The organism is Shewanella sp. GutDb-MelDb, assembly GCF_002836075.1.
GTDB lineage: Bacteria > Pseudomonadota > Gammaproteobacteria > Enterobacterales > Shewanellaceae > Shewanella.
Map to the genome: position 1 here is coordinate 1 of NZ_PJBM01000230.1, position 57516 is coordinate 57516.

Annotated in this window: 55 protein-coding genes and 1 tRNA gene (1 of these 56 only partly in view); 37 read left to right on the forward strand and 19 right to left on the reverse strand. The window is 44.4% G+C overall.

The features are described from left to right. Positions 1-279: 279 nt before the first annotated feature. The 5 genes from CXF82_RS13245 to CXF82_RS13265 all read left to right on the forward strand — a co-directional run bounded on the left by CXF82_RS13245 (position 280) and on the right by CXF82_RS13265 (position 3277). Positions 280-780 (forward strand): DUF2726 domain-containing protein, encoded by a 501-nt coding sequence (locus CXF82_RS13245; RefSeq protein WP_101090375.1) that lies wholly within the window; start codon positions 280-282, stop codon positions 778-780. A gap of 86 nt (positions 781-866) precedes the next feature. Further along, complete coding sequence (locus tag CXF82_RS13250; RefSeq protein ID WP_102044333.1) at positions 867-1334, forward strand: cytochrome c3 family protein; 468 nt, start codon at positions 867-869, stop codon at positions 1332-1334. Between the two features lie 15 nt (positions 1335-1349). Next, positions 1350-2027, forward strand: a complete 678-nt coding sequence (locus CXF82_RS13255) for a 4Fe-4S dicluster domain-containing protein (protein WP_101090373.1) — start codon at positions 1350-1352, stop codon at positions 2025-2027. Then, the gene (nrfD, locus tag CXF82_RS13260) at positions 2024-2965 is read left to right on the forward strand and encodes a cytochrome c nitrite reductase subunit NrfD (protein WP_101090372.1); all 942 of its coding nucleotides are present in this window, start codon (positions 2024-2026) and stop codon (positions 2963-2965) included. Before CXF82_RS13255 ends, nrfD begins: the two co-directional genes overlap by 4 nt. Before the next feature lie 21 nt (positions 2966-2986). Then, positions 2987-3277 carry a cytochrome c3 family protein gene (locus tag CXF82_RS13265; protein ID WP_101090371.1) on the forward strand — a complete coding sequence of 97 codons (291 nt, stop codon included), beginning with the start codon at positions 2987-2989 and terminating at the stop codon, positions 3275-3277. 440 nt (positions 3278-3717) lie between these two features. Here the strand turns inward: CXF82_RS13265 and CXF82_RS13270 are convergent, their stop codons facing one another. The 4 genes from CXF82_RS13270 to CXF82_RS13285 form a co-directional block, all read right to left on the reverse strand. After that, positions 3718-5190 carry a sensor histidine kinase gene (locus CXF82_RS13270; RefSeq protein ID WP_102044334.1) on the reverse strand — a complete coding sequence of 491 codons (1473 nt, stop codon included), beginning with the start codon at positions 5188-5190 and terminating at the stop codon, positions 3718-3720. Between the two features lie 140 nt (positions 5191-5330). Continuing rightward, positions 5331-6068 (reverse strand): response regulator transcription factor, encoded by a 738-nt coding sequence (locus CXF82_RS13275; RefSeq protein WP_102039142.1) that lies wholly within the window; start codon positions 6066-6068, stop codon positions 5331-5333. A gap of 89 nt (positions 6069-6157) precedes the next feature. Further along, positions 6158-6889 carry a spondin domain-containing protein gene (locus tag CXF82_RS13280; protein WP_102044335.1) on the reverse strand — a complete coding sequence of 244 codons (732 nt, stop codon included), beginning with the start codon at positions 6887-6889 and terminating at the stop codon, positions 6158-6160. An 11-nt stretch (positions 6890-6900) separates the two neighbouring features. Continuing rightward, on the reverse strand, positions 6901-7602 hold the full coding sequence (locus tag CXF82_RS13285) for a spondin domain-containing protein (protein ID WP_102044336.1): 702 nt from the start codon (positions 7600-7602) through the stop codon (positions 6901-6903). A 130-nt stretch (positions 7603-7732) separates the two neighbouring features. On the opposite strand from CXF82_RS13285, the gene CXF82_RS22200 reads away from it, so the two are divergent. Further along, positions 7733-7891 (forward strand): EAL domain-containing protein, encoded by a 159-nt coding sequence (locus CXF82_RS22200; protein WP_145991688.1) that lies wholly within the window; start codon positions 7733-7735, stop codon positions 7889-7891. Positions 7892-7955: 64 nt separating this feature from the next. Continuing rightward, positions 7956-8759, forward strand: a complete 804-nt coding sequence (locus CXF82_RS13290) for an SDR family oxidoreductase (RefSeq protein WP_101090366.1) — start codon at positions 7956-7958, stop codon at positions 8757-8759. An 18-nt stretch (positions 8760-8777) separates the two neighbouring features. Here CXF82_RS13290 and CXF82_RS13295 read toward each other — a convergent pair whose 3' ends face one another. The 4 genes from CXF82_RS13295 to purH form a co-directional block, all read right to left on the reverse strand. After that, a complete protein-coding gene (locus tag CXF82_RS13295) occupies positions 8778-8996 on the reverse strand; it encodes a hypothetical protein (protein ID WP_101090365.1) in 219 nt (72 codons plus the stop codon). Between the two features lie 318 nt (positions 8997-9314). Then, a complete protein-coding gene (locus tag CXF82_RS13300) occupies positions 9315-12314 on the reverse strand; it encodes a hypothetical protein (protein ID WP_101090364.1) in 3000 nt (999 codons plus the stop codon). Between the two features lie 454 nt (positions 12315-12768). Then, the gene (purD, locus tag CXF82_RS13305; protein WP_102044337.1) at positions 12769-14070 is read right to left on the reverse strand and encodes a phosphoribosylamine--glycine ligase; all 1302 of its coding nucleotides are present in this window, start codon (positions 14068-14070) and stop codon (positions 12769-12771) included. A 179-nt stretch (positions 14071-14249) separates the two neighbouring features. Then, positions 14250-15839, reverse strand: coding sequence for a bifunctional phosphoribosylaminoimidazolecarboxamide formyltransferase/IMP cyclohydrolase (gene purH, locus CXF82_RS13310; protein ID WP_101090362.1), 1590 nt, complete (start codon positions 15837-15839; stop codon positions 14250-14252). Between the two features lie 322 nt (positions 15840-16161). Here purH and zntR point away from each other — a divergent pair, with 322 nt between their 5' ends. The 8 genes from zntR (at position 16162) to selB (ending at position 27908) form a co-directional block, all read left to right on the forward strand. Next, entirely contained in the window at positions 16162-16665 is a 504-nt protein-coding gene (zntR, locus tag CXF82_RS13315; RefSeq protein ID WP_101090361.1) for a Zn(2+)-responsive transcriptional regulator, read from the forward strand. Between the two features lie 2 nt (positions 16666-16667). Next, a complete protein-coding gene (locus CXF82_RS13320) occupies positions 16668-17999 on the forward strand; it encodes an SO_0444 family Cu/Zn efflux transporter (protein WP_101090360.1) in 1332 nt (443 codons plus the stop codon). Between the two features lie 926 nt (positions 18000-18925). After that, on the forward strand, positions 18926-21946 hold the full coding sequence (gene fdnG, locus CXF82_RS13330) for a formate dehydrogenase-N subunit alpha (RefSeq protein ID WP_145991689.1): 3021 nt from the start codon (positions 18926-18928) through the stop codon (positions 21944-21946). A gap of 2 nt (positions 21947-21948) precedes the next feature. Then, positions 21949-22857, forward strand: coding sequence for a formate dehydrogenase subunit beta (gene fdxH / locus CXF82_RS13335; protein ID WP_101090358.1), 909 nt, complete (start codon positions 21949-21951; stop codon positions 22855-22857). Positions 22858-22862: 5 nt separating this feature from the next. Further along, positions 22863-23507, forward strand: a complete 645-nt coding sequence (locus CXF82_RS13340; protein ID WP_101090357.1) for a formate dehydrogenase subunit gamma — start codon at positions 22863-22865, stop codon at positions 23505-23507. Positions 23508-23509: 2 nt separating this feature from the next. Further along, complete coding sequence (gene fdhE, locus CXF82_RS13345; RefSeq protein WP_102039145.1) at positions 23510-24472, forward strand: formate dehydrogenase accessory protein FdhE; 963 nt, start codon at positions 23510-23512, stop codon at positions 24470-24472. 107 nt (positions 24473-24579) lie between these two features. After that, on the forward strand, positions 24580-26004 hold the full coding sequence (selA, locus tag CXF82_RS13350; protein ID WP_101090355.1) for an L-seryl-tRNA(Sec) selenium transferase: 1425 nt from the start codon (positions 24580-24582) through the stop codon (positions 26002-26004). Further along, positions 26001-27908, forward strand: coding sequence for a selenocysteine-specific translation elongation factor (selB, locus tag CXF82_RS13355; RefSeq protein WP_102044338.1), 1908 nt, complete (start codon positions 26001-26003; stop codon positions 27906-27908). Before selA ends, selB begins: the two co-directional genes overlap by 4 nt. Here the strand turns inward: selB and CXF82_RS22340 are convergent. After that, positions 27886-27980: transfer RNA gene (locus CXF82_RS22340), tRNA-Sec, on the reverse strand. The two genes, selB and CXF82_RS22340, sit on opposite strands and share 23 nt — an antisense overlap. A gap of 147 nt (positions 27981-28127) precedes the next feature. Between CXF82_RS22340 and fdhD the strand changes: the two genes are divergently transcribed. From fdhD to CXF82_RS13380, 5 genes are all read left to right on the forward strand, one after another. Next, positions 28128-28991, forward strand: coding sequence for a formate dehydrogenase accessory sulfurtransferase FdhD (gene fdhD / locus CXF82_RS13360; RefSeq protein ID WP_102039147.1), 864 nt, complete (start codon positions 28128-28130; stop codon positions 28989-28991). Between the two features lie 22 nt (positions 28992-29013). Beyond that, positions 29014-30264 (forward strand): selenium metabolism membrane protein YedE/FdhT, encoded by a 1251-nt coding sequence (gene yedE / locus CXF82_RS13365; RefSeq protein ID WP_102039148.1) that lies wholly within the window; start codon positions 29014-29016, stop codon positions 30262-30264. A 78-nt stretch (positions 30265-30342) separates the two neighbouring features. Further along, positions 30343-30579, forward strand: coding sequence for a sulfurtransferase-like selenium metabolism protein YedF (gene yedF / locus CXF82_RS13370; protein WP_101090351.1), 237 nt, complete (start codon positions 30343-30345; stop codon positions 30577-30579). A gap of 328 nt (positions 30580-30907) precedes the next feature. Continuing rightward, on the forward strand, positions 30908-31564 hold the full coding sequence (locus tag CXF82_RS13375) for a thiol:disulfide interchange protein DsbA/DsbL (RefSeq protein ID WP_102039149.1): 657 nt from the start codon (positions 30908-30910) through the stop codon (positions 31562-31564). A 30-nt stretch (positions 31565-31594) separates the two neighbouring features. Next, complete coding sequence (locus tag CXF82_RS13380; protein ID WP_101090349.1) at positions 31595-32002, forward strand: thiol-disulfide oxidoreductase DCC family protein; 408 nt, start codon at positions 31595-31597, stop codon at positions 32000-32002. Positions 32003-32084: 82 nt separating this feature from the next. On the opposite strand, the gene CXF82_RS13385 is transcribed toward CXF82_RS13380, so the two are convergent. The 3 genes from CXF82_RS13385 to CXF82_RS13395 all read right to left on the reverse strand — a co-directional run bounded on the left by CXF82_RS13385 (position 32085) and on the right by CXF82_RS13395 (position 34520). Continuing rightward, on the reverse strand, positions 32085-32819 hold the full coding sequence (locus CXF82_RS13385; protein WP_101090348.1) for a YebC/PmpR family DNA-binding transcriptional regulator: 735 nt from the start codon (positions 32817-32819) through the stop codon (positions 32085-32087). A 158-nt stretch (positions 32820-32977) separates the two neighbouring features. After that, positions 32978-33496: a hypothetical protein gene (locus CXF82_RS13390; protein WP_101090347.1), complete on the reverse strand. Its 519-nt coding sequence runs from the start codon at positions 33494-33496 to the stop codon at positions 32978-32980. Positions 33497-33614: 118 nt separating this feature from the next. Further along, a complete protein-coding gene (locus tag CXF82_RS13395) occupies positions 33615-34520 on the reverse strand; it encodes a LysR family transcriptional regulator (RefSeq protein WP_101090346.1) in 906 nt (301 codons plus the stop codon). Positions 34521-34642: 122 nt separating this feature from the next. Between CXF82_RS13395 and CXF82_RS13400 the strand changes: the two genes are divergently transcribed. Beyond that, positions 34643-35008 carry a nuclear transport factor 2 family protein gene (locus CXF82_RS13400; protein WP_101090345.1) on the forward strand — a complete coding sequence of 122 codons (366 nt, stop codon included), beginning with the start codon at positions 34643-34645 and terminating at the stop codon, positions 35006-35008. A gap of 108 nt (positions 35009-35116) precedes the next feature. Here CXF82_RS13400 and CXF82_RS13405 read toward each other — a convergent pair whose 3' ends face one another. Then, positions 35117-36058: a LysR family transcriptional regulator gene (locus tag CXF82_RS13405; protein ID WP_101090344.1), complete on the reverse strand. Its 942-nt coding sequence runs from the start codon at positions 36056-36058 to the stop codon at positions 35117-35119. A 126-nt stretch (positions 36059-36184) separates the two neighbouring features. Here CXF82_RS13405 and CXF82_RS13410 point away from each other — a divergent pair, with 126 nt between their 5' ends. The 5 genes from CXF82_RS13410 (at position 36185) to CXF82_RS13430 (ending at position 41089) form a co-directional block, all read left to right on the forward strand. After that, complete coding sequence (locus CXF82_RS13410; RefSeq protein WP_101090343.1) at positions 36185-37258, forward strand: HlyD family secretion protein; 1074 nt, start codon at positions 36185-36187, stop codon at positions 37256-37258. Then, positions 37258-38844 carry a DHA2 family efflux MFS transporter permease subunit gene (locus CXF82_RS13415; RefSeq protein ID WP_101090342.1) on the forward strand — a complete coding sequence of 529 codons (1587 nt, stop codon included), beginning with the start codon at positions 37258-37260 and terminating at the stop codon, positions 38842-38844. The genes CXF82_RS13410 and CXF82_RS13415 overlap by 1 nt, the downstream gene beginning before the upstream one ends. 348 nt (positions 38845-39192) lie before the next feature. After that, positions 39193-39678: a GNAT family N-acetyltransferase gene (locus CXF82_RS13420; RefSeq protein WP_101090341.1), complete on the forward strand. Its 486-nt coding sequence runs from the start codon at positions 39193-39195 to the stop codon at positions 39676-39678. After that, positions 39660-39977 (forward strand): putative quinol monooxygenase, encoded by a 318-nt coding sequence (locus CXF82_RS13425; RefSeq protein ID WP_102039150.1) that lies wholly within the window; start codon positions 39660-39662, stop codon positions 39975-39977. Before CXF82_RS13420 ends, CXF82_RS13425 begins: the two co-directional genes overlap by 19 nt. A gap of 227 nt (positions 39978-40204) precedes the next feature. Next, positions 40205-41089 (forward strand): radical SAM protein, encoded by an 885-nt coding sequence (locus tag CXF82_RS13430; protein WP_101090383.1) that lies wholly within the window; start codon positions 40205-40207, stop codon positions 41087-41089. A 38-nt stretch (positions 41090-41127) separates the two neighbouring features. Here CXF82_RS13430 and CXF82_RS13435 read toward each other — a convergent pair whose 3' ends face one another. Next, complete coding sequence (locus CXF82_RS13435) at positions 41128-41964, reverse strand: mechanosensitive ion channel family protein (RefSeq protein ID WP_101090339.1); 837 nt, start codon at positions 41962-41964, stop codon at positions 41128-41130. Between the two features lie 211 nt (positions 41965-42175). Here CXF82_RS13435 and CXF82_RS13440 point away from each other — a divergent pair, with 211 nt between their 5' ends. Beyond that, on the forward strand, positions 42176-42634 hold the full coding sequence (locus CXF82_RS13440) for a hypothetical protein (RefSeq protein ID WP_101090338.1): 459 nt from the start codon (positions 42176-42178) through the stop codon (positions 42632-42634). Positions 42635-42682: 48 nt separating this feature from the next. Here CXF82_RS13440 and CXF82_RS13445 read toward each other — a convergent pair whose 3' ends face one another. Next, entirely contained in the window at positions 42683-42898 is a 216-nt protein-coding gene (locus CXF82_RS13445) for an HP1242/YdcH family protein (protein WP_101090337.1), read from the reverse strand. 390 nt (positions 42899-43288) lie between these two features. Between CXF82_RS13445 and udp the strand changes: the two genes are divergently transcribed. Then, the gene (gene udp / locus CXF82_RS13450; RefSeq protein WP_101090336.1) at positions 43289-44047 is read left to right on the forward strand and encodes a uridine phosphorylase; all 759 of its coding nucleotides are present in this window, start codon (positions 43289-43291) and stop codon (positions 44045-44047) included. A gap of 356 nt (positions 44048-44403) precedes the next feature. On the opposite strand, the gene CXF82_RS13455 is transcribed toward udp, so the two are convergent. Beyond that, on the reverse strand, positions 44404-45156 hold the full coding sequence (locus tag CXF82_RS13455) for an outer membrane protein OmpK (RefSeq protein ID WP_102039151.1): 753 nt from the start codon (positions 45154-45156) through the stop codon (positions 44404-44406). A gap of 438 nt (positions 45157-45594) precedes the next feature. Between CXF82_RS13455 and CXF82_RS13460 the strand changes: the two genes are divergently transcribed. The 4 genes from CXF82_RS13460 to CXF82_RS13475 all read left to right on the forward strand — a co-directional run bounded on the left by CXF82_RS13460 (position 45595) and on the right by CXF82_RS13475 (position 48643). Continuing rightward, positions 45595-46071: an NfeD family protein gene (locus tag CXF82_RS13460; RefSeq protein WP_101090334.1), complete on the forward strand. Its 477-nt coding sequence runs from the start codon at positions 45595-45597 to the stop codon at positions 46069-46071. A gap of 41 nt (positions 46072-46112) precedes the next feature. Then, positions 46113-47042 carry an SPFH domain-containing protein gene (locus CXF82_RS13465; protein WP_101090333.1) on the forward strand — a complete coding sequence of 310 codons (930 nt, stop codon included), beginning with the start codon at positions 46113-46115 and terminating at the stop codon, positions 47040-47042. Then, a complete protein-coding gene (locus CXF82_RS13470) occupies positions 47042-47983 on the forward strand; it encodes an SPFH domain-containing protein (protein ID WP_101090332.1) in 942 nt (313 codons plus the stop codon). The genes CXF82_RS13465 and CXF82_RS13470 overlap by 1 nt, the downstream gene beginning before the upstream one ends. A 246-nt stretch (positions 47984-48229) precedes the next feature. Continuing rightward, positions 48230-48643, forward strand: coding sequence for an NUDIX hydrolase (locus CXF82_RS13475; protein WP_102044339.1), 414 nt, complete (start codon positions 48230-48232; stop codon positions 48641-48643). On the opposite strand, the gene CXF82_RS13480 is transcribed toward CXF82_RS13475, so the two are convergent. Continuing rightward, the gene (locus CXF82_RS13480; RefSeq protein ID WP_257982787.1) at positions 48627-50744 is read right to left on the reverse strand and encodes a putative bifunctional diguanylate cyclase/phosphodiesterase; all 2118 of its coding nucleotides are present in this window, start codon (positions 50742-50744) and stop codon (positions 48627-48629) included. The genes CXF82_RS13475 and CXF82_RS13480 overlap by 17 nt on opposite strands. 70 nt (positions 50745-50814) lie before the next feature. Then, positions 50815-51018: a hypothetical protein gene (locus CXF82_RS13485; RefSeq protein ID WP_101090330.1), complete on the reverse strand. Its 204-nt coding sequence runs from the start codon at positions 51016-51018 to the stop codon at positions 50815-50817. Positions 51019-51228: 210 nt separating this feature from the next. On the opposite strand from CXF82_RS13485, the gene CXF82_RS13490 reads away from it, so the two are divergent. The 4 genes from CXF82_RS13490 (at position 51229) to CXF82_RS13505 (ending at position 56091) form a co-directional block, all read left to right on the forward strand. Further along, positions 51229-51582 (forward strand): RidA family protein, encoded by a 354-nt coding sequence (locus CXF82_RS13490; protein ID WP_101090329.1) that lies wholly within the window; start codon positions 51229-51231, stop codon positions 51580-51582. A gap of 574 nt (positions 51583-52156) precedes the next feature. Continuing rightward, a complete protein-coding gene (gene uvrD / locus CXF82_RS13495; protein ID WP_101090328.1) occupies positions 52157-54322 on the forward strand; it encodes a DNA helicase II in 2166 nt (721 codons plus the stop codon). An 85-nt stretch (positions 54323-54407) separates the two neighbouring features. Continuing rightward, complete coding sequence (gene ubiA / locus CXF82_RS13500) at positions 54408-55271, forward strand: 4-hydroxybenzoate octaprenyltransferase (RefSeq protein WP_101090327.1); 864 nt, start codon at positions 54408-54410, stop codon at positions 55269-55271. Between the two features lie 283 nt (positions 55272-55554). Further along, positions 55555-56091: a hypothetical protein gene (locus CXF82_RS13505; RefSeq protein WP_101090326.1), complete on the forward strand. Its 537-nt coding sequence runs from the start codon at positions 55555-55557 to the stop codon at positions 56089-56091. Positions 56092-56096: 5 nt separating this feature from the next. On the opposite strand, the gene CXF82_RS13510 is transcribed toward CXF82_RS13505, so the two are convergent. Continuing rightward, positions 56097-57083: an alpha/beta hydrolase gene (locus tag CXF82_RS13510; RefSeq protein ID WP_102044340.1), complete on the reverse strand. Its 987-nt coding sequence runs from the start codon at positions 57081-57083 to the stop codon at positions 56097-56099. A gap of 209 nt (positions 57084-57292) precedes the next feature. Here CXF82_RS13510 and CXF82_RS13515 point away from each other — a divergent pair, with 209 nt between their 5' ends. Further along, positions 57293-57516, forward strand: the start of a protein-coding gene (locus tag CXF82_RS13515; protein WP_101090324.1) for a hypothetical protein. It continues 832 nt past the right edge of the window; the window shows 224 of its 1056 coding nt (coding positions 1-224); it begins with the start codon at positions 57293-57295; the stop codon falls past the right edge of the window.

The window sequence follows — 57516 nt, forward strand, 5'->3', positions numbered from 1 at the left end:
TTGTTGTTTATTTGTTTTGTAATTGGTTTTAGTTTGTGAGTATTTTCGTGTGGTTATATTTGAAATTTAAATTTTAAATATATGTAATTTCAATAATTAAAATTGTCTTTTGTTAATTTTAGTTTTTAGAAGTCATGTTTGATCTTGTTATTTAAATATAAAAATACCAGTTAATTTGATTGTTTGATTTGAATCAATGTTTTAAAGGTATGGAATGCGAATACTGATGACGTTTTAAAAGTTAAATATAATAATCAAACTGTAGTTTTGGAGGCTTTTATGAATGTATCAATTATTTTAAGTTATGCTTTTATGTACTTTGTTTTTTTCCTTGTGGTGCCATTTGTTTTAGTGATGTTTACGCTTACTTGTATAAAGTTTTTTAAACCAACCGATACGGAATCTATTTGGGAGGACATAAAATTTAGCCGTCACCCAATGGAACCTAAAGCGGCCTGCTTCATTAATAATTTAAATACCATAGTTAAAGACAAATACAATATTTTATATGGAACCTGTCTCGATAGCATTCTAGATATTGATAAAGCGGAAACGTCAACCGATGTCCATTCCTATCTAAGAGGATGTCATCTGGATTATGTGCTGGTCGATAGTCAATCCTCATCAGTAAAACTAGTGATCACCGATCCTGAGCATAACTCCCCCGAGCAATCTAAATTTATTGATAATTCATTAGCCGAAGTCGGGGTTAAAGTCATTCACCTGGCCAAGAATCAAAAGTGGGATGAAAGTCTTATCAGAAATGGCTTAGCCGCATAGTCGAACTGAGTGCCGTAGCATCGACTGCGGCATCACCTTTTCTATTTTATTATAAATCAGTATCACTCGTTATGTGAGGGCTCATTATGTCCAGAATTGATAGATTTTCCGTCCCATTACTGGTATCCGTGCTAGTGCTGGGATCCTACTCTGCTGTAGTGACTGCAGCGACAGCGGAGTTAAAAATAAACCAGAATAAACAATGCATCATGTGCCACAAGCGCAACGGGAAAATGTTTGGGCTTCATGCTAATGATGCATTGGATCTAACTTGCCAAAATTGCCACGGAGAAAAGACAGGCCATCCTAGAAAAGCATCCGAGCTTATTGGGTTTGGCACTAAATCTGTCGCCAAAAGTGCAGTTCAAACTGCGGTATGTCTTCAATGTCATGATGTAGAAACGCTGAGTCAGGCCGATTGGACCCACGATGTGCATTCCAACAAGGTTAATTGTGCCAGTTGCCATCAGCTACACCCTGAAGTCGACCCTATCATAGGCGTGACAGCGCCTGAACGTAGCGAAATGTGCAGCGGCTGCCATAGTGTCAAATAACCAGGAGGATACCCAATGAAAAACTCAAGAAGACTCTTCCTTAAGAGCGCGTGTGCTGTCGTCGTTGCCGCATCGGGTTATACGATTGCTAAGAGTTCCACTGAGTCTGTGGAAATGGACGGGAAAAAATATGCCTTGGTGCATGATGAAACGAAATGTATTGGTTGTGATGCCTGCTCCATTGCCTGCCGAGAGGTGAATCAGGTTCCCGAGGGGGTCAGTCGTTTGGAGATTGAGCGTGAAGGGCCCTATGGGGAATATCCAGAGCAATATTTTCGTTTTACGCGTAAATCTTGCCAGCAATGTGAAGATGCCCCATGTGTCAAAGTTTGCCCCACCGGGGCCGCTTATAAAGATCCTGAAACGGGCATAGTCAGTGTCAATTCCTGGAAGTGTGTTGGTTGCCAATATTGTATCGCCGCCTGTCCCTATCAGGTGCGCTTTATTAATCCTGTAACCCATGCCGCTGATAAATGTGATTTCTGCAAAGAGACGCGCTTAAAAGAGGGGAGACAGCCCGCATGCGTGTCAGCATGTCCGACCCAGGCACTAACCTTTGGGGATTTGAAAGATCCTGACTCAAATCTTGTCAAAGTACTTAAGACCGCTCCCAATTATCGCAGTAAGACTGAGCTTGGCACTCGGCCTAAAGTTTTCCGTATTGCATCACAAGAAGGGGATATAACGCTATGAGTCCATTCCATTTTGATGGCCTAGTCTGGCATTGGCCAATCGCCATTTATCTGTTTCTGGCTGGAGTATCCGCCGGAGCAATATCCTTTGCCATACTACTCAAACATTTTAAGTTGGGTAAAGACGCGTATAAATCCGGTTTCATTCAGGCCGCTTGTCTCATCGCTCCCCTAGCCGTCTTCGCAGGGCTTGGGATCTTGGTGCTGGATCTTACCAAGCCATTCGATTTTTGGAAGATCTTGGTTTTTTACAATAGTACTTCCGTGATGTCTGTTGGTGTTGCCGTACTTATGATCTATCAACTGATCCTCTTTGCCTGGTTAATCTGTGTATTTAAAGCGCCGGTACTGAATTGGTGTAATGGCCGTTGGCCTCTAGTGATCAGGTTACTGAATACTCTGGTTAAGCATGAGCCAAGCATTACGGGATTTTTAGCCATATTCGCGATTTCTCTGGGGGCTTACACCGGCTTCCTGCTTTCTGCGCTGACCACTTATCCTATGTTGAATAATCCGGTATTGCCCTTGCTATTTTTGATCTCTGGCTTGTCTTCTGGTGCTGCTGGAACCTTGCTCGGTGGTGTGTTGCTTAAAGGAGATCCAGACGGCAAAGAAGTGCATTTCATACACAATATAGAGATCCCGATCATTTTGGTGGAGATGGTGCTGTTGTTTACCTTCTTCATCGGACTCATCCTCTCGGGGGGGCAGAGCAAAATCGCTGCCATGAGAGCCATCGGAGAAGGTTTTTGGGGCTGGGTATTCTGGGGGGGAATAGTCGTGTTGGGTCTAAGTTTACCACTGGCGTTTAATCTCTTCATGAAAGCGTCTTCGAAGCGAAAATTCTCCTATGTCGCTATCACCGCCAGTTGCAGCCTGATTGGAGTATTACTGCTGCGTAATTTTATTCTCTATACCGGACAAATGACTGTCGCTTAACTATCAAATTTGGAGTTCACCATGTTTAAAGCCTTAGTATTATCAATACTACTAAGTTTCTCTGGAGCAGTATTTGCGGGGGGAATTGCTGATTCCCATACCAAAATGTCAGGGTGTGAAGCCTGCCACGAAGATGGGGTCCCCTCGGACGATGGGGCCTTTGAAAATGAGGCTTGTGCCTCTTGCCACGGGCCCTTGAAGGAGTTGGACAGTGATGTTCATAAGAATCATGAAGGCGCCATGTTGTGTAATGACTGTCATCTGGTGCATGAGGAAGCATTGGCTAAGGACTCCTGCAGTCGTTGTCACTAATTCGATCGTGGACAAGTCTGATTAAGTTGAAGCCAGCCACCAATAAGAGCTGACTGACGAACACTGGTCCAAGCAGGCTTGCTTTAGCCATTTATTTTACCGTACGACAAGGATGTACTTGGGCAGGACGCCATTTTATTTGCCTCACTCTTAAACTTTAGAGTCGCACCCAACCTCCAAATGGGTTTGGCCACTCCCTCACGAGGGTGGTCTTTCTTTTTTAGACGTTGCTATAACTGACCATAATGACCTTGGTCTGGCCTGATTGATCATTCACTAAAGCTCAGCGGCTGCAAGTGTCGATTCTGCACCTTTCCAAGATTTCTATCCTAAACACAGGGACATGCTCCCTATCACTTTTCGATAGCTTTGTTCTGTACTACGCTTTGCTTAGATTAACTCTGTCAGAGTGCCTAAACGCGTATCGTTCGAGATAAACTCTATGACTGCGAAACCACCTGTAGCTTGATATTAAACGTAGTGCCTTTTCCTGGCTGACTGCTAATTTCAATATCACACTGCAAGATCCCCAGTAACTGCCGCACGATGGCCAGTCCTACGCCTAATTGCGGTAATGCGGTTTGTTTTGCCATCATTGCGAGTGGTTTTTGCGTCATTCGCTTTAATGCTGTTAGCTCATGTTTATGCATACCTGAACCATTGTCGCTAACTTGTAGCCAAACTTTATTTGTGGCCAGATCCCGGATGGTTTGGATCTTAATCATTCCCTGTTCTGGGGTGTAGCGTATGGCGTTATCAATTAAGTTGTTGAGGATCCGCAACAATAGTTGTCGATCGGTGCGAACGGTTAAGTTGTGGCTGTCTACAAAGTTCAACATTACTTTTTTGCTGTTTGCTCTAGGCGCAAACGTTAACTGCAGCTCTTCCAGTAAATCGACCAGATGGAGCTCATTCCAATTTGGGGTTACTTGGCCATTTTCTAGCGCCTCTAACTCAAGCATTTGCCCTAAGAGTTGCTGCAGATGTTGGCTGGCATTGGCAGCCACTTCGATTAAGTCGCTGCTACGTTCATGTGGTGGTAATAATAGCCAAGTGTCGATATAACCTTGCAGTGATGTGAGCGGGGTCTTTAAGTCGTGCGACAGGTGCAACATAAACTCATGCCGTTCTTCTTGCTGGCGGTTAATCGCTTGATGTTGCTGACTCAATGCTTCAAGTAAGGTATTTATATGGCTGCTGAGTTTATTGATTTCACTGCTGCCGGTGTATTGCCTTGGTAATACAACGCCAGCGTTTAACTGCTGGCTAGCGACTAAACGCAAGTCGTTTTCTAGGCGGCTGAGTGGGGCGGTAAATAACTTGAGCAGCAACACGAACAGTACCAAAGCGAAACCTATGGCGATTAAAATCGCAGTGGTCCAAAACTGTGGTGCTTGGTGCTCGCTGACAATTGACTGCCAAGCATCAAAGTCTTCCCCACCAATAATGACATAGAGATAACCCGTCTGTTGTCCGTCTGGTGCGAGTAATCTTGCGGCGGAGAAAATCTTATCTTTACTGGAAGATCTCGGATCGGTGCCGAGTAACGGCAAGTTTGCTCCCTGAATAAAATCATCAATGATGTTGGTGTCAATTTGCGATTGCTTAATTTTTTCCTCTTTGGCGTCGTAAGCAATAACCTTGCCTTGGCGATCTAAGGTATAGATCTCAAAGCTCGGCCCCAATAACATAAAGTCGTGAAAGGCTTCTTTTAGGGCGGCGTCAGAGGTGATCCCTTGCGAGAGGAGTGGATTGATATGCGCCATATGTTCAGCAAGATCTCGGTGTAATGATTGCTGAATTTGATTGCGGCTAAAGTCTTGGCTGAATTGTAACCACTGCCACAGTGCGATAAAGAGGATAAAAATAACTAAGGTGGCAGCCAATAATATGCGGCCAAATAAACTCTTCATTGGTTTTTCTCCATCGCTAGCCTTGATGAACAGCGATTTCCATTTTGATGTTAGGTGATGCCGCGTCGATACTACTAGGCGTTATCATTTTCCGTTTAGGCTAGCCTTTACGATCATCTATGACGACTTTTTACCTCAAGCTAGGCAGTGGCTTGATTGGCTGGTGGTGTAAATTTATAGCCAACCCCCCAAACCGTTTTGACTAAATCAGCGGTGGATGAACTCTGCGCTAATTTGTTACGTAAGCGATTGATATGAGTATTAACGGTATGTTCATAGCCAGAGTAGGAATAACCCCAAACGGCATCTAAAAGCTGCATGCGACTGAAAACCTGCTTAGGGTGCTGAGCAAGATAAAGTAATAGGTCAAACTCTCGAGCTGTGAGTGCTAAGGTTTCATTAAAAGCGATGACTTCGCGGGTACTACAATTAATGGTGATGCCATTGAACTCTAATGAGTCATCTTGATGTTCAATCTGTTTACCTCGCCTCAGTAATGCTTTGACTCGAGCTCTGAGCTCTAACACGCTAAAAGGTTTTACAAGATAATCATCGGCACCGGACTCTAGACCCAATACCACATCAGCTTCTGAGTCTCTCGCTGTTAGTAACATACAGGGGATCTCATTACCGGCTTCACGGATCTGTTGGCAAAGGGTAATGCCATCGCCGTCTGGTAACATTCTGTCCATTAAAATCAGATCGATCTGCTTGGTCGCTATCACTTGGCTAGCTTGCTGCAGAGTGGTGCAATGGGTGACTGTATGATTCATGCTTTTAAGGTTCAGCATGACCAGTTTTGCTAAGTCTTGTTCATCTTCAATCAATAATATTTTTTTGCTTGAAACAGAGGTGAAAGTGGTATTCGATCTGTTCATGACGAGCTCCCAAAGGCGATCCCTTTTAACAAGACCTACCTTTAAGAACTTTTATTTCGATAATTTTTTAATCAATTAAGCATTGGCGACTATTTAGTGCGCGTGATCTTAATCATCATAACGGGATTATCGAAGCGATGAGAAGCTGACAATACCGAATCAGTGAGTCCATCATCAGCACTTATTACACCGGGATGACCATGGACTTTGTCGTTATCATCGCGGGCTGCATTAAAGCCTTCACCGCCATCAGCAGGCCCAGGTATTGTCCCTTTTTCTTCAGAGTTAGCCTCAGTGCCAGCATCGTATGCAATGACTCGCAATGTGGTTGTGTCATCAACAGCCAATGTTGAAAGATTAAAACCTGTAGTGCCTGCGAAAGCATCATTAGTGTTAACGAGCATAGTGACGATAGACAGGTCTGCTACGCTTGATTGCTCTAGGCTCATTGTTATTGATTGAGTGGCGCCTGGCACTAAGACTCCGTCGCCGCTAAAGAGCTCATTGACACCCGTTTCGCCTGCGAGTTCACTACTATCACCCGATTCAGCTAGGGTCTCGAGTGCAACACTGGCGGCCATGCCAGTACTCCAAAGTCGACTACCGCTCTCTTGAGCCACGACAGCGACCGGAGACATTGGCTGGTTAGCCGTTAAGTTGGTTATCATCACACTGTAGTCTTGCATCACAGGTGCCACGACGGGCGGCTCGACGGGTGCAGATGAATCATTGTCGTTATCAGAGCAGCCCGCTAAGCTCATGACTGCAACAGCGATGATTGCCGCGGCACTGTATTTAAAGTTCAGTTTAGGATAGTTCATAGTTTGATCTCCTATTTCACGACAACAGTCACTCGAGCTACAGGGTTTAACCAGCGATGAACACGGCTGTCTAAATCACTTGTGCCAGCATTTACGTCAGTATCACCTAACACACCAGGGTGAATATGCACTTTATCATTGCTACTGCTATCCATTACGCCAGTGGCGTTCATGCCGCCATCGCCACCAGGTGCTGCTGGGATCCCAGGCGTTCCTGCTGCTCCGCCACCATTAATGATCTCATCATTGGCTTCGGTACCAGCATCATAGGCATTAAGGGTAAAAGTATAAGTGCCAGCTTCCGTTGGGATCTTCCAAGCATCTAAGCCGACAAATGCATCGTTAGTCGGCAATACCATCGCGGTAATCGATAAGTGCGTCATTTCACCACTATCGAGCATAATGCTTTCAACTTTAGCACTCGGCGCCAGTAGTCCCATCGCAGGGTTGGCTATCGTCACACCGCCTGCACCTGTAACAGCAGCATCTAGATCGCCAATATCACCCCCTTCAGCCATTTTTTGTAGCGCAGGCGTTGCCATCTCACCGGCCTGAAATAGATGGCTATCCATATCATGTGCAGCAATGAGTAACGGGGTAAAATAGTTACCGTGGGTTAGATTTGTCACACTGATTTCAAGCTCTGCAGCGGTTGCAGGCAGGCTCATTAAACTTCCTAGTATGAGGGCTTTGGTTACGTGGTTAACATTCATGGTATATCTCCGTTGTCTGAATAGTTAAAGCATGACGACGGGATATCACCTGAGTATCTCCAAATAATCACAAAAGTATAACAATGGTAAGTGAGTCACTGCTTAATCATTTTTTCAGCGTTTTATTGTCATGGATAACGAGACCGTGGCGGAGTTTATTGAAACCCAAGAGATTATTGTTAAGCTCAAGCTAATTGGGGTCAACTACGCCAAGGGCTATGCTATCGGTCGGCCACAGGCTCTAGATTCTTACCAGCCAATTAATGCGCTGCTGCAACGGTCGGCATAGCGATAGTTGCGGTTTAACGCTTTATATGTGAATTTGGGGTTATCGCGATAAATGTGGGTTAAATATGAATAGCTTCAAAGACAAAGTCATTATTGTTACGGGGGCCTCAGAAGGTATTGGGCGTGCCTTAGCCATTGCACTTGCGCCCTTAGGTTGTCAGTTAGTGATTAGTGCTCGTAATCAACAGCGATTAGCGTCCTTAGCATCGGAGCTCACAATATTAGGATTGCCGCCTTTGGTGTGTGCAGCCGATTTAGCGCAACCGTCACAGTGCAAAAGTTTAATTGAAGCATGTATAGCGCGTTTTGGGCGTTTAGATATTCTAATCAATAATGCCGGCATGACAATGTGGTCACGCTTTGATGAACTGACAGACTTAAGCGTGTTATCTCAAATAATGCAGGTAAACTACTTGGCCCCAGCCTATCTTAGTCATGCCGCGATCCCCTATCTTAAACAGACTGAAGGTCAGATTGTTGCCGTGGCTTCGATTACTGGAATGACAGGAGTACCCGCTCGTAGCGGTTATGCCGCTTCTAAACATGCGGTGATTGGCTTCTTTGATTCGTTGAGAATTGAGTTAAGCGACGATAATGTTGCGGTGACAGTGATCTGCCCAGATTTTGTTGTGACTCAAACCCATAAAAGAGCCCTAGATGGTCAAGGAAACCCTTTGGGGACCACGCCAATGCAAGAGTCTAAAATCATGACGGCTGACCGATGTGCACAGCTAATGCTACCCGCAATAGCGCAGCGTAAACGATTGTTGATTACCTCATTTAGAGGTCGTATAGGACGATTTTTTAAAATAATCGCCCCCGGCCTGATCGACAAAATCACTCGTAATGCCATTGCATCAGGCCGTTAGCGAATCAATTAATCACGGTTACTTATTAAGATGCTTAACGATAGCGGCTGCCGCATCCTCTTTAGTCGTTGCACTTTTGGTTGGTTCAATGGTTATCGCTGGCGTATGGCCAGTCATATTTTCTGCAATATGTAACCAATCAGGATGCCAATAAAATGAGGTGCCCGCTAAGGTATCCCAATTATGGACGCCAGATGTTTCGCCTTGATAGACAAGATCGCCAAGTGAATATTTCATAATTATCCCTAGTTTTTAAGTTTAAGTAAAAAACTGTATTTTAATCATAATGATATCTATATTTCATTACCGCACTGATTAATACTTAGCCACAGAATGCGCTAACAAAGGCTGAATTTGTGCTGGCTAGATCACAAAAATTAAGATTAATTACTTGATGTTAGCTTGAATTTGTTGAGCATTCAAAGATGATAAGCCTTATGACCATTAAAGCGAGTTAATGTTTGAAAGAGATATTTCTATTAAATGATATGTATTTCGGTTAGAGGTTTATCAATAAAAAGCCCAGCGAATAGTTGGGCTTGGTCTTAGGGTTCGTTAGTTGTTGGTTATATCGAGGTTGATTAACCACCATGCTCTAGATTGAATATCGCCATACTCGATAACTCCACCAGGTCGATAAGGCTTAGCAAAGTGCACCAGTACAATGGGAGTTCTAGTTTGATATCTTCCAGGTTCAGTAAACCAAGCGTTAAATGGATCGCTCTTATTTAGGCTAACAGTGACCTCAGAGCTTACTGGTTGAGTCAGCCCTGGGCAGGTGTGAATGCTTTTAGAGGTAATAGGGAATCCAACTTGGCTACCGTCACTGCAATGACTGGTATTTTGCAGCCTTAATGTCACGAGGGTACAGCCTTTATAAGTGGCAGGGTCTTTACAAACTAGAACCGTCATCGTTGAATAGCCAGTGCTTTGCTCACCAGTATCATGGTTCTTAAGCTCTTTTCTACCACCAAAAGCGGAGAAATAAGAAACTTCATTAGCTGCAATAGAGATTGGCGATATAATCTGCTTATCAGCAGCATCAAAACTGATAGTCGCTTCTTCCCCTAAACCTGACTTTATTCCAGCTACGTGTAGCTTGTAAGTTATGGACGCTGGTTTATAGTTTTGCCCGCCGTCGTCATTAACTTCTATGGTTAGGTAGGCATTTTCTCCTGATTTAGCGTAGGTATGTAGTTTGATATCACCATTGCTGTGGAGTTCTGCAAACTCAGGAGAGACGGTTAAAGGAAAGCGGAACGTTAATTCACCGAATTGGTTATCCATCGTTGGCGCTTCGACATTTCGATCTGGATAGAAAATTACTTGTTGATTGATATTATCTATCTCAAGACCTGGGTGTTTGGCTTTCTCAATATTTACGCTAAACGAACGGATTGTGCGTTCAAAGTTTCGACTTTCTTCGATAACACTCACTTGCACAAGACCTGCGCCTTTTACAGATAATTCCCCCGTTTGAGTATTAGCGATAACCACGTTAGCGGCTTGGAGATCACCATAATAACTAATCTGGCTGTTAGGCCCTCGCCCAATAATCGTGGGAGCAGCAAGCTTGCCGTCAGGAGAATACTCACCTGTGATTAGTTTATTTGTGAGTGCGAGTTCAGAATTTTCGACAGCCTTATCGATAATAATATTAAACTCAGCTTTTTGTGGTAAATGACCTGCATCACCTGGATCAGTGACTATAAATGTAGCATTACCAGCATTATGTATAGTTAACGTACGAGCAGTTTCATTGATGGAAACAACGTCAGTCTGACCGTGTTTAAATTGCCATTGCAATTGACCAATACTACCCGATATTGGAATATCAAGCTCACGCTCTGAAGAGTAAGGGATACGTATTGAAGCAATAGACAAGCTACCACTTAATGGAGAAACATCGACAAAAAAGCGTTCCGTGACACTGTGATAATAATCGTCTCCAGCATCAACAGCAGTTATCCAGCCTCGTCCAGCGCCGACTAAAGTGATAATGCCAGTAGTAGAGTCCTGGTTGAAAACATGATCGCCGCTATTATCTATGGTGAAACTCATACTCCCTTTGTTGTTTAATACGGTGGGAGTAAAAGTAGCATTATGAGTGTAATCAATTCTAGTATTGGTAAGTAAAAGAGTCGTGTTGGTTTTCTTGTCGATTGAAACACTAAATGTTTTTTGTTGTTTTTCCCAGAAATCACCTCCATCATCCGTTACTAGCACCTCCACTTTACCAGGCTTTAATATCGTCATTTTTCCAGTATTCGGTTCAACCAGGACAACATCAGTTGCACTATTATCAGTAAGGTTGAAATGCAGTTGGCCATGGACACCAATTACTTGAGGTAGAAGCTGTGAGTTTGCTTGATAGCGGCTTTCGATTGCCAAGCTATTAAGTGAATTATCATTAATACGTGTGACTTTGATATTAATAACTTTACTACTGCTGGCATAGTTCTGGTTGCCGCTATCAGTGACTGTTACTTGAGTTTCCCCAATGCTTTCAAAGCTAAACAGACCCTTTACATCATCAATAATATTGATGATGTCATTATTTACATTGTCGGTCACAGCGAAATGTAGAGTTCCTTTTGCAGCTGAAACCGGAATTTCATACTGAGTGTCCACGCTATACTGCACTATGATATCTTGGACTTGTAACTCAAGATTACTTGCTTGATTAATCTGTACTTTAAAGCGTTGCATTGCGATGGGTGAGTGGTGTTGCAGTGCTTCTTGCTGGACTTGGATTTCTGTTGTACCAGCTCCAATAATACTCATCTCTCCAGTGTCAGAGTCGACTTTAACGACGTTAGAATTGGTATCTTTGACGAGTGAGTAATGGATAACTTGGGCTGGAGCACCACTATATACAGGTAGAAGTTTAGCGCCGATAACAAATGGTTTGTTTTTAATATCTTTAAAGCTGGCGGATAAGCTTGATGCTGGTTCAATAGTAATATTGAATTTTTGGGTGTCTTGTTGGTAATTGCGGCCACCATCATCGGTAACATCAACTGAAACTGTTCCGCTGCCCCAGATCAAAAACTCACCAGCTAGGTCAATCAGTACGACTTGATCGCTTTGATCTGCACTGAGCTCATATTCTAGTTCACCTAAAGCGCCACTAGCAAAGGCTTGATGACGTGTCGCTTCTTGATAAATTAGGCTTAGATCATTTGTCAGTATCGGTGCACGAGGTGCTTTTTCTACCGTGACATTGAAGCGTATACGGCCTGGCAGATATTGGTTATTACCACTGTCTATAGCGATAACTTCAGTTGAACCTGCATTTAGTACAGATAAGCCTTGCTTATCTGTTGATATTTGCAATACATCGTCAGCCGCACCCTCTGCAACCTGGTAACTTATGGTTCCAATTTTACCGGTAATATTCGTTGTGATAGCAAGCTGAGGTGCAAACGTCTGTGTGATATCAAGGATCTTAAATCCAGGGTGCGATTGTTTTTGTGGCACGGTATCAGTGTCTTCTGAACCACCGCCTCCACATGCGGTTAGTAACAGAAGTAACAGCAGATTTACGTATTTCATAAAGCCTCCAGCTTAAAATTGAAGCGGGAGTATACGTTTGTGGTGAATATGCTGCAACGCGATGCTTTGCTGTTATTAAATGTTGGTTTTTTGTTTTATTTGGTAGAGTGTTCTATATGCAATGTAGAAATTACTAATAGTATATTTTTCAACCTTAGCATTTGATTAATATGAAAAAGTATCTAGTACCCGTGTTTCTAGTAGGTGGTTTTATGCAGCGTAGTTGCATTTAAATAAATCGCGATCTAGATCACGTTTTTGTAATCGATATAGTTTCGCTGGTGACAATACGGCTGGGGGATATTGGTATAGAGCTTTATGACCGTCAGTATCTAAAGGTCATTAGTGATTCAATTACAATTTTCTCGCCATACGTCGGAAATTACTACAAATGTTCGCTATAAAAAAGCCCAGTTTTCACTGGGCTTTTAATTGAGATTAAATGCTTAGCGATTTAGCTTTTACCATTCTCACGAGCGATAGCACGGTAGGCGATATCGGTACGAAAATACACGTCATCCCAATGGATAGCGTCAACCAATTGGTAAGCAGATGCCTGTGCTTCAGTCACTGTATTGCCCAAAGCGGTAGCGCATAGCACACGGCCACCATTGGTCACGACTTTACCATCTTGCATGCTGGTGCCAGCATGAAACACTTTCGCATCGTTATTGCCTAAGTCTAAACCCTCAATCACATCGTGCTTTCGATATGCATCTGGGTAACCGCCAGCGGCTAATACCACGCCGACAGCGGCACGTGAATCAAACTCTGCGGTCACTTGATCTAGCTCGCCACGAGTTGAGGCTAAACACAGTTCTACTAGATCAGATTTAAGACGCATCATGATCGGCTGAGTTTCTGGATCGCCAAAGCGGCAGTTGTACTCAAGCACTTTTGCGCTGCCATCGGGTGAAATCATCAAACCAGCATATAGGAAACCAGTGTAAACATTACCTTCAGCGGCCATGCCATCAACCGTTGGGCGAATTACGTGATCAATGGTCCAATCATGTACGGCTTGAGTCACAACAGGGGCGGGGGAGTATGCACCCATACCGCCAGTGTTGGGACCATGATCGCCATTGTCTCGTGCTTTATGGTCTTGGCTGGTGGCCATCGCCAGAATGTTCTTGCCATCAACCATCACGATAAAGCTGGCTTCTTCGCCTTTTAGGAACTCTTCGATAACAACCCGAGAACCCGCTTCACCAAAGAGGTTACCGGCCAGCATATCGTCAATTGCCGCATTTGCTTCAGTTTGGTCAGCGGCAATAATCACGCCTTTACCTGCCGCTAAACCATCAGCCTTAATCACGACCGGGTAACCCGTTGTCGCCGTTAATTCTGTTACATAAGCCTTAGCGGGCGTAATGTCGGTAAAGTTTGAGTAAGCCGCGGTTGGAATATTGTGGCGTGCTAAAAAGTCTTTAGTGAAAGCTTTGGAAGATTCTAGCTGCGCCGCACCTTGAGTTGGGCCAAAAATGGGCAAGCCGGCTTCATTGAAAGCATCTACAAGCCCCAATGCGAGTGGGACTTCAGGGCCTACAATGGTAATAGCCACTTTTTCCTCTGCTGCGAAAGCCACCAATGCAGTGATCTCTTCAACGTTAATCGCCACGTTTTCTAACTTTGGCTCTAAAGAGGTGCCAGCATTACCGGGTGCAACAAAAACAGTTTCAACTTGTGCTGATTGCGCCGCTTTCCATGCCAATGCATGTTCACGACCGCCTCCACCAATAACTAATACTTTCATTTTTTTATCCTTTATCGCTTCTTCATCAATCCTTGTTCGGCATCAAACATACTCATGTATTGGCATACATTGCGTGTGTTTTCTTTACCCAAGAATCGATGACTTTGCGCTAAACCCTAAAATTAATTTTGTTGGAAACTCTAAATCCTAAAATCTAGGATCTAGAATCTGCTTATAAATTAATGACGGAAGTGACGCATGCCAGTAAACACCATTGCCATGCCGTGCTCATCTGCCGCATTGATAATCTCTTGGTCACGAATAGAGCCACCAGGTTGGATGATACAGCTAATGCCAGCAGCGGCTGCAGCATCAATACCGTCACGGAATGGGAAGAACGCATCAGATGCCATCACTGAGTCTTGAACGACTAGCCCTTCGTCAGCCGCTTTAATACCTGCCACTTTAGCGCTATACACTCGGCTCATTTGACCTGCGCCAACACCGATTGTCATGCTGTTTTTAGCGTAAACAATCGCGTTTGATTTGACAAACTTAGCCACTTTCCAGCAGAACATAAGATCTTTCATTTCGCTAGCTGTCGGTTGGCGTTTAGAGACGACTTTAACATCATCCAATCCAACCATGCCTTGGTCGCGATCTTGTAGCAATAAGCCACCGTTAACACGTTTGTAATCAAGGCTCTCAGTCTTGCTAGCCCATTGTCCACATTCAAGTACGCGTACGTTAACCTTTGCTGCAACAATGTCGCGCGCTGCTTGGCTAACTGACGGGGCAATGATCACTTCAACAAATTGACGCTCAACAATCGCTGCTGCGGTGGCTGCATCTAACTCGCGGTTAAAGGCGATAATGCCACCAAACGCTGACGTTGGGTCGGTTTGGAATGCACGGTTATAGGCTTCTAACAGGTTTTCACCAATAGCCACACCACAAGGGTTAGCATGTTTCACGATGACACATGCTGGCTCATTAAACTCTTTAACACATTCAAGTGCTGAGTCCGTATCGGCGATATTGTTATAAGACAATGCTTTGCCTTGCAACTGAACGGCAGTTGCAACAGAGGCTTCATCGATATGGATATCAACGTAAAAAGCGGCTGTTTGATGGCTATTTTCGCCATAACGCAGATCTTGCTTTTTAACTAATTGAGTATTGTAAGTGCGTGGGAACTTAGAGTCTTCATGACACTCGTCTTTGCTATGTGCAGGGACCTTAGTGCCGAAGTAGTTAGCGATCATGCCATCATATGCAGCAGTGTGCTCAAACGCCGCAATCGCGAGATCAAAACGTGTTTCCAGCGTAGTACTGCCGTTATTTGCGTTCATTTCTGCAATAACACGGCCGTAGTCGTTAGCGTTAACCACGATGGTAGTATCTTTATGGTTTTTAGCGGTTGAGCGAACCATCGTTGGGCCGCCAATATCGATATTCTCGATAGCGTCCGCAAGGGTGCAACCTTCTTTTGCGACGGTTTCTGCAAATGGATATAAGTTAACAGCAACCAAATCGATAGGGTTGATGTTGTTTTGCTCCATTACAAGCTCGTCTATACCACGGCGTGCCAAAATTCCACCATGCACTTTCGGGTGCAAAGTTTTGACACGGCCATCCATTATTTCTGGGTGGCCAGTATAATCCGATACTTCAATGACTGGCACACCATTATCTGCCAACAGGCGGGCAGTGCCGCCAGTAGATAGTAGCTCAACACCTTGAGCATGCAGCGCTTGTGCAAACTCTAAGATTCCGGTTTTATCTGAAACGCTTAACAGCGCGCGACGAATAGGTCTGGCATTATTCATTGTAGGTATAGGGTCCAGTAGTTATTTTAAGGATCTTTCGGAAAACAGAACAGTATTGCGTTTGCGAACGCCTACACTGCTTTCCAAAAGTCCCTCAATTTACTCTCCCGTCACGGCGCGCATATTTTAACGCAGTTTTATCCTTGACGGTGTTTTTTTCTGCGCGATTTCACAATACGGTAAACAGAACAAGCATTGATCCAGTTTTTTGTTCAAGATAGCCTTGACCTTGGATACAACTCCAAGGTTTATACTTTGAACATTGATAAATATCGCATCGGCAATATTTGGCAGTCTATCGCGGTGAGATTAGGAGATAATGATGTATCGAATTGGTGAGCTGGCACAGTTGTGTGAGGTCAGAACGGATACGTTAAGGTTCTACGAGAAACATGGTCTGTTATCACCTTCATCGAGAACAGATTCGGGTTATCGTATCTATACCCAAGCTGATGCTGAACGCTTACGCTTTATTTTGCGTGCTAAAGCGGTCGGTTTTACGCTAGCAGAAATAGCGGAACTGCTGTCGATTGAGTTAGACAAGTCCAATTGGGCCTGTGCTGATGTTAAAGGACTAGTTGACGATAAGCTGGCTAATGTTGAGGCCAAGATTGCCGAACTGAACCATTTTCAACTCTCTTTGCAACGACTATCTCAAGCGTGTTGCGGTGGGCCTGAAAGCGCAGAACATTGCTCCATTTTAGAAGCGTTAGAGTCGAGTACTGAGAACATTCGCTGTGAAAATCATAGCCATACTCACGACGATGCCCAGTTTACTAAAACGTGCCAAGACAAATCAGCGGTTAAGAATTCACAAGAGAAATAGTTATGTTATTAAACAACTTTATCGACCTTTTTTTAGACTCGGCGCCTTGGCTGTTATTGGGCTTAGTGTTGGCGGGCATGCTCAAAATGTTTGTGCCTATGGCTTGGATGCAAAAACAACTTGGCGGCCACGGTTTTAAAACCGTAGTTAAAGCGGCCGTACTGGGTGCGCCTTTACCTTTATGTTCATGTGGTGTTATTCCTGCGGCAGTCGGCTTGCGCCGTAGCGGAGCATCAAAGGCTGCCACTACCTCCTTTTTAGTCTCTACGCCAGAAACTGGGGTTGACTCAGTGACGGTGTCTTACGTGTTGCTCGGCCCATTCATGGCGATTGTTAGGCCAATAGCAGCTGTTATCAGTGCAATTGTGGCAGGCCTATTAGTCGGACGTGACGACGATGACGGCAAACCCGCAGCCGATCAAGCTAAGCAAGCCGAGACATCATCATGCTGTAGTAGTAAGAAAGCGGAACCTAAAGTGGCCACTAGCTCATGCTGTGCAAGTGAAAAGAAAGCACCGCTGAGTATGAAACCGGTTGCAGATAGCAGCGTAATGTCAATGCCAGTCAATGCTGCACCACTGAATTTAAACCAAGCAGCAGGGGCTAAGCAATCAAGTTGCTGTAGCAGTAAAAAAACAGCGCCAATTCAGACTGAAGCTGCCACTTCGTCATGTTGCAGTTCAAAGTCGTCAGACACTACCGCTGAAACTGAAAGCTGCTGCGAGTCGACGAAAGATATCGCTACCGAGTTAAAAGGCACTTCGGTTATTAGTCGTATCGGTAAAGGCTTACATTTTGCGGCGACAGATTTAGTGCGTGATACTACAGTGTGGTTATTGGTCGGTTTATTTTTTGCCGCCTTAGTACAAACTTATGTCCCCGCTGACTTTATGGCAAAATGGGGCGATGGCATTTTAGCGATGTTGGTGATGGTCGTAATTTCTGTCCCTATGTATATCTGCGCGACAGCATCAACGCCTATTGCGGCGGGTTTACTACTGGCTGGCGTTTCACCTGGTGCAGTATTGGTGTTTATGTTGGCGGGCCCTGCGACGAATATAGCCACCTTAGGCGTGGTGACTAAAGAACTAGGCAAGCGCGCGCTATTTGGTTATTTAGGCGGTGTATTGGGCGTGGCATTAGTCTCGGGCATTATCGTCAACTACCTTGTCGAAACCTTTGGTTTTGTGGTTATGCCGCAGATTGGTGAGCAACATAACTTGTTGCCAGCGGCGATTGTCTACACTTCAGGTATTGTGCTTGCCATACTTATGGCTAAAGTCTTTTTAGACATGCTACCTAAAAACTGGTGGCGTCGAGATTGCTGCTCATAGTGTTACCCATCGTATAGGCTTATGCATTAAATTGATGGGTGTATAGATTGGCAGCAGAAAAAAGGCACTCATTGAGTGTCTTTTTTTATATTCATTAAAGCTGTCTGTTGAAACTGTGAGGTGACGAGAGTGCTTAAACTATCGACCATTTAGTCCGCCGCGGTTTGCTGTGGATCAACAAACACTCATCACTATTGAACATAGTAGCAGTCATATTATGTTCATTTTCGATATCAATATTTCATCATCTTCATCCAAACATGGTGCTAAAAACAGCATGTCCCTCGTTCAATGCTGCAAATATCATCTCTTCGACCTAGAGCTGTGCAAATTACGGCAACGGCAATTTGGCCCTATTTCCAGTTAAATCTAAATTAGTCGCTGCCACAGTGACGTTATAGGTGCGCCATATTGTCTCGATATAAATAAATAGCCTTCTGAAAAATTGAATAGCCTTTGTTATTTATAATCGATATCGGCATGTTGCAGGCTTATATTCCCTTGCAAGCCTGATATGGAGGCCTTTTCTAACGGAATTACGTTTTTATCATAGTCTCTATTTATCTTTTTACGTCGACACCTTTAGGGACATATTGTCGTTTTGAGTGGGTTAAATTGTCCGCTCTCGTTATTTGTGAGTTGAAGGGTGTTTAATGCTATACCTCTTGATTTCTGATTGTATAATTAGGCATAAATGCTGAGTTTCTATTATTTTTTGGCATTTAATTCTGTTGGTGCTTTGTTGTGATCTCGATCGTGCGTTAGTAATTGTCGGTATAGGTGACTTTAGGGATAATCCGTTGGCGTTGACGCGTCTTCGTTTAGCGTGCGGCTTAGCAAGACAAGTTAACGACAAAAACCAAACTACAGTGTCGAGATGAGAACCTCGGCCTGGGTAGAAAGAAAACTAATTGTGTGAGGGTAATATGAACAGACGTCAGTTTTTTAAACTGTGCGCGAGTAGTACTGCAACCTCAGCGATCTCTGCACTTGGGCTGTTGCCCAGTAAAGCGTTTGCTGCGGTTCGTGAGTTTAAACTACTAAGAGCGAAAGAGACCCGCAATAACTGTTGTTATTGTTCAGTGGGTTGTGGCTTATTGATGTACAGCCATGGCAGTAACGGCAAAAATGCCGAAAAATCTATTTTCCACATTGAAGGCGATGCGGACCATCCGGTTAACCGCGGCTCACTTTGCCCTAAAGGTGCAGGCCTGGTGGACTATGTGAACAGTCCGAACCGTAACCACTTTCCTGAAGTACGTGAACCAGGTACTAATGAATGGAAACGCATTAGCTGGAATGAGGCATTCGGTCGTATTGCTCGCTTGATGAAAGATGACCGTGATGCAAACTTTATCGAAAAGAACAGCGATGGAACCACGGTAAACCGCTGGTTGAGCACGGGGATGATGACCTCCTCTGCACAGCCAAACGAAGGCGCTTATATTACCCATAAATTTGCCCGTTCTCTTGGCCTCGTTGCCATCGATACTATTGCACGTAACTGACACTCCCCAACGGTAGCAAGTCTTGCTCCAACATTTGGGCGCGGTGCCATGACCAACCACTGGATCGATATTAAGAACTCCAATGTCGTGGTGATCATGGGCGGTAATGCCGCCGAAGCACACCCTGTCGGTTTCGGCTGGGTAACAGAAGCCATGGAACACAATAACGCCAAACTGGTTGTTGTCGACCCTCGTTATAACCGCAGTGCTGCACTGTCGGATTGCTACGCGCCTTTGCGCAGTGGTACAGATATCGCCTTTTTGCTCGGCTTAAGCCGGTACCTGATTGAAACTAAACAAGTTAACTATGACTATGTGAAGGCTTATACCAATGCCTCTTATATCGTCCGTGAAGATTTCGAATTTAATGAAGGTCTGTTCAGTGGTTTCGATGAGAAGAGTCGCACCTATGACAAAGAGACTTGGTACTACGAGCTTGATGAAGACGGTTATGCCAAAGTCGACGAAAGTTTTGAACATCCTCGCTGTGTATGGAACCTGCTGAAACAGCATGTGGAACGCTACGATTTTGACACCGTCAGCAACATCACAGGTACCCCTGTTGAGGATTATGAAAAAGTGTGTGCCATCATCGGCAGCACCTACACCCATGACAAAGCAGCAACCTTCATGTACGCCTTAGGTTGGACTCACCACACTAAGGGCACGCAAAATATCCGTTCTATGGCCATGGTTCAGCTATTACTGGGCAATATTGGCGTACTCGGTGGTGGTGTGAACGCACTTCGTGGTCACTCAAATGTGCAGGGCGCAACGGATATGGGGCTACTGTGTCAGGCACTGCCTGGTTACCTCAAATTACCGAGTGATAAAGATACGAGTTTACACACCTATCTCGAACACCATACGCCAAAACCACTGCGTCCGGGTCAGACCAACTATTGGTCAAACTACCCTAAGTTTTTCATCTCTCAGATGAAGAGTTTCTGGGGCGAGAACGCCACCAAAGAAAACAGTTTCGGTTATGACTGGTTACCGAAGTGGGATCAGCAATACGACTTCACTAAACACATCGACATGATGTACCACGGCGAGGTTAATGGCTATTTTATTCAAGGGGTTAACGCGATTAACTCTATGCCGAACCGTAACAAGACGTTAGCGGCATTTAGCAAGCTGAAGTTCATGGTGGTGATGGATCCACTCGCGACAGAAACATCCGTCTTCTGGAAAAAAGACGACAAGTTTAATGATGTCGATCCAAGCCAGATCCAGACACAGGTTTTCCGTCTGCCGACAACCCTGTTTGCCGAAGAGGAAGGCTGTATTGTCAACTCGGGTCGCTGGATGCAGTGGCACTGGAAAGGCGCGAATGCACCAGGTGAGTCTAAGCCTGATGCTGCGATCTTATCCGGTATCTTGATGAAGCTCCGAGCGCTTTATAAAGAGGAAGGCGGCGTATTGCCTGAGCCGATAAATGCGATTAACTGGGCTGGCTATCACGACTCTCATTTCCCGCATGGGTCGGAAGTGGCAAAAGAGCTCAACGGTATTGATCTTAAAACGGGTAAGCAGCTGGATAGTTTCAGTCAGCTTAAAGATGACGGTAGTACTGCCTGTGGCTGCTGGATCTACTCGGGTTCTTGGACCGAAGAGGGCAACTTGATGGCCCGCCGTGATAACTCGGATCCGTCCGGCAAAGGTATCACTCCGGGTTGGTCATTCGCGTGGCCTTCTAATCGTAGAGTGCTCTACAACCGCGCGTCATGTGACGTTAATGGCAAGCCTTGGGATCCAAAGCGAACCATTGTGGAGTGGAAGCATGATAAATGGCATGGCATCGATGTAGGTGACTTCAATATGAAGCTGACACCACAAGAATCGGCTCATCCGTTTATTATGCAACAAGAAGGTGTTGGACGTTTCTTTGCCCTTAAACACCTGGCTGAAGGACCTTTCCCTGAGCATTATGAGCCCATGGAATCGCCTATTGGCACCAATCCATTGCATCCAAAAGTTGTTAGTAATCCTGCGGTACGTATGCTTGATGGTGTAGCAGAAACCTTAGGTTCGCATAAGGAATATCCGTATGTGTGTACCACATACTGTGTGACTGAACACTTTAACTTCTGGACTGCGCATTGTCGTTTAGCGGCTATCTCGATGCCTGAGACGTTTGTTGAAATTGACGAAGTATTGGCGGCAGCTAAAGGGATTAACAGCGGCGATTGGGTCACCGTGAGTTCTAAACGTGGGGAGTTGCAGACCAAGGCATTAGTGACTAAGCGCCTACAACCGCTCAAGGTTCATGGACAGCTAGTGCACACCGTGGGATTACCGCGTCATGGCGGTTATAACGCGCTAACTCGCAAGAGCAGCAGTTGTAATGTTCTGACCACAGAAGTCGGTGATGCAAATACTCAGGTGCCTGAATTTAAGGCATTCCTGGTAAATGTTACTAAGGTGGAGGCGATCTAATTATGTCTACTCAAGATATTATTTTAAGCTCCGGCACCTCTAGGCTCAGCCCCGCGGCGCAGGTAAGAAAGAAACTGAGCAAGGTGGCCAAGTTATTTGATGCCACCAAGTGTAACGGCTGTAAGGCTTGTCAGGTTTCCTGCTCTGAGTGGAACGATCTGCGGGCACCCATAGGTGAGTTTACTGGTAGCTACCAAAACCCGGCGGACCTTTCCTCCGAGTGCTGGACTCTGATGAAGTTTAACGAGGTTACCGATGAGAAAGACAAGCTACTACGTTGGCAGTTTACTCATACAGCCTGCATGCATTGTGATGATCCAGCTTGCTTGACCGCTTGTTCGACCAAAGATGCCATTGTTCAACATGCCAACGGTATTGTGGACTTTGACTCTGACAAATGTATCGGCTGTGGATATTGCGTAACCGCTTGTCCATTTGATGTCCCTAAGCTCGACTCTGTGGATCAAAAAGCCTACAAATGCACCATGTGTTCTGACCGATTGCAAGTGGGTCAGGAACCCTCATGTGTGAAGTCATGTACCACTGGCGCGCTGAAGTTTGGTACTCGTGAAGACATGCTTTTTATCGCAGATATGCGTATTAAGCAACTTCACGAAAAGGGCTTTACTAAGGCTGGATTGTATAACCCAAAAGGGGTTGGCGGTACCGGTATGATGATGATTTTGCATGATATCGATGACCCACAAAGTTATGGTTTACCCGCTGATCCAAAGACCAGCTTGTCGATCAAACTATGGCAAGACCTAGTCAAACCTTTGGGAGCTGCAGGGATTATCGCCACTGTGGCGGTGGCTTGTCTGCACCGTATCACTGTGGGCCGCAATATCGTCGAAGAAGATGAACCTGCTGCGTTCGATCACTCTCACCCAAGCAAGTCAGATAAGGAGTAACGCTCATGCATAAGCAGAATAAGATTTTGCGCCATAAGTTGTTCGATCGGATCTGCCACTGGTTTGTGGTGGCGGTGGGCTTGGTGACTTTTCTTACCGGCTTTGGTTTCTTTTTCCCATCTTTTCAATGGTTGGGAGCCATTGCAGGTACGCCGCAGATGGCGCGCTTTGTTCATCCTATCGCCGGCTTGATGATGTGTCTGCCGTTGATGTTGATACTCGTGCGTTATTACCACCATAACAAGTGGGAAAAGAACGACCTTAAATGGATGCTAGCTATCAAGGATGTGATGTTTGAAAACGAGGACAAAATCCCCGCTATCGGCCATTACAATCCGGGGCAAAAAGTGCTGTTTCGCACCTTTGTGGTGACCTCTGTCGTGTTGACAGTGACTGGCATCATGATGTGGCAGCCCTACTTTGCGCCTTACTTTGCCTCCGCCGCTATCGAGTGGGCCATCTTGTTGCACGCCATTTGTGCGGTGATCATGTTGATCTTCGTCATCGTGCATTTCTGGATGGCTACCTGGGTAGAAGGGTCGGTTGCAGGCATGTTGTATGGCTCTGTTTCAAGAGCCTGGTGTAAGAAGCACCATCCCAACATGCTTAATGATCCAAAACTAAAGACTATAAAGCAGGAAAAACACTAATTATGAGCACAGCAATACTCGACGCTGAAAAAATCCCGGCCCAGAAATTGGAGATCAAAACCTTGATCCCTGCAGATCCTCAAGCGATCTACCAATTCCGGGCTGCAAGGCTCGCAGAGCTCGCTGAAGAGTCAGGTTTGCCTGATTACTTTCGCTTGCTGAAGCTGTTGGTCAGCGCACAAGCCCGGGTAGCCGGCGTTGCCACACCGACAGATTTATCTGAGCTGAGCTGCTTTGGCCCCAAGCCTGAGTTTGATTTCGAGCAAAGTCAGCCTATGGCACAGGGTCATTTTGAGTGGGGAAACTATTGGCAGTCGGTATTGCTGGAGCTCATAAGTGATCTCTTGCCTAAGCTCTTGTCCAAGCCTTCGTCTGAATCTTCGCCTGAAAGTGCGGCGGATCTAACGGCAGTACTAAAGGCGTTAGCGAGTACTGAACCGGAAACCTTACAGCAATATGCCGAGGCGATGTTACTCGGTCACTTTGCAGAGGTTCCGGCTGAGTACACCCTGTTTATCTGGGCAGCGCTATCAGTCTATTGGTCTCACTGGGCGACGGATGTAGCAACAGCTTTAGCAACAACGGGACAAGGCTATAAAACCCTATGCCCGGTGTGTGGCTGTCATCCGGTGGCGAGTGTTATCAAGGAGAAACCACGCACAGGTTTACGTTATCTACATTGCAGCTTATGTGAAACTGAGTGGCATCAGATCCGTGCCGAGTGCACCTCTTGTGGTGAAGACAAAGGGGTTTTTCTTTGGGCTGAAACAGAAACTAAGGCCGCTGTGCGGATCGAAAGCTGTGACACCTGTAAGGGGTACACCAAGATGTTGTTTACTGACATCAACCCCAAATTCGAGGTCGCAGTGGATGATCTAGCAACGCTACTTATGGATAAATATGTGGTAGAGCAAGGCTATTTGGCCACAACGGTTAATCCGCTATTGCTGGCTCACGAGCAGTAAAGTAAGTCCCGTCAGGGCGGCTGATTCCAGATAACGGAGTCAGTCGCACTGATTTTTATTCCAGTAAGTTCAGTGACAACTGAATAGAAATTTATAGACATTATCAGATGACCTCAGCAATCGACACTACCGCCGCACTTTACCGTTCACTGCCAGCCATGGACAGCCTATTGCTGCATAAGGCCGTGCTAAAACTCAGGCTAGAGTATGGCGATACTTGGGTTAAGAGCCAACTCAACAGCTTGCTTAATCAGGCAAGAGAGCTTATCGCTCAGCAGAGTAAACTCCCGGACTACTGCGGGGCACCTGAGGCGATCATAAAAGAGTTAACCCATAAATTATTAGACGGTCAACGCCACAGTCTACAAGCGGTATGGAACCTGACGGGGACCATATTGCACACCAACCTCGGACGTTCGCAACTGAGTGAAGCGGCAATTTCTGCCGTCACTAAGGTGATGCGTTACCCGACGCCCTTAGAGTTTGAACTGGAGGCTGGCAAGCGTGGTCACCGTGATCAAGCGATAGGCAAGATATTGCAGCAGTTAACCGGTTCTCAGAGTTGCTGTCTGGTGAATAACAACGCCGCAGCCGTACTTTTGATGCTTTCAGGGGTTGCGGCGGGTAAAGAGGTTATTGTCTCACGTGGCGAGCTAGTGGAAATTGGTGGTGCCTTTCGCATCCCTGATATTATGCGTCAAGCTGGTTGCACTTTAATTGAAGTTGGCAGTACTAACCGCACGCATCTACGCGACTACGAAGCGGCGATCACTGAAAACACCGCCGCCATAATGAAAGTTCACACTAGTAACTATCATATCCAAGGTTTTACTGCGGCGGTGGATGAAAAACGCTTGGCCACGCTCTGCCAGCAACACCGGATCCCACTGATCTCAGATCTGGGAAGTGGTGCGCTGACCGATCTGAGTCAGTTTGGCTTAGGCGATGAACCCACGCCGCAAAACATGCTCACTGATGGCGTCAACTTGGTCAGTTTTTCTGGTGATAAATTACTCGGTGGTCCACAGGCTGGGCTCATCGTTGGCGACAAAAAACTCATCGATAAACTGCAGCAACATCCATTAAAACGCGCACTGCGTTGCGACAAGATGACGCTAGCTGCTCTCGAAGCGACTCTATTGCTCTACCGAAACCCTAAGCGGCTCAATGAAGAGTTGCCTATGCTGAGAAAAATGTCTCGTTCACTGGCCGAACTGGAGCAAGTGGGCCAGCAGATGATGGCTGAATTACCTGAATATTTTGCCTCGCACTTCACCTTGGCGATCACCGCAAGCCAAACTCAGGTCGGCAGTGGCTCCCAGCCAGAGACTCTACTGGAATCTTTGGCACTGACCTTCACACCGACGACTAATAGCCAATACCGTATTCATCAGTTAGAGCAAAAGTTTAAGCAGCAAGATAAACCTATCATAGGTCGAATGGCCAATAACCAATATTGGTTGGATCTTCGCGGTGTCGAACAGGAAACTAGCTTAATCAATGCCCTAAGACAGGTTGGACAAAGCTTATGATCATCGTGACTGCGGGTCATGTTGATCACGGCAAGACGAGTCTTATTCAAGCCCTTACGGGGACCGATGCCGATAGACTGCCTGAAGAGAAGAAACGCGGCATGACCATCGAACTCGGTTACGCCTTTATGAAGGTGATTGATGATCAACGTCTGGCTTTTGTTGATGTTCCTGGGCATGAAAAGTTTATCAATACCATGCTGGCGGGGGTGAGTTGTGCTAAGCATGCCTTGCTAATCATCGCTTGCGATGACGGAGTCATGCCTCAAACAACTGAACATTTAGCAATTTTACAGCTGCTGGATCTTGAAAACCTAATCGTGGTGCTGACTAAGCAAGATCGAGTCGATAGCGCAAGAGTTGAAGCCGTTAAGGTGCAAGTGGGTGAACTGCTGGAGCAATACCGAAGGCAGAGCCCTATTTATGTAGTATCGGCGTTGACTGGCGCGGGTATTCCCGCACTCAGTCAGGCAATCAAACAGCTTGCGCTCACTCAGGTCAATGCGCTTAGTCAGCTAAGCCTACAAACCAGCTTTCGCATGGCTATTGATCGGGTTTTTACGGTCAAAGGTGCAGGTCTGGTGGCTACCGGTACAGTGATAAGCGGTCAGGTGAGTGAAGGCCAAAGCCTCTACCTTTCAAAACAGAGTAAGGCTGTTAAAGTCAGAACTCTGCATAGCCAAGGTCAGGTTAGTCGCCTTGCCCACTGTGGCCAGCGTGTCGCAGTTAACTTAACCGGTGTTAATCAACATAGTGGTGCTCAACGTGGTGACTGGCTAACAGCATTAGCCCCAATGGCAGCGCCCAAGGTCATTTGCGGCGTACTCGATAGCTGTCTGCCGTTCAAACATTGGCAAAGCGTGCAAATTCACTTAGCTAATAGCCATACCACGGCGCGCATCGGCTTATTAAAAATACTGCCCAACAATCAGGCATTGATCGAGCTCCAGTGCGAGCAGGCGCTACCTTGTGTGGAACAAGATAGGATCATCGTGCGCGACGCTGCAGCGAAAATCACACTTGGGGCGATGCGAGTACTCGACCTTTCTCCGCTAAAACGAGGCAAGCGTAGTCCTGAACGGCTGAGTTACTTAAGTAAACTTAAAGACTGCACCACAATCACTGCCAGTTTACAGGCGCAAATCGCCGAGCATTGTATAGCAAAGTCAGATTTTATGTGGGCCAATCAGTTGACTGGGCAACACGATGTCTTATTGCATAATAAAGAGGTGGTTGAAGTTGCAGGCTACTTATTATCAGCACAGCTTAATAGCCACATAGAGGCGCAACTATTAGCGCAGATAAGTGACTATCATCACGCATCGCCCGAATTATTGGGACTAACCATCAATCGTTTACAACGCATGACCCATGGCCAATATCCATTGGCCGTTTTGAGCTATATCAGCGATAGCCTCTGCCTGCAAAAACGTCTGCATTGCACTAGGGGCTTATTACACCTGCCACGGCATAACTTAGCGCTATCGGATAATGAGCAGCAACTATGGCTGCTGATAAAGCAGCAGATGCTAATGGCTAGGGGGCCGTTATGGTCATCAGAGCTTGCAGCTGGGCACCACTTGGACTTGAGCATCGTGCGTCAGCTTTGTCGCAAGCTCATTCAATTGGGGTACATTTCTGCAATTATTAAAGATCGTTATGTGCTAACTGAAAACCTTTATTTTTATGCCAATGTTATTCGTGAACTGATCAATATACATGGAGAAATAAAAACCGCTGATTTTAATTCCATCATTAAATTAGGCAGAAAAGTCAGCATTCAACTTTTAGAGTTTTATGATCGCAGTGGATTAACTTGGAGAAAGCAAAAGGATAATTCTAGAGTCATAAAAGATAGCAGTGTTTTTATATTAAGTGATTTGGCGGAAGAACATAGGAGTTGAACCTACCCGGGACTGCTGGCAGCCCCACCTGGATTTGAAATCCAGACGTTTCACCGGAAACGACGTTCTTCCTTAACACTTGCGAGAATAATAGATAATTGTTTGTAATTAAACAATATCAGTAGTTTCTATATTTAATAAATGTGAGTCCAACAATCATTTATCGATATGAATGATGAACAGTGGGACATTATTTACCAGAACAAATGGAAAATTGCTATGACGGAACTTGTGTGTGGGCTCAATAATATTACTGAACAGACTAAAGTGACTTGTTTTCGAAATGATAGAGAGCAATCATTAATAGAAACCGTCGCAAAAGAGGTGAGGGTTGCGTTGATCTATAATGGTATCTCTCATGTAGTAATGATGGCCAGCCCAACTGCATTAAAAGAGTTTGCCATTGGTTTTAGTTTGTCTGAATCCATTATTGATGACATTAAAGATATTCGTTCAATCGACATCGAGACCATAGAAACGGGTATTTTGGTGCATATAGCGATTAGCCCACGCAGCTTTCTACATCTTAAAGCTCATAGGCGTAGCCTTGCGGGTCGAACGGGCTGCGGACTTTGTGGTGTAGAACAGATAGAGCAAACGGTTAAACCGATTGTAAAAGTCACAGGCACTGAAAAGTTTAATTTAAACAGTCTAAAAAAGGCCTTATCTAGTTTACATCAGCATCAAACTGCATTTAATTTGACCGGAGCCACACATGCTGCTGCCATGTTGTCTGCAGAAGGTGATATTATATCTTGCTTCGAAGATGTGGGACGTCATGTCGCGTTAGATAAATTAATTGGTCATATATCTTCTGATAATAAATATCGCCAGTCGGCATTATTATTAACCAGTCGAGCCAGTTTTGAAATGGTACAAAAAGCCGCCATTTCAAACATTAGCATTGTATTTGCAATTTCTTCCGCAACTTCGTTAGCAATAGAGATAGCTCAAAAATCTAATATTACCTTAGTCGGATTCTGTCGTGAAAACAGAGTGACAATATATACCCATCCAGAAAGGTTATATCTGTGTAATGAAACGCTAAGTAATGTTAACAATAATAACTTGGCTGTAATGTAAAATAAGTTTTGGTAATTTAAATATGTGGTTAACGTTTAAAAATAAGTTCTTTATTCAATTTTGGTCTCCTTTTGCTGCAGTGATTGCTGCCGGTATTTTGTCGACCTATTTTTTTGGCCTAACGGGTTCCCTCTGGGCGGTGACCGGCGAGTTTACGCGCTGGGGTGGGCATATAATGCAATGGTTTGGCGCCGAGCCAGAGACATGGCAGTACTTTAAAATTATAGGCCTCGAAGGGACACCATTAGATCGGGTTGGTGGGGTAATGATTATTGGCATGTTCGGCGGGTGTTTAGCCGCGGTATTGTGGGCGAACAACATGAAACTGCGTATGCCAAGCAGTAAAAAGCGTATCGGGCAAGCGCTGATCGGCGGCATGATTGCTGGTTTTGGCGCGCGTTTGGCCATGGGGTGTAATCTGGCGGCGTTCTTCACTGGTATTCCACAGTTTACCTTGCATGCATGGCTATTTGCGTTTGCGGCGGCGGCAGGCACCTATATTGGTGCCAAGATTACTCTATTACCCTTTTTCCGCTCAAGCGCAATCGTTAAACCGGGTGGCTTGAAGAAAGTGATAAAGCCTAATCCTAATCAAGTGCAGAATCGTTTTCGATTAGGTTGGGTGGTGTTTGCTGCGATAGTCGCTGGCTCATTTTATATTATGAGTAGCTCTACCAAGCTGGGTTTCGCGATGTTGATGGGGATTGTGTTTGGTTTGTTAATTGAACGGGCACAGATCTGTTTTACGTCTGCTTTCAGAGATATGTGGATAACAGGTCGTACTCACATGGCGAAAGCGATCATCTTGGGCATGGCTGTCAGTGTTATCGGGATCTATAGCTATGTGCAGCTTGGAATGACACCAAAAACCCTTTGGGCGGGTCCAAATGCGCTGATAGGCGGCTTATTGTTTGGTATCGGGATCGTTATCGCAGGTGGCTGTGAAACGGGCTGGATGTACCGCGCATTGGAAGGGCAAATTCATTTTTGGTGGGTGGGTATTGGCAATATTATTGGTGCGACCATTTTAGCTTATTACTGGGATGTCTTTTCGGCACCGTTGGCAACCAATTGGGATAAGGTGAATTTGCTGGATGTCTTCGGTCCATTAGGTGGGTTAGGCGTGACGTATTTGCTACTGGCGCTCTCTTTCGGATTGATTTTATTGTGGGAAAGGCACTTTTTTAAAAAGCAGCGAAGTTTGAAAAATGAAAACTTCTCACCCGTGGTGTCACAACCTGATGTGGTTATTGCAATGGCAAAAACACTGTAGCTACATACCCGTTATAAACAAATTTACTTTATTATCAGCTCAAGGTGACTTGAGCTGACTTTTGCTGAGGAGCAAAGTATGACCGAGTCTGTTGTGGCCGATTACAATTTAGAAATCTATGGTGAACCTTGCCCTTATCCTGCGGTTGCTACGCTTGAGGCTATGGCGTCATTAAAGCCTGGAGAAGTGTTAGAAGTGCTCACTGATTGCTCGCAATCGATCAATAATATCCCTAGTGATGCACGCAATCATGGCTATGAAGTACTTGATATTAGCCAGCAAGGTGTGATGCTGCGTTTTTTGATAAGACGATAATAGTCACAACGTTGTCATGTTGCTGCGCTTGATAAAGCGGCTGATACAAGGGCATCGACTTTCTTCGGCTTGTGCGTCGTCTAGGTAAAAACTTCTGCCGTAGATAACGGTAGGGCGGAGTGGCGATAGCAATGCTGCAGTCCGGCGAGCAACATCTTGTTGCTCGACGCTATGTTTTTAACTGCTAGTCATAAAGCATTATTATTAAAGGCACTCATTGAGTGCCTTTTTTATGCTAATTTATAAGGTAATAGCTTACAAATTAGCATGGAAAATCTGCAATTATAGACTCTTGCTAGCTTTCAATTATCACATCGTAAGGATACATATGAATAAACTACTCACACTATTGCTACTGACCTTTATGGTTGCAGGTTGCGGTGACAATAAGGTTGTCGATACTGCTTCAGGTTACATTGAAGGTGTTAATTATCGGACACTTGCTACGCCAATTGCGACGGACAGTGAACAAATAGAAGTGATGGAGTTTTTCTGGTACGGCTGCCCGCATTGCGAGTCATTTGAAAAACCATTACACCAATGGCAAAAGGTGATGCCTGAGGGCGTTGAGCTCGTTCAATCTCCGGCGATATGGAATGAACCGATGAAGCTGCACGCGAAGGTGTTTTTCATTGTACAGAATATGCCAAATAATCAGCCGATCCATGCTGCACTATTCGCTGAGATTATGGACTTACGTGAGGTTCGAGATCTTAAGCTTCAAACCGAAGAGTTGGCTGTTTTCCTAAAAGGCTATGGTCTTAGCGAGGCGGATTTTAAGCAACAACTGTCATCGGTTGAAATCAACAAAAAACTGCAGCGCGCAATCGAGCTTATGTCGCAGTCTAAAATTGAAGGTACACCGTCTATTTTGGTTAATGGTCGGTATTTAGTACTCAATGAGTCGGCGAAAACGGTTGAACAGATAATGGATATTACCAGTTTCCTCGTCGAGAAAGAGAAGGTGCGTTTAGCTGCGCAATAGCGCAAAAGCAGTATAAGAGAGGAGAGTGTCGTGCAATCACAGTCAGAAGTAATCATATTCGATGGCGTTTGTAACTTGTGCCACGCTGCGGTTAATTTTGTGATTAAACACGATAGTGCGGAACGCTTTGTGTTTGCACCACTGCAATCGAATACCGCCAAAAGATACTTGTCTAAGCATGGTGTTACTGACGATGCCTTAGATAGCGTGATATTGATTAAGGCTGATCAATGTTTTTTAAGAAGTGATGCCGCGATAGAAATTGCAAAGTCACTTGATGCGCCTTGGCCGCTATTGCGTTTTATCCGTTTTGTGCCTAAAGTGATTCGTGATGGGCTTTATAATGCCGTGGCTAAACGTCGTTACTCATTATTTGGCACCAGAGCCATATGTATTCTGCCAACGGAAGAGATAAAGCAGCGCTTTATTGAGGATTAATCCCCGTTGCTCTAAACAAAAAAGGCACTCAATGAGTGCCTTTCAATTGCGTAAAATGCCGTTGCATGGCATTAGCGCTAATTTATGCTTCTTCTGGTAACTCGGCATTGTGGTAAACGTTCTGTACGTCATCACAATCTTCAAGTGCAGCAAGGAACCTCTCAAACAGCTCTATCTCTTCAGTATCGGTAACTTGAGTCATCGTTTGCGGAACAAATGTAATCTCTTCCATAACAAAGTCAGTATCAGCCGGCAATTCAGCCGCTAATGCCGTTTTAACTTTAAAGAATTCAGTGTGAGGTGCGTAAACGCTGATCATACCGTCTTCAAGTTCAACGTCGGTTACATCAACGTCTGCCATGATCAACATTTCAAGAATGGCGTCTTCGTCTTCACCCGCAAATACAAATACTGCCTGATGATCGAACATGTGGCCGGCAGTGCCTGGACCACCGAGCTTGGCGCCGTTCTTAACGAATGCTTGGCGGACTTGGGTAAAGGTACGCTTACCGTTGTCGGTTAGGCAATCTGCAATGACCATACAGCCACCAGGACCAAAACCTTCGTAACGAGCACTTTCATAGTCCTCACCACCACCACCACGGGCTTTCTCAATCGCACGCTCAATAACATGAGCGGGTACTTGATCTTTTTTAGCCTTGGAAATCATTTGACGTAACGCTAAGTTACCTTCAGGATCGAAACCACCATTTTTGGCACAAACGTAAAGCTCTTTTCCGTATCGAGAATAGATTTTTGTTTTCTGCCCAGCGGTTTTCGCCATGGATTCTTTCTTGTTTTGGTATGCTCTGCCCATCTTGACCTTTCTCACTAAGCTTTAAAAATTGCAAACGATGTTAGCAGCTTTATTTGTACAAATCAGGGGGCAGGCCTTTAAAAATACAAAAATCTGCTAATTAATATCACTTTCGCGCGTGGTTTTAGCTGCAGAGGTGAGGCATTCTTTAAACCTAATTAAAGTAGATGGTGATTAAAATTCACCTGACGGCTGGCTAACACTGCTGCGGTTATGCGCATCGCCTGATCTATCGCAGTATCGCTTTGTCCTAATGTCTTTAAACTCATGGTATGACTTTGAAAACAGGCGTAGCCGCCATTAACCATCGACACCGCAATACATGCATAGTGATAATCGACTTCATTTTCGACGGCAATATCCGTAAAGGGCCTCAATTGAAGCGACTCTAGATTGCCTCCCGCGTGAATATCAACAAACTGCCGGCTAAAGAAGTAAGGGTTAGTCACAGACATGCGGCTAACGGCATACTGCATTTCACGCTTGGCTTCTGCGCTCAGGTCTCCAACGATGAATTGCACTTGCTTAACAACATCCTCGTCTCTACAGGCTAGCGCTGCAGCCCATGCGACCATTTTGATCGCCGAAGAGGGAAGGTGATTCTCGCTAATTAATACCGATTTAAGCAGTAGACGTTGATCTTCTGACTCATCGGGAAATTGAACAAAGGTAGACATAATGAGCTTCCTCAGGTTTGATAAGTCGTGGATTGATTTTAGTGTATTAATAACCAATATGTTGCGTGATTAAGCATCCATAGGCTTTTTTTTCCTTGTGTTCGGACCTAAATTTGCTCTATATAAAGTGCCTCATAACGGCTTCGATGGTATGGGTTACCAGTAATGGTGGCTTACGACCAAAATCATGTACGGCGTACACCGCATTCATCGGGCATTGGTAATCAGGGAGCAACATGGCTAGTAGTCCCTGTTGTTCTGCTTGTTTAAACACAAATTCAGGCAGCAATGAAATACCTAAACCCGCTTTGGCTAGTGCACCAACAGCAGAGGAGTTGTCGGTGAACCTGTTGGCAACAAAGTTGAGTTGTTTCAGTGCTTCCGCCTTTCTAATCTTACCATCAGGTAACGGTTCCACTGAATGAGTGACAGTTGCTTTCTGCCAAGAGTTGGCGATGTAATCTAACGATTGCCACTGCTCAGCATCAATCTTCGTTTGATGCTTGTCGATATAGTCAGGGCTGGCGCATATTACATCTCTGAAATGACCTAGCTGGCGTTGCATTAAGTTGCTGGATGGCAGTTTTCCCACTCTAATCACCAGATCGATATCATCACTGAGTAGATCGATACGCTGATCTGCAACTGTGATGGTTGGGCGAATGAGCGGATTATCATTGCAGAGTTGGCTAATCGCTGGGGCGACGATAGAGTCAATTAATGCATGCGGCGCACTGATCCTGATAGGCCCTGCAAGCATCCCCCCGGTATCGCGAGCTTCACGCCAGGCAACCTGAGATATGTCAGCCATCTGCTTGCAGTGTTGATAGAAGTCAGTTCCCGCCGGCGTCAGTTGTTGCTTACGAGTGGTGCGATGCAGCAATTGCACGCCGATCGCAACTTCGAGGCTTTTCAAATGATGGCTCACAACTGATTTCGATAGCGCTAGATTGTCGGCTGCTGCGCTAATAGAGCCAGCATCAACGATCTGTTTGAATATTGCCATATGGCGTAAATGATCCATAGCCCCTCTATATTGTTCTATTTAATCGAACAGTGATTGCGAGATTGCCTAGGTTATCAATGCAAATGTTAACTGTAAACTAACGCTCTATATTATTTATGTGCAGATCCGGGAGCGAGACTATGTCAGCCACATTATTAAACGCAGTTAAGTTAGCAAGTGAAACGTGGAAAAATGGTTTTAATACTCAAGACGCGCAGCAGTGTGCTGCTCAATACGAGGCTAATGCGACTATGAATGCTAGGCCTTTCGGTGAGTTTGTTGGTAGAGATGCGATTGAAGCATTTTGGCAGAACCTCATCAATGAAGGGTTTAACAGTGTTGAATACATTGAGCCACAATTCAGCGTCGTTGATAACAGCACGGTATTGCTAACCTCAGCTTGGAAAATGAATAAAGCCCATGGGGTTATCCATAAAGAACTGTGGGTGCTACAAGATGATGGTTCAGCAAAATTGTCTGATGATGATTTTGAAGTGTTAGGTTAACGCGATTGAGCATGACTTAAACCCAATCAGTGCTTTACTACTAATGTTTATGCACCCTTATCGGGCTCTATTTTGAGCCCTTTTTTTAGTTAGCAATAAACCTGCATGTTACTCTGGTTCGCCAGGTCGTTGAATATAGTCGGGTACCTCAATGATTAAGTCCCGCCACTTTTCAAACAAGTTTTGATATAGAAATTCAGTAAATACGCGGTATTTTCTCGGTAGATAAACGCGCTGCGGCATGCTCATGGTAACGACGCTTTGCTTCATAGGATAGTCTTGAAGAACGGCGACTAATGAGCCATTCTTTATCGCTTCACTGCCTATCACCATAGGAACAGTTGCAATGCCTAACCCCTCAATTGCGGCTTCACGCACCAAGGTAATGTTATTGGTCTCAAGCCTTGATTTGGGTTCAACGGTTAACCATTTTTCACCATTAAACAGGGACCAGCTGTTATCAACGTATGGTGTTGAAAGTCTAATACATTGATGTTGGTTGAGGTCTTCAGGGATCTGTGGGGTACCATTTTGGCTAAGATATTCAGGGCTTGCCATCAGCACTTTAGGTGTGTTTAGCAGAACATAGGTTTGCAGTGCCTGATTCGGTTTTTCAGTGATCTGAAATAAAATATCAATACCTTCGGCTATCACATCGACTTTACGATTTGTCAGTTCAGCTTCAATAGTGATGTGCGGATAGGCGGTGAGAAATTTTGCCAGTACTCGCCCAAAGTACAGCTGGCCTAATTCGATAGGACAGATAATTTTTAGATGACCTTTAATTGACTCCTGGCTGGCACTTAGCTGATCTTCGGCATTTTGCAGATCGGCGAGAATACCATGCACTCTGTGGTAGTAGTTTGCACCGGCCTCAGTGAGTTTTAGCGCTCTTGTGGTTCTAAATAATAGTTGTACTCCTGCGTCTGCTTCTAACTCTGCAATTTTTCGGCTCACTGTTGCCTTGGTGATCCCTAAGGCTTTAGCGGCTTTGGTGAAGCTGCCTTGCTCAACGACTTGAGCAAACATCTGCACTCTATTTAAATCCATTGGTTTAAACTCATGATTGTTACACCTGTGAAACAGTGGGTAATATTTTAACTATCTAATAAATATGTTGTGACAGTAGTAAAATGTACTTCATTAATCAAGGATCCAATGATTGGGGAGTCATATATGTCCAAAAATAGAATGTTTATCGTAATTCCACTGCTGTTTTTGACGGTATTGGCTGGAGGCTACTACTGGTGGAATCATGTGCGTAATTTTGAATCAACAGATAACGCCTATGTCGACGCTGATATCTCTAATATCAGCGTTAAAGTCCCAGGTTATGTTACGGCCACTTTTGTTACAGACAATCAGCATGTCGAGCAAGGGCAGTTATTGGCACAACTTGAAGATAACCAGTACAAGGCTAAAGTGGCGCAAAATGACGCCATACTTGCAAGTGCAAAGGCTGATCTACAAACCTTAGCGGCGCAAGTGGATCTGCAGCGCGCGCTTATTACCCAAGCTCAAGCGGGGGTTGCAGCTGCTGACGCTGAAAAATTGCGTTCATCGCAGCAGCTTAATCGCGCAACGCAGTTAAAAGTCAAAAACTATAGCTCACAAGATACCGTTGATGAAGCCCAAGCGGGTTTTCAGTCAGCGGAGGCACATTTAGATGAAGCCGCAGCCGCTTTGGTCGCTAAGCAACGAGAGCTTGCCGTTTTTAACTCGCAGCTGATTGAGGCGGACTCTAGTGTCGAGCAAGCTAAAGCTGGATTAGCACTGGCAAAAATTCAGTTGGTAGATACGCAGATAACGGCGCCCTTTAGCGGTGTTATTGGTAAGCGTGGCGCGCTGCAGGGCCAATATGTACAACCAGGACAAGCTATCTATAGTTTAGTGCCAGACAATGCGGTGTGGATTACTGCAAATTTCAAAGAAACACAGATAGCACATATGCTGCCGGGGCAAAGCGTATCAGTGGAGTTGGATGCTTTTTCGGGTGAGTCGTTCATTGGTGTTATCGACAGTCTATCGCCAGCATCAGGGGCTAAGTTCAGCTTATTACCTGCTGAAAATGCGACCGGTAATTTCACTAAAATTGTACAGCGTATTCCGGTGAGAATTCGCCTTGAAGGGGCGTCATCTGCAGATCTACAGCAGGTTAGAATCGTTCCAGGACTGAGTGCATTTGTTAAAGTCGACACATCAAATGAAAGCCTAAGTACTGCCGTGGCCTTAAACAAGGCGAGTCAATAATGCCCACTCTGGAGGCGACTCCTTTGGGCGCAAATACAAATATTGAGCAGGTGGAACGTGGTAGTCGTCGTGCCTGGATAGCGGTGTTTGGCGGGCTTATTGGTGCGTTCATGGCCATTTTGGATATTCAAATTACCAATGCGTCAATGAAGGAGATCCAAGGCGGGTTAGGGGCGACATTAGAGGAAGGTTCATGGATTGCGACAGCCTACCTAGTCGCTGAGATGATCGCAATTCCGCTGTCTGGTTGGCTGAGTAAAGGCCTCGATATTAGACGTTATATGCTGTGGAACAGTGCTATTTTTATTGTCGCTTCTCTACTGTGTTCAATCTCATGGAATTTAGAATCGATGATCGCCTTTAGGGCGATGCAAGGGTTCTTTGGCGGGGCGCTCATTCCAATGGCGTTCAGGTTAATTCTTGAATACCTGCCTGATGATAAGCGGGCTGTGGGGATGGCGTTGTTCGGCGTGACGGCTACTTTTGCTCCTTCAATTGGACCGACTCTCGGAGGTTGGTTAACCGCGCAGTTTAGTTGGCATTATCTTTTTTATATCAATGTGCCACCAGGGCTGGTTGTGATGTCGATGTTGGCCTACGGTTTAGTTAAAAAACCGATAAACTGGCCAGAACTTAAAAATGTCGATGTGAGCAGTATTATCACTATGGCGCTGGGGATGGGATGTTTAGAAGTGGTGCTGGAAGAGGGCAATCGTAAAGATTGGTTGGGCTCTGATTTTATCCGCAATCTAGCCATTATATCAGCGGTCAATATTGTTATATTTGTTTATCTTCAACTTAAAAAAACCAATCCGTTAGTGAATCTAAGATTGCTTGCACAGCGAGATTTTGCGCTGTCGACGGTTGCTTATTTTCTGCTGGGCTTGGCACTGTTTTCATCCATCTATATGGTTCCGCTGTATCTATCACAAATCCAAGATTATAACTCTATGGAGATTGGCGAGGTCTTGATGTGGATGGGATTTCCACAGCTACTGATTTTACCTTTTATGCCGAAATTGATGTTGCGATTTGATAACCGTTACCTTGCAGGGTTTGGCTTCTTCATGTTTGGGGTTAGTTATTATATGAACTGCCACATGACGGCTGATTTTGCTGGCCCACAAATGATAGCCTCTATGGTCGTTAGGGCGATTGGTCAGCCTTTTATTATGGTGCCCATCGGTATGTTGGCGACTGCACATATACGCAAAGATGAAAATGCATCAGCCTCAACGGTGCTTAATGTTATGCGTAATCTTGGTGGCGCGGTTGGAATAGCCTTAGTCGCGACCTTAACTGATAATTTGAGCCGTGGTCATTTAGCCCATATTAAAGAGACGTTACCTGCGGTAAGTTCAATGGCGAATGACTATTTGACAGCATCGGCAAATATGCTGCAAGCAGCAGGCTCCGATCCTATAACAGCAGGTCTGCAGGCATCTGCACTGCTGGGGCAAACAATGGCCAAGCAGGCGTCGATTCAAGCTTACAATGATGTGTTTTTTATCATGTCAGGGTTGCTCATGGTGGCTGTTGTGGCAGTGTTGTCGATACGCAAGCCGGTTGCCGTTGCAGCGCATTAATTTGCCCTGGTTCTATGCATGATTAATGCTTATAACGTCGGGCTAGGTGTCTATTTTATAGTGTTAGCGTTTTATAATCAGAATCAAAGTCGCGGCGCTTCGCCCACATGCGAGCCAAGGGGTAAAGCGCTTGTCCCCCTTGGCGAACCCTCAGCGGCCCGTGAGTAAGCGCGTATTAATTAAATCTGCTCTCCAAAGCGGACCTAAACTATGACCTCCAAATCAAAGGCTAAAATTAGATATTTATCTTCACAATAGCCAACCCTTCTTGCTGAAAATTATCTACCTGTATTTGTTGATTTGAAGTGCTAGACTGCAGCACTGACTCGTTGCTATGGAGAGAGACTTTTGTTGTGGAAATCGCTAGCTTTTTCAGAGCTCACGCTGAATGAATTATATGAGCTACTCAAGTTAAGAGTAGATGTATTTGTGGTGGAACAAAACTGTCCGTATCCGGAGCTGGATAATAAAGACAGGCAAAGCCAGACCCAACATTTACTGGGGGTTGACGAGCAAGGTACGATCCAAGCTTATGCGAGAGTGCTTGCTCCAGGGGTGAGTTATCCTGACGCCAGTATTGGCCGAGTGATCGTGTCGGAGGCAGCAAGAGGTGGTGGGATTGCCCATATCTTAATGCAAAAAGCGATCTCTATTTCGCTGAGAAAATGGCCGAAGCATAATATTCAGTTAGGTGGGCAGGAGCACTTAAAAGGTTTTTATCAAAAGCTGGGATTTGAGCCTGTATCTGAAATGTATTTGGAAGATGGGATCCCACATCTCGATATGTTGTTAACCTTGAAGAGTGAAGGAAAAAAATGTCAGATTACAAAGTGAATACTCAGCAGTTAGTATGTGTGGCGACGTTTACCGCCAAGCCTGGGAAAATAGCTGGGTTAGTTGAAGCTTTGTCAGCGCTTATCGCCGATACTCGCCGTGAGAATGGTTGTATTCGTTATGAGCTTAATCTTAGCCGTGATAATGCCGATAAAGTGACTTTTGTGGAAAAATTTGTCGATGAAGCGGCATTTAATAGTCATTGTGAGAAAGAGGCTATTCAACATTACTTTCATCACATCATGCCTGAGCTGGTTGCATCTCACCATGTTGAGACCTATCACCAAGTTATCGTTTAACTTACTTATGTTTTAAAGGTGCACTAGGTGCACCTTTAAGGTTATAACCGCATTAACGAGTCTGTTTTTACTGCACTTCAATATAGGTTTAACACCTCTCCAAGATCATGGTGTCCAACCCACGATTAGCTCCCCTCTAAGCATGTTACACGGCTAATAAAGGTAGTTTTTTAGCGATAAAAGTGTTCAACTTTATACAGCCATTATTTAATCAGCAAAGGTTTACAGTGCTAAATTATATTGAACCTGTATTTCGTCCACCATCGGAGTGGAAATCATTAATTCTGCAAGTGACCAATGGCTGCAGTTGGAACCAATGCAGTTTTTGCGATATGTACACCGCTAACCAAAAACGCTTTCGGGCGCAAAAAATAGATAAAGTCGAACAAGATATTGTTGCTGTGTCCAGCTCAAAGGCACATATATCTCGGGTGTTTTTAGCCGATGGTGATGCGATGACACTTCCTTTCTCCAGGCTGGAAGAGATTTGTTTGTTGATAAAAAAACATCTCCCCGCAGTGACTCGGATCAGTAGCTATTGTCTGCCTCGAAACATCAATAATAAAACACCGGAGCAGTTACAGCGGTTAAAGGAGCTGGGGTTAAGCTTACTCTATATCGGTTGCGAAAGTGGTGATGACGAAGTTTTGCGACGAATCAAAAAGGGTGAAACATTTGCCTCTTCATTGGCTGCTTTACAGAAGATAAAAGCGGCTGGTATAAAATCGTCGGTAATGATCTTAAATGGATTAGGTGGGGTGTCGCTGTCAGTGCAGCACGCGCAGCAATCTGCCAAATTAATGAATGAAGCACAGCCAGAATTTCTGTCAACGTTAGTGGTGACTTTACCACTAGGAACAGAGCGGATGGATGAGGCGTTTGACGGGCATTTTCAGCTGCCGAATCAATTACAGTTATTTGAAGAGATGCGAGTACTACTCAGTAATTTAGAGCTAAACAAAACAATTTTCCGCTCAGATCATGCCTCCAATTACTTGGTGCTGAAAGGTGTTCTTGGCAAAGATAAGCTAGCGTTATTAAGCCAAGTCGAGGCGGCGGTGAATACACCTGAACGCATTCAATTACGGCAAGAGTGGCAGAGAGGTTTGTAACCGCGGCGCAGCCAATGCTACGCCGATGACAAAGTATGTTAAGGCTGTTGAATATGGATCTCTCTCACTGGGCACGGGATCTCTATTTTGGCCTGTTTTAGCGCCTTTATTAAGCTGGAATTTGTTTGGTACTTATCTTGAAAGTAACTCTCGGTGGCGACCCAATAACGGATGCCAATTTCAATGCCGATGCTATTAAAATCATTTATCCCAACTTGTGCATGTTCGCCATTACTGACATGAGGGCTATCCGTCAGTACTTTCGATAGTATGGCGACGACGGCGTCGGGATCTGATTGATAACTAATATTGAGTTCTGTTTCGACTAATTTATTGGCAAAGGAGTTGTGCAGTACTTCTCCAACAATATGCTTATTAGGAACGTTAATCTGTTCTCCCTCTTCGTTAGTTAACACGGTCATGCCTAAGTGGATATCTTTAACTAAGCCACTAACCCCTTTAACTTCAATGGTGTTTCCTACAATGAAAGGGCGAGTCACAATAATCGTAATACCCGCGGCATAGTTGGCTAGCATGCCTTGTAATGCGAGACCTGCACCTAAGGATGCGGCACCAATGGCGGCGACCATCGGGGTCACGCTAATACCGAGCTTCCCTAGCGCGATAACACCCACCAATAAGATCACTAGAATGCGCACAAAATTGCTGGTGAAATTGCTGAGGGTAACGTCTATGTTATGCTTTTCGAAAAGACGGGTGACAAGATTAGAGGCTTTAGCTGCAATCCATAAGCCGACGAGAAAAATCAGCGCGGCACCTAAGAGACTAAAGCTATATTGCACGATAAACTCAGTGATCATGCCATAGGCATTTTGCAATTGAGCTATCTCTTGATCTAAACCGGGTTCGTTCATTGATTTGTCCTTTAATACAACATTTTCACTTGGCAGCTTACTGAAGTTAAACTGTTTTGTAACTTGCTATTTACGTTGAAGATACTATCTTTGCAACTTTCAAATAGCTATTTTACGATCCGTGAAGACGATCATGGTTTGCAGTGAACGTTCTGTGACATCAACAAGAATAGGTTATTCTCAAGGCTAATTCTAATTAATGAGATCAACAATGAAAGCAATTATTCTGATTCTATGTAGTTTGCTTGTCACGCCAGTATGGGCAAATACGTATGTTGTTGGTGACCCAATGGAAACCTTAAAACTTCAAGACCAATATGAAGCTGACTATGCGATTGATAGCACTATCAAGCACGTTCTATTCAGTCGTAGCATGGATGGTGGCACACTCATTCAAACAGCGTTAGAGGAGCAACCTGAGCTGTATAAAAAGGGTGATTTGGCTTATGTTGCCGATATTAGTGGTATGCCTTCGCTTATTGCCCGCTTTGTTGCGATCCCACAGTTTAAGCAATTTGCTTATCGAGTGGCGCTCGATCGAGACGGTGAGATCACCAAAGCCTTACCTGCTCAGAAAGATCAAGTGACTCTGATTCAAATTAGCGATAACAAAATTACTCAAATAAGCTATTTTGACTCCGCAGAGTCATTGTTAGAGGCGTTAAAATAAACGTATTAAAAAAGGCGCTATAAGCGCCTTTTTTTAGTTTGCTAATGGTTAAGCAGAATGTCCCTTCAAAATATCGTATATCTCCTCTTTTAAATGCAACTTCTTGAGTTTTAGCTCATGCACTTCAGGGGTGAAATCGCTAGCATCGTGTAACTCCAGATTTTTAATCTCTTCATCGAGTTGATTGTGTTTGTTAAACTTTTTCTGGAAATGAGTATCTGAAGTCTTAAGTTGACTGATTAATTCTCTATATTCTGGAAACATGCAGGCTGTCCTTTTTCTGATATATTTTTCTGATATATTTTTCTGGTTCAACTTTAAACTAGCGCGTTTATTTTGAGCAAGTTGTGAGCTAGATCTCGTTCTGTAATTTTGTATTTAGATCTTGAGTTGAAATTTGTTAAGTGATTGTTTTTAATTGTTTTACTGGCTGGTTTTTACGCCGAGAGTTTGCGGGTGGATATCAACTGGCACTCTGTAGTGCAGCTGCTATATTTCTATCACTTCTATAAATATTGTTTTGGTAACTAGATTACGACAATTCATTTACTCTTGGCAGAAAAAGTGTGATCGGGTTAACCTTATCGCGGCCGATACTAGGTTAAAGTCGATTTATTAAGAATTTTATAATCAAAATTGAAAGGGGTTTTCACAATGTCTGATGTATTTCATTTAGGCTTAACCAAAGAAATGTTGGATGGTGCTAGCTTGGCGATTGTGCCTGGTGATCCTGAGCGCGTTAAGCGTATTGCCGAGTTAATGGACAATGCGACATTTCTAGCGAGTCATCGCGAGTACACAAGTTATCTAGCATATATTGACGGTAAGCCAGTTGTTGTATGTTCAACAGGAATTGGCGGGCCTTCAACTTCTATTGCGGTTGAAGAACTTGCTCAGTTGGGCGTTCGTACCTTCTTACGTGTAGGTACTACTGGCGCTATTCAACCACAGGTCAATGTTGGTGATGTTATTGTCACTCAAGCGTCTGTTCGCTTAGATGGTGCAAGTTTACATTTTGCACCTATGGAGTTCCCTGCCGTTGCAAACTTTGAATGTACAACGGCTATGGTTGAAGCATGTCGCGATGCAGGTCTAGAACCTCATATCGGGATCACAGCTTCATCAGATACTTTTTACCCAGGACAAGAGCGTTACGATACGGTTTCAGGCCGCATTACGCGTCAGTTCAAAGGGTCTATGCAAGAGTGGCAAGATCTTGGTGTGCTGAACTACGAAATGGAGTCTTCTACTCTGTTTACTATGTGTGCTTCGCAAGGCTGGCGCGCAGCTTGTGTTGCAGGTGTTATTGTTAACCGTACACAACAAGAGATCCCAGATGAAGTTACAATGAAGAAAACAGAAGTTAGTGCTGTTTCTATCGTTGTTGCAGCAGCGAAAAAACTGCTGGCATAATGGGAAAGTATTCCCTATAAGAGGGGTTGATACCCAAATGACTTAGAAATGCTCGTTTCAGAGGCTTGGCGCGAGTTCAGTTCTAGGCGTGTTGATGTAAGAATGGTGATTCCCTTTTAAGTCTACGCAACAACGAAGTGATCTTGCACAAAGCCTTCTATGATGGGTTTTAATGCGCTTTATTCTTCGTTATTGATTTTACTAAGGGAACAACCATTACCTACAATAAATATCTTGTCTAAAGCACATTAAATTCCCACTGAATCCTGCATTTTTAAGTGGATTGGGTATTCCTGGAATAAAAAAGGCGCATAATGCGCCTTTTTTTTATGCCATGAACTGGCGTTAAAGCTTGCTTAGAAGTGGTACTTAGCGATCACAGAGTAAGTGTTCTGATCGATACCATCAACGCCATACTTGTTTTTCCAGTAATCATATTCGATACCGACAAACAGCTTATTCTTCTTATGTTCACCGAGAACAACGGCGCCCAGATCATACTTTAGCTGTGGGTTGAAGTGGAAGTTAGTCTCATATGCATCTTCATCTGTGGCAAACACCCAGTCAAAGAAACCATCAAATACGATATTAGAGTCACCGACGGGGAAGTCCATTCTAAATACTGGGGTTAACTGCCAGCCATCACTAATATTGCCACTACCCGTGGCATGTCTGCGATAAGTATTGAGTTGGAAATAACTAAAGTAGGGAACATTAAGATCCATACCAACACCATATAAAAAGCTCTTTACTGGGCCTTCACCCTCTTCGAAGGTAAATGCAGCAGATAGGTCGGTAATCGGGCCCATTGCCACTTTTTTACCTAGAATCTTGCTCGCACTCAAGCGCGTAGATATCTCGCCATAGGTGGTGCTGTCTTTGCCAGCATTTGAGCCGTTAAAGTAGATAACATCTTGGAAAGCAAACCAGTCACCATACTTCCAGTCACCCGCGGTCTCAAAGGTAAATGTTGTTTGTGACTCAGAGGGTGCTAAATCATAATTATCACCGTAAAGCGCGGTTACACTCGCGTCCCACCAGTTAATCATGCTGTCAGCCATTGCAGTTGGACTCACTAATAGCGCTAGGCATAGCCATTTCTTGTTCATCTTAAAACCTTTTTTTAATGCAGCTAACGCTGCTTATTATGTATGCAATATTTACACTCTATGGTGTATTCAATATATAAGGGCAAAAGCTAAGTTGAAACGCGCGTTATTTAGTCGTTTCAATGGCGAGGAATATAGGCTGAAAGTTAGTAATGTTCAAAGGGTTTGTTACGCTTTCTTGCACTAGATTGTAAATATTTTGCTGTAAAAGCCTATGGTGCTTAAAGTTGTGTTGGGCGATGGTGTAACGCAATCGCGCTGACGTTCCATATTAACATGTTTTTATTCAAGTGTTTACTGTTACACTCAAGCGTTGAAGTTACAAATTATCATCGCCTATACTGAATCTCTCTGTTAATGATGGTGACATATTATGTCGCAATAAAAACAGACAGCTGATATAGTCGATATAAGGACTCTTTCATTTCAGGGGGAAATATGGAGTTATCAAATCCTATTTTGATCTGGGCCTGTATAGGCTTATTTCTGATGTTAGCGGAGATTATTTTACCCGGTGGTATTGTTATTCTCCTAGGTGCAGCGTGTTTAGTGGTTGCTGGAGGATTAGCGACTGGGTTGGTTGAAGGTATTGTTCAAAGTCTTACACTTTGGTTCATTACATCTATGGTGTTTATGCTGCTGTTTAGACAAGTCACGCAAAAGCTTGTGGGTGGCGATGCACATGTCGATAATACAGATGAAGAACTCGATCTCTACAATCAACTTGCTACCGTTAAGCAGACCATTGGGCCAGCACAGAAAACGGGCCGTATTGAATTTCAAGGAAGTGAATGGCCCGCATTGGGAGATGGCAGTGAAATTGTTGCTGGTTCTCAAGTTCGGGTGATCTGTAGAGACAATATCGCGTTAGTCGTCGAACCTCTAGCAGACAAAAATGAAGATTTAGCGAAATAAATTAGTCGTTACACTGTCAATATTAAGGAAGGGATCTATACATGTTTATATTTACACTGTTTGTTTTGTTTGTTTTTTTCATTCTTTATAAGTTGTTACTCATTGTCCCTATGCGCGAAGTCAATGTTATTGAGCGCTTAGGTAAATTCCGTGCTGTATTACAGCCGGGTTTTCATTTTTTAATCCCATTTTTTGACCGCGTTGCTTATAAACATGAGATCCGCGAGCAGGTACTCGATGTACCGCCGCAAAGCTGTATCTCAAAAGATAATACTCAGCTTGAAGTTGATGGTCTGGTCTACCTAAAAGTGATGGACGGTAAGCTTGCTAGCTACGGCATTGAGGATTATCGCCGTGCTGCGGTCAATTTAGCGCAAACCACAATGCGATCTGAAATCGGTAAATTGAGCTTAAGCCAGACATTCTCAGAGCGAGATAGTCTTAACGAATCTATTGTACGCGAAATTGATAAAGCCTCTGACCCTTGGGGGATAAAAGTACTTCGTTATGAAATTAAGAATATCACTCCGTCTCGAAAAGTGATCCATACGCTAGAAAAACAGATGGAGGCTGAGCGTCGTAAGCGCGCTGAAATCACTTTGGCTAACGCCGAAAAGGCCGCGATGATAAACCTATCTCAAGGTGAGCGTCAGGAGGCGATTAATTTCTCAGAAGGTGAAAAACAGCGTCGTATTAACGAAGCAAAAGGCATGGGGCAAGAGATCACTATTATTGCTAAAGCGAAAACAGAAGGGATGGAACTTGTTTCGGCTGCACTAGCACTAGATGGCGGTAATGAAGCGATGAATATGCAGTTGAAAGAACAGTTCATCAACCAAATTGGCAAGGTGTTGCATGAGGCCGATGTCTCAATTGTACCAGCGGAATTGGCTAAGCTAGAAGGGTTTTTCGAAGGTATGGAGCAAGTGACTCATGCCGTGTCTGCCAATTCAGTAAAAGGAGCACGCTAATGATTGCTGGAATTAATACTGATTTGATTGTTATGGCAATTTGGGGACTTATTTTTGCGGTCTTCGTGATTAAGTTATTTCAATCTATTCGATTGGTGCCAACTAAATCAGCTTACATTGTCGAACGCCTCGGCAAATATCATTTGACGCTAGATGCAGGTTTCCATGCATTGGTGCCGTTTGTTGATAAAGTGTCTTACATCCATGACCTTAAAGAAGAAACTATTGATGTTCCACCGCAGGAGTGTTTTTCATGTGATGAGGTCAATGTTGAAGTCGATGGTGTTATCTATATTTCGGTTATCGATCCGGTAAAGGCGAGTTATGGCGTAGTAGATTATCGATTTGCGGCAATTCAGTTGGCACAAACCACGACTCGCTCGGTGATTGGTACGCTTGATCTTGACCGTACATTTGAAGAGCGCGATGTGATTAGCGCCAAAGTGGTTGAGGTGCTTGATCAGGCGGGTGCCATGTGGGGGATCCGTGTTCACCGTTACGAAATTAAAAACATCACTCCGCCTGAAACAGTAAAAAATGCGATGGAGATGCAGGTTAATGCCGAACGTGAGAAGCGTGCACTGCTAGCAAAGAGTGAAGGTGATAAGCAAAGTAAGATTAATCGCTCTGAAGGTGTAAAGGCCGAGACAATTAACCACTCAGAAGGTGAGATGCAGCGCCGGATCAATGAAGCGGAAGGTAAAGGTGAAGAGATCCTAACTATTGCCCGCGCTACAGCCGAATCGATTGAACGCATGGCGGCGGTAATCTCTGCTCCCGGTGGTAAGAATGTGGTGCGGATGCAGCTAGGGGCACAATACCTAAAGCAGATGGATGGGCTTAGCTCTAGTAAGAGTAAGGTTGTTTTACCAGGTAATCTGATGGATTTTGATCACTGGATGAACAGTATAGGCTTAGAGGAGTCGAAGACGGAAAACTAATAATTTTCGTTTATTCAAGCTTTAAGCAATCCACTAAAGATGCTAGTTTTCCCAATGGAATCTAGCATTTTTTTGTCTGATATTTACGCTTAATTGAGTGGGCCAAATGTAGATGGCTAAATATTTAATGCCATGGGGATAGCATGTCACGCCGTAAGTTGAGCTTAGCGTCTATATCTATATCTATATCTGTCTTTGCTCGGAGTAAAATGGCGGTCAACACACCTTTAAAATCGGGTAGATTGTATGGCTTTTGAAGATAAGTTCAGGCTAAGTTGCCACGCTGTTATATTACGACAAGGCCCTCATGAGGCTGAAGTCTTATTGCTAAAGGCAACGTATGGAACACTGTCATGGGGCTTGCCTGGTGGGGCGTTAGAGCCCGCAGAGACAATTCATCAAGCGCTTATTCGAGAATGTCATGAGGAGCTAGGGTTCACCGTCAACATTAGTTGTTTGACGGGGGTTTATTATCACAGTGCCTATAATTCCCAAGCTTTTCTGTTTAAATGTGAGATGAATGAATTTGATGAAATAAAATTGAGTGATGAACATTCAGAATATGAATTCATGCCCATCTCTTCGCTTTCTGTAGTACAGAGAACGAGAGTAGTTGATTGCATAGAATTTAACGGAATAGTGATTAGCCGTAAGTTTTAATGGGTTTATCTTCTACTCTTTCGATATGGGGTTTAAACTCAATTTGAGCACTCCTTTTATAATGTTCGCCTATCTTCAGTAAATCATCAAACACCACGGGCTTACTGATTAAAAATCCTTGAGCATAATCGCACATCATAAAGCTCAACTCGTCGAGTTGTTCTTGAGTTTCTACACCTTCGGCAATCACTCTGATCCCAAGCGCGTGCGCCATCTCTATAGTCGCAATAATTAACTCTTTGCTAGTGTCATCAGTGTTCATATCTTTGATAAAGCTACGATCAATTTTGAGGATTTGGAATGGATACGTACGCAGATAGCTGAGTGAAGAGTAGCCAGTACCAAAATCATCCATAGAGATACAAAAACCGGCTTTGCTTAGTGCCATTAATGCATCAAGGGTATAAGCATGACCACTTAACAACACCCCTTCAGTGATCTCCAGCTCTAAGTCTTCAGGGCGCATACCTAGCTGGTTTACACTATCAGTAATGATCTGCACCAAGTTTGGATTTCTAAACTGTCTGGGTGACAGATTAATCGCGATCCTGAAATGGTCATTAAAGGTTTTCTGCCATGTTTGCGCTGCCCTCAAGGCGCGATGAAGAATAAACTCTCCCATCGGTTCTATGACCCCCGTTTGTTCGGCAATCGGGATGAATTCGGCGGGAGATACGCTGCCCAGAACCGGGTTGTCCCATCTGAGCAAGGCCTCTGCACCCATGATGCTGCCGTCTCTGATGTCGAGCTGAATTTGGTAATGAACCTGCAGTTCTCCTCGTTCTAGTGCACCGTGGATCTGCTCCTCAATGGCTAATCGACGAGAAACCTCTTTGTTCATCGCATGAGTGAAGTATGAATATGTATTACGACCAATACTCTTGGTATGGTACATCGCAGAATCTGCATTTCTGAGCAGCTCTGATGGCGTTTCGCCATCATTTGGGTAGATAGCAATGCCGATACTGGCAGTCAGAATAAGTTGACGATTACCGATATAGAAAGGCTTTCGAAAGCCGCCAATCAGATTTTCGGCTAGAGGCTGAGCGTCATCTGCACTGGATAGCCCATCGAGTAAAATAATGAATTCGTCTCCACCTAAACGGCCAACGGTATCTTCTTTTCGTGTTGCTTTCGTCAATCGTTCGGCGGCAGTAATAAGTAATTGATCGCCCGCCTCATGGCCTAATGAATCATTAATTTTTTTGAAATCATCTAAATCAAGAAAAATAACTGCTAGCATCTTTCCGCTGTGTTCCGTTGATTCTACCAATTGCTCTAAACGTTTAAGGGCGAGGAATCGGTTGGGCAGGTCGGTTAACGCGTCATAATGTGCTTGATGGCGAATTAAGGCTTCGGCTTCTAGGCGTTCACTATTGTCATGGAAGGAGATGACCGCACCCATCTTGTCGTTGTTAAACGTCATTGGGTGAGACCAGTATTCGACGGGAAAGCTACTGCCATCGGCTCGCCAAAAGTGGTCTTCTTTTAGGTGGATATCACGATTATCTTGTTCTGAAATTGAACTCATTATTACTCGCTCATCATCAGGGTTTTGATGAACTAGGCTGCGCATATTGCAGGCTATTAACTGCTCTTCACTGCGATAACCCAGTAGCTTTACGCATTGAGGATTGGCAAATATACAACGACCATTCTCATCGACGCCATAAATAGCCGCAGCGGCTGAATTTAAAATGGCAGAGAGAAGATAATTTTTACTGAGTATGGATTTTTGATTTTCTTCTGCTTGTGCGGAACTCTCTTGTAAGCGGCTAAACATGTGGTTGAGTTCGGCTTCTAACTCTCCTAATTCGCCACGTTCACCCATCTTATTTCGAGTATTCAGATCCCCATTTGACCAACGTTGCACACAACGAGTCAGATGGCGTATTCGTGGAGTGATTGCCGATAACTGAAATAAACTCACGCTGAGTATTGAGATGTTAGCGAGGCTGAATAGCGTCACCGTAAATAAAAGAGTCTGATCTTGTGTTGGCCTAGTGAGAAAGATAAGAACAGCCAAACAGAGTGACATTACGGTGGTGACCAATAAGGCTACCTGCCAAGGTTTTAGTGTGTTTTGTTTCATTGTTAGCATACGCACTTCCTAACTTGAGTTGTAAAAACGGCATTTTGCTTGAAAGATAATCAAGGAGAATGCTGGAGTTTTACCGCCGCTTTTTTAAGAGCTGCTGAATATTGAGGAAATCAACGCGATCACCAAACCAACCTAAAATGCCTTGGAGGGGAGGCTTTTGGGGGGAGGGAGTTAATAAAGTATTTTGAATATCACCAAGCACAACTAAACACCGAATTAAGTGAGTCAGCATGAGCGTGAGGGAAGTATTATTAGCGTTAGCTGCAGAGGTCATTTTAGTCCTTTAAAATATAAGAAATCAGTCCGTGATCACTTGTCTTACTCGGTTAAGTATAGGATCGAATTAATGAAACAGGAAATAAGCAATTGTTCAATGAAATATCTATATGAAAAACAAGTGTTTTTTACTAGTAAATTTACATTAGTTCGCTAGAATATTGTCGATGATTTGAACATAAGCTATTTAACTGGAGTTGAGCTGAATATGAGTATTGAAAGAATTGAAACCGGTAGTCGCATGAGCCGAATTGTTAAGCATAACGGTACTATTTATCTATGTGGTCAGGTCTGTAAGGATGCTGAGCAAGGGATCACGGAGCAAACCAGCTCAATGTTAGATAAAGTGGATGCATTGTTAGCGCAAGCGGGTAGTGACAAAGAACATATCTTGTCAGCGACCATTTACGTTAAAGACATGCAGTACTTTGCCGAAATGAATGCGGTTTGGGATGCTTGGGTGCCGGCAGGCCAAGCGCCAGCTCGCGCTTGTGTCGCCGCTAAAATGGCACGCGAAGCCTTATTGGTGGAAATATCGATAGTGGCTGCTGAAAGGGCCTAATATCAATTGCATTAAAAGTTTGATCATTCAGCGGGAATTCAAAGCCCTGTAGGTAAGATGGGGGATTGAAGCTAATAGTTATTCTCGGCTCTGGCATCCTCGGTAATTGCTCCATGCATGACTCTTGATAATTGCTCCTGCATTATTCTACCTTCGTCCATCCGTGGACTCGTACCTCCTGAATCTGACCGTCAAGGAGGGTGGGAATGTCTTATGTTGTATGAAACAAAATAGACCATTTAGTCGTATATCCAAAGCCCACAACGAAGCTTAAAGGGCTTTGCCATTTGCTTTAAACGTCGGCCGCACTACGTGAGCTACTCAGACTTTCCACTTCTGCTTTGCATTGGCTCAAAAGGGAATAACCATTTCTTCACTAATGCGCCTTGAATTGAAAAGTCTGAGGCGCTCTGAATGGGTCAAATACTTAATGCAATTGGTATAATACTACCGCGTTGAGATGACCAGGATTAAGTCTGGTTTTATTTACCATCTCGATGACACGTCTAAGCTTTCACTCGTTAATGGGATCGAGGTTCTGTTATACTGCCAGCTTGATTTTTTGGAGGCAATAATGGACGTATCTTCTTTACTCGACGGCCTAAATGACAAGCAGCGTGATGCCGTAGGCGCTCCGCAATCCAGTATGTTAGTTTTGGCTGGCGCCGGTAGCGGTAAAACTCGTGTGTTAACACACAGAATCGCTTGGTTAATGCAGGTTGAACAGCAAAGCCCTTATGCAATTTTAGCGGTGACCTTTACCAACAAGGCAGCCAAGGAGATGCGTGAACGAGTAGAAAAAGTGGCTGGCGGTAATATGAGCCGCATGTGGATTGGTACATTCCACGGGTTAGCCCACCGCCTACTGCGTACACATTATAAAGACGCCAATTTACCGCAGAGTTTCCAAATTTTAGATTCTGACGATCAACTGCGGCTAATCAAACGTATTCTAAAAAGTCTTCACTTGGATGAGAAACAATATCCCCCAAGACAAGCTCAAGGTTATATCAACGGCAAAAAAGATCTGGGACTAAGGCCGGCCCACATCGATGCGGGCGGCTTTCCGATAGAGCAAAACCTACTTAAAATTTATCAGGTTTATCAAGATTCTTGCGATCGTGCTGGCTTGGTAGATTTTGCTGAGATCTTATTGCGAGCTCACGAGCTTTGGCTTAACAAACCGCATATTCTTGACCACTATCAAGACCGATTCAAACATATTTTGGTGGATGAGTTTCAAGATACTAACGCCATTCAATATGCATGGATCCGGGTACTCGCGGGGTCAACCGCAAATGTGATGATAGTGGGTGATGATGACCAATCCATTTATGGTTGGCGTGGTGCTCAAGTTGAGAATTTGCATAAGTTTTTAGGCGATTTCCCAGCAGCACAAACTATTCGTCTAGAGCAGAACTATCGCTCTACCGGTAATATCCTTAAAGCGTCCAATGAGCTTATTGCTAACAACCCCGATCGTATGGGTAAAAAGCTGTGGACTGACGATAAAGACGGTGAGCCAATAGGGCTTTATTGTGCCTTTAATGAAATGGACGAAGCGCGGTTTATTGTTGGCCGTATTAGCGACTGGCAAGATGAAGGGGGCAAGTTAGAAGATTGCGCTATTTTATACCGCTCTAACGCCCAATCCCGTGTTCTTGAGGAAGCGTTACTGCATAAAGGGGTCGCTTACCGTATTTATGGCGGCCTACGATTCTTCGATCGCCAAGAGATTAAAGACGCTATGGGGTATCTGCGCCTCATCAATAATAAAAATGATGATGCTGCATTTGAGCGAGTGGTTAACACGCCTGCCCGCGGTATCGGTGGTCGAACATTAGAGATCATGCGCACCACCGCTCGCCAGCAAGAGCTCACCTTGTGGGACACTTGTATGCGCTTACTTGAAGAGAAAGTGCTCAGTGGCCGCGCTGCAAATGCAGTGCGTGGCTTTATGGATTTGATTGTGGCTTTGAGAATCGACACTGAAGATTTGTCATTACACCGACGCACAGATCATGTGATCAAAGAGTCTGGCCTTAAGTTGATGTATGAAACTGAAAAAGGCGAAAAAGCCAGAGCTCGAGTAGAGAACTTAGAGGAGTTAGTGACTGCAGCGCGTAGCTTTGTGATGCCAGAAGAGCTCGAAGATATGGGCGAGCTTAATGCCTTTTTATCTCACGCGGCGCTTGAAGCGGGTGAAGGGCAAGCTGATGAGTTTACCGATGCAGTGCAGTTAATGACATTGCATTCTGCCAAAGGTCTTGAATTCCCAATGGTGTTTATGTCGGGTGTGGAAGAGGGCTTGTTCCCTAGCCAAATGGCGATTGATGAAGGGGATCGACTCGATGAAGAGCGACGCCTCTGTTATGTGGGCATGACCCGTGCAATGCAAAAGCTCTATATTACCTATGCCGAGTCTCGTCGTATTTATGGTCGAGAAAGCTTTGCTAGGCCGTCTCGATTTGTTAAAGAGATCCCTGAGCAATATGTACAAGAGATCCGCATGCGCACACAAGTGTCTGCGCCAGCGATCAGTACTCGCTTTAGTAAGCAAGATGATTCGTTTAACGAGTCAGGGTTTAAAATTGGACAAAACGTCAGTCATCCTAAATTTGGCGCCGGCACGGTGACTAACTACGAAGGTAGCGGTGCTCAAGCTCGAATTCAGGTTAACTTTTTAGACGTTGGCAGTAAGTGGTTAGTGATCGCTTATGCACGCTTAGAAAAAGTGTAATAACGCTATTCCCACTGGATCCTGAATCTTCAGGTAGGATGGGTATGAATTAAAGGCTGAAGACGTTTTAGGAGAGCCTAATAAAATGAATTTTAGGGATAAATTGGATGTCTACATGCGGCTCAGTCGCTTAGATCGTCCTATTGGCACCTTGCTGCTATTGTGGCCCTGCTTAATGGCATTGATGCTTGCTGCAGGCGGGATGCCAGACATAAAAGTTTTGGTTATTTTTGTCATAGGTGTTGTTGTGATGCGCGCTTGTGGTTGTGTGATAAACGATTACGCTGACAGAAACCTCGATGCTCACGTGGAACGGACTCAGTCTCGACCATTAGCAAGTGGCGAGATCAGCAGTAAAGAAGCACTTTTATTGTTTCTGGCGATGGCACTTTTTGCATTTGGCTTGGTGTTGTTATTAAATCCGCTGGTGGTCAAACTTTCTGTCGTCGGTATTATTCTTACCATTCTTTACCCCTTTACCAAACGCTACACCAATATGCCACAGATGTTTTTGGGCACCGTGTGGAGTTGGTCTATTCCGATGGCTTATGCTGCACAAACTGGCACTGTGCCCGTTGAAGCATGGTGGCTATTTGCGGCCAATTGGTGTTGGACGGTAGCCTACGACACCATGTATGCCATGGTTGATCGTGATGACGACTTAAAAGTGGGCATTAAATCGACGGCCATTTTATTCGGACAATATGATCGACAGATCATTGCTGCCTTTCAGGTCGCTGCACTCATCTGCTTTATTATCGCCGGTGTTATCGCCGCTCGAGGTGAAATTTTTAGCTTAGGTATTTTGGCGTTTATTGGTTTTGGGCTTTATCAGCAAAAATTGATTTATGGCCGAGAACGAGCTGCTTGCTTCAAGGCATTTTTAAATAATAACTGGGCTGGACTGACACTTTTTGTCGCACTGGGATTAGATTATTTAGTGTTATAAGTCCACAACGGTTACTCGTGTTGGGTAGCGATACCATCATCAAAATAAACGTCTTCTAATGGAGGCGTTTTTTTATATGCGGCTTTTGTCTTCCTTACAATACATTTCTAAGTAAATGCCATTAGATGGTCACTATTCCTGTCTATACTTACCGATAGTCGATGAACTCTTTAGGACTGATTAGGGTCGTCATAAGTGTTTTTTCAGGATAAAGGCCTATGAAATTGGCTACATCGACGTAATCGTAACAAGCAAAGGGAGTTGTTTGTATGGAGGATAGGTTATGTCATATTGGGTAACGACATTCGATGCTAGCCAGTGGGCTGATTACGAGTTGGCATTACTGATGGTGGCCATTTCAATTTTAGTTATCTGGCTATCGGTATGTTTATTTAAACCTCAGGGGGCTATACGGTGGATTTTTGCGGTCTTGAGCTGCGTAGTGATCAGTGGCTTATGCCTAACCAGTCGCGTGGATGCCTTGCAGTTAAGTTTGTTATTGAACAAAGGCCAAAATATTGAAGTTCTCGATGGCAGCTACCATTATGGACGCTATCATTTTCCGCACAATTCCGCTTATGGCGTCGACTTTAGAGAGATTCATATTGGCGAACGTATACTGAAACTTTACCACTCTGGCTATCTGCAGCATACGCGTTGCTATCGCAATTTTTATAACACTAATGAGTTTGGTGACCAGGCGAAATTACGTTTGTACATACATTGGTATGAACATGATTTTATATATAAAAATGATTTAATTACATTAAAAACACCCTGCATTTTAAGGATTGAAGCGCTTGATGTGGAGGCTGTTTAAAGCCTCTACTTAGAACTCACACCATTTTTTAGATTAAAGAGCCAATAGATCCCCTGTATTGCGCTGGTAGGAAATGCGGTTTCATGGCTGGCGTCGTTGATGATAAGTAGCTTGCTAGTTATCGTCTTGTTTGGCACTTTATTGCTGCTTCTATTCACACTTATGAGGCTATTAGTCCTGTCGAGCAGGGCCTTAAACTGCTGCGCATCACCGACCATGTCAAAATTTGAAAAGCCTCCGTTACCATTATGCTCAAGCTCACCAATGCCAATAAAGACATTAGCCTTAATCTTGCTTAATGCTTCTTGTCGCTGTTGGGTAAGCTTAAAAATCATCTGCTTATGCCACCAAAATGATGGACTACCTAATACGTAGTTGCTAAACATTTCTGGCTGCTCTAGCAGTATATAGGCACCCAATAGCCCACCTAAAGAGTTACCGACATAAGTGCGTTGGCTCGGTTCTGTCCTAAAGTGTTGTTGTATATAAGGCAGTACTTTTTGCTGCAGAAAGGCGACATAGCGATCAGCGCCTCCCGTCTGTTTTTTCCAGCTCTTATCAACGGAAGGGGTGTAATTTCGAACTCGGCTTTTATCACCGCGAAGGCCCTTTTGCCACGATACACCAACTAAAATGGCCTGCTGCATCGCATTTGAGTTCATTGGATATCGCGTTGCACCAGAGATTATCTGAAAAGCATACATGGCATCGGTAATATAGATCACTGGGTAGTGGCTGTGTTGATTCGCGTCTGAGTTGTAGCCTTTTGGCAATTTAATAAAGAGGTCGTAGGCCCTATCTGCATCATCGAGCTGAATCGTTTGAGTACGAGGAATGTTAAAGGGGCTGGCGTCAGTTTGCTGCGCAGCAATAGCGTTGTGACTGTTGGCGATGTAAATAATGACTCCAATGGCACTGAGTACATATCGTGAAAACCATGAAGGGAATAATAAAAATGCCGAAGAGAGAAAAGAGGTTAAAGTGCGAGACATAAATTTCATCCTGGAAAGTAGGTAACTAAATACCTTGTATACGTTGGATAATCAGGTCAGTCAGCATACGCTGAGGCTTAACTATTTAATAGTGACTTAGGTTTAACATTAGCTTTCAATTAATCCGGTTGGTGGAAGGTCATTGCACTATTAAACTCTGAGTTTTACTTGTAGGCTATCATGTTGATTAATTGTAACGAGGAGCCCGTATGCGTCGCAGTGTTAAGTTAAGGCTGAGTTTTTTGCTAACCGCAATCGCTAGCTACGTTTTGGGGTTTAACCTTTTACCCGAGTCGCTGAGCAATGACACAGAGATAGCCATATTGGGTGTTATCGCCGCCGTATATTTTGTGCTGCTGCCGATTCTATATTGGGTTTGGATTATTAAGGCAGGTAAGCAAAAAGCGTGGAAACTACTGCTTATCTTCAGTCT

Bases quoted from the DNA above. Each gene is read 5' to 3' on its own strand.
- CXF82_RS13245 (WP_101090375.1), top strand. From the start codon at position 280: ATGAATGTATCAATTATTTTAAGTTATGCTTTTATGTACTTTGTTTTT.
- CXF82_RS13250 (WP_102044333.1), top strand. From the start codon at position 867: ATGTCCAGAATTGATAGATTTTCCGTCCCATTACTGGTATCCGTGCTA.
- CXF82_RS13255 (WP_101090373.1), top strand. From the start codon at position 1,350: ATGAAAAACTCAAGAAGACTCTTCCTTAAGAGCGCGTGTGCTGTCGTC.
- nrfD (WP_101090372.1), top strand. From the start codon at position 2,024: ATGAGTCCATTCCATTTTGATGGCCTAGTCTGGCATTGGCCAATCGCC.
- CXF82_RS13265 (WP_101090371.1), top strand. From the start codon at position 2,987: ATGTTTAAAGCCTTAGTATTATCAATACTACTAAGTTTCTCTGGAGCA.
- CXF82_RS13270 (WP_102044334.1), bottom strand. From the start codon at position 5,190: ATGAAGAGTTTATTTGGCCGCATATTATTGGCTGCCACCTTAGTTATT.
- CXF82_RS13275 (WP_102039142.1), bottom strand. From the start codon at position 6,068: ATGAACAGATCGAATACCACTTTCACCTCTGTTTCAAGCAAAAAAATA.
- CXF82_RS13280 (WP_102044335.1), bottom strand. From the start codon at position 6,889: ATGAACTATCCTAAACTGAACTTTAAATACAGTGCCGCGGCAATCATC.
- CXF82_RS13285 (WP_102044336.1), bottom strand. From the start codon at position 7,602: ATGAATGTTAACCACGTAACCAAAGCCCTCATACTAGGAAGTTTAATG.
- CXF82_RS22200 (WP_145991688.1), top strand. From the start codon at position 7,733: ATGGATAACGAGACCGTGGCGGAGTTTATTGAAACCCAAGAGATTATT.
- CXF82_RS13290 (WP_101090366.1), top strand. From the start codon at position 7,956: ATGAATAGCTTCAAAGACAAAGTCATTATTGTTACGGGGGCCTCAGAA.
- CXF82_RS13295 (WP_101090365.1), bottom strand. From the start codon at position 8,996: ATGAAATATTCACTTGGCGATCTTGTCTATCAAGGCGAAACATCTGGC.
- CXF82_RS13300 (WP_101090364.1), bottom strand. From the start codon at position 12,314: ATGAAATACGTAAATCTGCTGTTACTTCTGTTACTAACCGCATGTGGA.
- purD (WP_102044337.1), bottom strand. From the start codon at position 14,070: ATGAAAGTATTAGTTATTGGTGGAGGCGGTCGTGAACATGCATTGGCA.
- purH (WP_101090362.1), bottom strand. From the start codon at position 15,839: ATGAATAATGCCAGACCTATTCGTCGCGCGCTGTTAAGCGTTTCAGAT.
- zntR (WP_101090361.1), top strand. From the start codon at position 16,162: ATGTATCGAATTGGTGAGCTGGCACAGTTGTGTGAGGTCAGAACGGAT.
- CXF82_RS13320 (WP_101090360.1), top strand. From the start codon at position 16,668: ATGTTATTAAACAACTTTATCGACCTTTTTTTAGACTCGGCGCCTTGG.
- fdxH (WP_101090358.1), top strand. From the start codon at position 21,949: ATGTCTACTCAAGATATTATTTTAAGCTCCGGCACCTCTAGGCTCAGC.
- CXF82_RS13340 (WP_101090357.1), top strand. From the start codon at position 22,863: ATGCATAAGCAGAATAAGATTTTGCGCCATAAGTTGTTCGATCGGATC.
- fdhE (WP_102039145.1), top strand. From the start codon at position 23,510: ATGAGCACAGCAATACTCGACGCTGAAAAAATCCCGGCCCAGAAATTG.
- selA (WP_101090355.1), top strand. From the start codon at position 24,580: ATGACCTCAGCAATCGACACTACCGCCGCACTTTACCGTTCACTGCCA.
- selB (WP_102044338.1), top strand. From the start codon at position 26,001: ATGATCATCGTGACTGCGGGTCATGTTGATCACGGCAAGACGAGTCTT.
- fdhD (WP_102039147.1), top strand. From the start codon at position 28,128: ATGACGGAACTTGTGTGTGGGCTCAATAATATTACTGAACAGACTAAA.
- yedE (WP_102039148.1), top strand. From the start codon at position 29,014: ATGTGGTTAACGTTTAAAAATAAGTTCTTTATTCAATTTTGGTCTCCT.
- yedF (WP_101090351.1), top strand. From the start codon at position 30,343: ATGACCGAGTCTGTTGTGGCCGATTACAATTTAGAAATCTATGGTGAA.
- CXF82_RS13375 (WP_102039149.1), top strand. From the start codon at position 30,908: ATGAATAAACTACTCACACTATTGCTACTGACCTTTATGGTTGCAGGT.
- CXF82_RS13385 (WP_101090348.1), bottom strand. From the start codon at position 32,819: ATGGGCAGAGCATACCAAAACAAGAAAGAATCCATGGCGAAAACCGCT.
- CXF82_RS13390 (WP_101090347.1), bottom strand. From the start codon at position 33,496: ATGTCTACCTTTGTTCAATTTCCCGATGAGTCAGAAGATCAACGTCTA.
- CXF82_RS13395 (WP_101090346.1), bottom strand. From the start codon at position 34,520: ATGGATCATTTACGCCATATGGCAATATTCAAACAGATCGTTGATGCT.
- CXF82_RS13400 (WP_101090345.1), top strand. From the start codon at position 34,643: ATGTCAGCCACATTATTAAACGCAGTTAAGTTAGCAAGTGAAACGTGG.
- CXF82_RS13405 (WP_101090344.1), bottom strand. From the start codon at position 36,058: ATGGATTTAAATAGAGTGCAGATGTTTGCTCAAGTCGTTGAGCAAGGC.
- CXF82_RS13410 (WP_101090343.1), top strand. From the start codon at position 36,185: ATGTCCAAAAATAGAATGTTTATCGTAATTCCACTGCTGTTTTTGACG.
- CXF82_RS13415 (WP_101090342.1), top strand. From the start codon at position 37,258: ATGCCCACTCTGGAGGCGACTCCTTTGGGCGCAAATACAAATATTGAG.
- CXF82_RS13425 (WP_102039150.1), top strand. From the start codon at position 39,660: ATGTCAGATTACAAAGTGAATACTCAGCAGTTAGTATGTGTGGCGACG.
- CXF82_RS13435 (WP_101090339.1), bottom strand. From the start codon at position 41,964: ATGAACGAACCCGGTTTAGATCAAGAGATAGCTCAATTGCAAAATGCC.
- CXF82_RS13440 (WP_101090338.1), top strand. From the start codon at position 42,176: ATGAAAGCAATTATTCTGATTCTATGTAGTTTGCTTGTCACGCCAGTA.
- CXF82_RS13445 (WP_101090337.1), bottom strand. From the start codon at position 42,898: ATGTTTCCAGAATATAGAGAATTAATCAGTCAACTTAAGACTTCAGAT.
- udp (WP_101090336.1), top strand. From the start codon at position 43,289: ATGTCTGATGTATTTCATTTAGGCTTAACCAAAGAAATGTTGGATGGT.
- CXF82_RS13455 (WP_102039151.1), bottom strand. From the start codon at position 45,156: ATGAACAAGAAATGGCTATGCCTAGCGCTATTAGTGAGTCCAACTGCA.
- CXF82_RS13460 (WP_101090334.1), top strand. From the start codon at position 45,595: ATGGAGTTATCAAATCCTATTTTGATCTGGGCCTGTATAGGCTTATTT.
- CXF82_RS13465 (WP_101090333.1), top strand. From the start codon at position 46,113: ATGTTTATATTTACACTGTTTGTTTTGTTTGTTTTTTTCATTCTTTAT.
- CXF82_RS13470 (WP_101090332.1), top strand. From the start codon at position 47,042: ATGATTGCTGGAATTAATACTGATTTGATTGTTATGGCAATTTGGGGA.
- CXF82_RS13475 (WP_102044339.1), top strand. From the start codon at position 48,230: ATGGCTTTTGAAGATAAGTTCAGGCTAAGTTGCCACGCTGTTATATTA.
- CXF82_RS13480 (WP_257982787.1), bottom strand. From the start codon at position 50,744: ATGCTAACAATGAAACAAAACACACTAAAACCTTGGCAGGTAGCCTTA.
- CXF82_RS13485 (WP_101090330.1), bottom strand. From the start codon at position 51,018: ATGACCTCTGCAGCTAACGCTAATAATACTTCCCTCACGCTCATGCTG.
- CXF82_RS13490 (WP_101090329.1), top strand. From the start codon at position 51,229: ATGAGTATTGAAAGAATTGAAACCGGTAGTCGCATGAGCCGAATTGTT.
- uvrD (WP_101090328.1), top strand. From the start codon at position 52,157: ATGGACGTATCTTCTTTACTCGACGGCCTAAATGACAAGCAGCGTGAT.
- ubiA (WP_101090327.1), top strand. From the start codon at position 54,408: ATGAATTTTAGGGATAAATTGGATGTCTACATGCGGCTCAGTCGCTTA.
- CXF82_RS13505 (WP_101090326.1), top strand. From the start codon at position 55,555: ATGTCATATTGGGTAACGACATTCGATGCTAGCCAGTGGGCTGATTAC.
- CXF82_RS13510 (WP_102044340.1), bottom strand. From the start codon at position 57,083: ATGTCTCGCACTTTAACCTCTTTTCTCTCTTCGGCATTTTTATTATTC.